Origin of the sequence: Nocardioides lentus (assembly GCF_039529515.1) — a bacterium.
GTDB classification, from domain to species: Bacteria; Actinomycetota; Actinomycetes; order Propionibacteriales; family Nocardioidaceae; genus Nocardioides; species Nocardioides lentus.
On sequence record NZ_BAAAMY010000005.1, the window covers coordinates 434079 to 481391 of the forward strand.

Consider the following 47313-nt stretch of genomic DNA (forward strand, 5'->3'; position numbering starts at 1 on the left):
TTTTTTGTGCCGCTGCCGCCGAAGAAGGGGTAGTCGGCGCGGCGTCCGGGGGGTCTCGACGGACGCTCCCTCGCTGGCGCTCGGTCGCTGCTCGACCACCGGGACGGCACCGCTCTGCGCGGTGTCCTGAGCCTGTCGAGAGGAGCCCGCGGCGTCGAGACCGCCGGGACGGCACCGCTGAGGTGGTCGAGCAGCAGGCGAGCTCTGCGAGCCCGCGGCGTCGAGACCACCGGGACGGCACCGCTCTGCGCGGTGTCCTGAGCTGTCGAAGGGAGCCCGCGGCGTCGAGACCGCCGGGACGGCTGCTGCGCGCGCGGCGTCGGGACCGCCGAGCCCTCAGCTGTCCTGGCCGATGGCGCGCATGAGCACCTCGTTGATGCCGTGGCGGCGGGGCCGGGTGAGCATGAAGACGATGGTGTCGGCGACGTCGCTGGCCTCGAGGGCCTCGAGCTCGCCGAAGTCGCGCCCGCTGGTCATGTCGGTGACCACGAAGCCGGGCTCGACCAGACCGACCCGCACGTGCTGCGGGCCGAGCTCCTGACGCAGCGCCTCGCAGAAGGCGCCGACGGCGTGCTTGGTGGCGGCGTACACGTTGCTCGTTGGCTTCGGCACCCGCCGACCGCTCGCGGAGGACACGGTGATCAGGTCCGCGACGCCGCGCGCACCCTTCGCCGCCTCGACGAGGTGGGGCAGCGCCGCGTGGCTGGAGTGCAGGACGCCGTGGAGGTTGACGTCGACCATCGTGTGCCACTCGTCGAGGTCCGCGTCGACGGCCAGCGACATCGACCCGACGCCGGCGTTGTTGACCAGGACGTCGATGGCACCGAGGTCGGCGGCGACGGAGTTGACCGTGTCACGCACGGCGGCGGCGTCGGTGACGTCGACCTGGTAGGCGCGCGCGTCGCCGCCGGTGGTCGCGATGTCGGCGGCGATCTCCTCCAGCATGTCCGTACGACGGGCCAGCAGCGCCACCGTCGCGCCCTCCGTCGCCAGCGCCCGGGCCGTCGCCTCGCCGATCCCGCTCGACGCGCCGGTCACCACGACGCGCACACCGTCCAGTCGTCCGCTCATCCGGCCACCCTAGAACGGGGCCGGCGCCCGCAGCAGGTAGGTGTCCAGCACCCACCCCGCCGTCTCCCGCGCCGCCGCGCGGGCGGCCCGCAGGTCGTCGGCGACCTCACGCACCCGTCCCGCGACCAGACGCTCGGAGGGGGTCCCGAGGTTGGCGCCCCAGCGGATCGTCCACTCCTGCAGGCCGAGACCGGGGTCGAGGCAGGCCAGGTCGCCGTCGAGCATCACCACGACGTTGGGCGTGCCGGCCGCCAGGTCCCGCGCGAGCCGACGGCCGGTGGTCAGCAGCACCGGCTCCCCCACCGCGTGGAGCACGACGCCGTGGCGCGCCGCGAGCAGCTGCGGGGCGGCGACACCGGCCACGACCTCGACCCGTGCGCCGAGCCGGGCGGCGACGGCGTCGACCACCCGGATCGTCGAGTCGTACAACGACGGGTCACCCCACACCAGGAGCGCCGGGTCGCCGTCGCGGGCGCTGATCGCCGCGCCCCACGCCTCCGCGCGGGCGGCGTGCCAGTCGGCGACCTCGCCGCGGTAGTCCGCCGGGGTCCGGCCGCGCGGCGGGTCGGGCACCTCGACCACGGCGAGCCCCGCGCCGGCCGCGACCGCTGCGCGCACCGCCAGCAGGGGGTCCCGCTCGTCGCTGCCGCGGTGCTTGCGCGCCGCCACGACGTACGACGAGGCTGCGAGCGCGCGGGTCGCCTCCGGCGTCAGGTGGTCGGGGCCCATGCCCATCCCGACCACCCGGATCGTGCGGCTCACCGGTCCTCGAGGTCGCCCTCGAGGTCGAGGTAGACCTGCTGCATCGCGGCCAGCAGCCCCGGGTCGGGCTCGGTCCACAGGCCGCGGTCGACCGCCTCGTGCAGCTTCTCGACGATGCCGCGCAGCGCCCACGGGTTGGAGGTCCGCATGAAGGCCTGGTTGGTCTCGTCGAGCACGTAGGACTGCGCGAGCTGGGCGTACATCCAGTCGTGCACCACCCCGGTCGTGGCGTCGAAGCCGAAGAGGTAGTCGACGGTCGCGGCCAGCTCGAAGGCGCCCTTGTAGCCGTGGCGCTGCATCGCGGTGATCCAGCGCGGGTTGACCACGCGGGAGCGGAAGACCCGGTTGGTCTCCTCCTGCAGGGTGCGGGTGCGGACCTGGTCCGGCAGGGTCGAGTCCCCGACGTACGCCGCGGGCTCGGCGCCGGTCAGCGCGCGCACGGTCGCGACCATGCCGCCGTGGTACTGGTAGTAGTCGTCGGAGTCGGCGATGTCGTGCTCGCGGGTGTCGATGTTCTTGGCGGCCACCTTCATGCGGCGGTAGTTGGCCCGCATGTCGTCGGCGGCGGGCCGGCCGTCGAGGTCGCGGCCGTAGGCGAAGCCGCCCCAGGCCGTGTAGACCTCCGCCAGGTCGGCGTCGTCACGCCAGGTGCCGGACTCCATCAGCTGGAGCATCCCCGCGCCGTACGCACCGGGGCGGGAGCCGAAGATCCGCGTCGTCGCGCGGCGCTCGTCGCCGTGCTCGGCGAGGTCCGTCTGGGCGTTGGCCCGCACGTGGTTGACGGCCGCGGGCTCGTCGAGGCCGGCGACGAGCCGCACCGCGTCGTCGAGCATGGCCACGACGTGGGGGAAGGCGTCGCGGAAGAAGCCCGAGATCCGCACCGTGACGTCGATCCGGGGGCGGCCGAGCTCCTCGAGCCCCATCACCTCCAGGCGGCCCACGCGGCGCGAGGCCTCGTCCCAGACCGGGCGGACGCCGAGCAGTGCGAGGACCTCGGCGACGTCGTCGCCCGACGTGCGCATGGCCGAGGTGCCCCACACCGAGAGGCCGACCGAGCTCGGCGGCTCGCCGTGGTCGGCGACGTAGCGCTCGACGAGCGAGGCGGCCATGGCCTGACCGGTCTCCCAGGCCAGGCGGCTCGGGACGGCGCGGGGGTCGACGGTGTAGAAGTTGCGGCCGGTCGGCAGCACGTTGACCAGCCCGCGCAGCGGTGAGCCGGACGGCCCGGCGGGCACGAACCCGCCCTCGAGCGCGTGGAGCACCGCGTCGAGCTCGTCGGTGGTGCGGGCGAGCCGCGGGACGACGTGCTGGGCGGCGAAGCGCAGCACCCGCTGCACCTCGGGGTCGTCGTGCAGACCCGCGGCCTCGGCCGGGTCCCAGTCGCGGGCCTCCATCGCGGAGACCAGCGCGCGGGCGCGGGTCTCGATCTCGTCGACGGCGCCGGTGGCCTCGGAGTCCTTGAGGCCCAGGGCGGTCCGCAGGCCCGGCACGGCGGCCTCGCCGCCGCCCCAGACCTGCTGGGCGCGCAGGATCGCGAGCACCAGGTCGACGCGGACGTCGCCGACGGGTGCCCCGCCGAGCACGTGGAGGCCGTCGCGGATCTGCGCGTCCTTGATCTCGCAGAGCCAGCCGTCGACGTGGAGCAGGAAGTCGTCGAACTCCTCGTCGTCGGGCCGCTCGTCGAGCCCGAGGTCGCGGTGCATCTCGGCGGCGTGCATCAGCTGCCAGATCTCGCCGCGGATCGCGGGCAGCTTGGCCGGGTCCATCGCCGCGATGTTGGCGTGCTCGTCGAGCAGCTGCTCGAGGCGCGCGATGTCGCCGTACGTCTCGGCGCGGGCCATCGGCGGGATCAGGTGGTCGACGACCACGGCGTGGGCGCGCCGCTTGGCCTGCGCCCCCTCGCCGGGGTCGTTGACGAGGAACGGGTAGACCAGCGGCAGGTCGGCGATCGCGGCGTCGGTGGCGCAGCTCGCCGACAGCGCGGCGTTCTTGCCGGGCAGCCACTCCATCGAGCCGTGCTTGCCGAGGTGGACGACCGCGTGGGCGCCGAAGCCACCGTCGTCGGGCTGGGCGCGCAGCCAGCGGTACGCGGCGAGGAAGTGGTGGGACGGCGCGAGCTCGGGGTCGTGGTAGATCGCGACCGGGTTCTCGCCGAAGCCGCGGGGCGGCTGGATCAGCAGGACGACGTTGCCGGCCTGGATGGTGGCCAGCACGATCTCGCCGGCGTCGTTGGTGAACAGCGTGCCCGGCGCCTCGCCCCAGGCGGCGACGACCTCGCCGCTCAGGTCGGCGGGGAGGTCGGCGGTCCAGCGGCGGTAGTCGTCGGGGGCGATCCGCACGTGGGCGTCGGTGAGCTGGGCGTTCGTCAGCCACTCCTCGTCCTGCCCGCCGGCGTCGATCAGGGCGTGGATCAGCGCGTCGCCCGCGCGGGTGTCGTCCTCGGGGGTCCCACCGGGCAGGTCCAGGCCCGGGATCTCGCCGGGCGCACCCAGGTCGTAGCCGGCCTCGCGCATCCGGCGCAGGAGCCGGATCGTGGAGACCGGGGTGTCCAGGCCGACGGCGTTGCCGACCCGGGCGTGCTTGGTGGGGTACGCCGAGAGCATCAGCGCGACGCGGCGCTCGGCGGGCGGCGTCCGGCGCAGGCGGGCGTGGTTGACCGCGATCCGCGCGGCGCGGTCGCAGCGCTCGGGGTCGGCGACGTAGCGCGGCAGGCCGTCGGCGTCGACCTCCTTGAACGAGAACGGGACGGTGATGATGCGGCCGTCGAACTCGGGGATCGCGATCTGGGTGGCGGAGTCGAGCGGGGAGACGCCGTCGTCGCTGGCCTCCCACTCGGCGCGGCTGGAGGTCAGCGACAGCGCCTGGAGGACGGGGATGTCGAGGGCCGCGATGCGGGCGACGTCCCAGGCCTCGTCGTCCTGGCCGCCGGCCTGCGCGTCGGCGGGCACCGAGCCGCCCGCGGCCAGCACCGTGACCACGAGGGCGTCGAGCCGGCCGAGCTCCGCGAACAGCTCGTCGGGCGCCGAGCGCAGCGACCCGGCGTACACCGGGAAGCCGAGGGCCTGGCCGGTGGCGTCGACGGCGTCGGCGAGGACGTGAGCGAAGGCCTGGTTGCCGCTCGCCTCGTGGGCCCGGTAGTACAGGACGCCGATCTTCGGCAGGTCGGTCGCCGTCGGGTCCTCGGGCGGGGCCTCGCGACCCCAGCCCCAGGCCGGGATCGAGACCGGCGCCTCGAAGCCCTCGCCGGTGAGCAGGACGGTGTCGGAGAGGAAGGCGTGGAGCTCGCGCAGGTTGGCCGGGCCACCCTCGGCGAGGTAGCGGTGGGCCTCGGCCGCGATCCCGACGGGCACGGTCGAGAGCTCCATCAGCTCGGCGCTCGGGGTCTGCTCGCCGCCGAGCACGACCATCGGCATGCCCGTGGCGCGGATCCGCGCGAACCCGCTGCACAGGTCGCTCGGGTCGCCCAGGATCCGGCCGACGACGAGGTCGCACCCCTCGAGGGTCTCGGCCATCGACTGGTGGCCGGGCCGGGCCGGGTTGGCGTGGACCCAGTCGGCGCCACTGGCGCGCGCCGAGAGCAGGTCGGTGTCGGACGTCGAGAGCAGGGCGATGCGCATCGCGGGTCCTCCCCGGGGTTCGCGCCCCGTGTGCGGTGGAGTGCCCTCGCGGCCGGTGTCTGACTACGGCCGGTCCTCGCGGACCGGCCTCACAGTGGCGGAACCGTCCCGGAGTCGCACCGGGTTCCCGCGTCCGCGAGGACGTGTGCGGCTCACCCTAGCCCCCGCCCGCCCCCGCCCCGCCGAGTCGGCAGCTGTGTGCGGCGTGCACCCGGGCGGCGCCGAGTCGGCAATTGTGTGCACCCGGGCGACGCCGAGTCGGCGCGAACTCCCGCCGGGCGACGACGAGTCGGCGCGAGCTCCCGCCGTACGACGGGGCGCGCGCTCGGCGGAGCGGCCCACCCGAGTGACTTCGCGACGACTCGACGCGTGCGCACCCCGCCGACGAGGCGCCGAGCCGGCACGACCTCCCGCCGTACGACGAGGCGCCGAGTCGGCACGACCTCCCGCCGACGAGGCGCCGAGTCGGCACGAACTCCCGCCGCACGACGGGCGCGCGCTCGGCGGAGCGGCCCACCCGAGTGACTTCGCGACGACTCGACGCGTGCGCACCCCGCCGACGAGGCGCCGAGTCGGCACGACCTCCCGCCGTACGACGTGGCGCGCGCCCGACAGCCGTGAGAGAAGGGGACTTCGCGCCGACTCGACAGCCCCACGCCGCACACAGCTGCCGACTCGGCGGTGTGGCGCCGACCCCGGTCGGGGTTGCTAGTGTGCCGAGCGCCAGTCGCCTCACGGCAAGGGAACCCGGTGCGACTCCGGGACTGACGCGCAGCGGTGAGGGTGACGGGCGGGGCACGTGGTCCCCTCACGGGGACGACAGCCACTGGGACACCGGTCCTGGGAAGGCGCTCCGTCCGGTCGAACCCGAGTCCGAAGACCTGCTGGCCCGCCCCGCGACCCGGGGCGCGTCCACGTGGGTCCCGCGTGCCGGACCCGGCGATGCGAGGAGCGCCCGTGCGCCCTGTGGTCCCCGTCCTGCTGCTGACCGGCAGCCTCGTCCTCGGCGCCTGCGGCGCGACCGGCCCCGGCGAGCCCGGCGCCGGAGCCGCGGCCGACCGGCCCGTCACCGTCGACGACTGCGACCGCGAGGTCACCGTCGACTCCCGCCCGGAGCGGATCGTCTCGCTCAACCAGGGCACCACCGAGATCCTGCTCAGCCTCGGCGTCGCCGACCGCATGGCCGGCACCGCGCAGTGGACCGACCCCGTCCTGCCCGCGCTGGCCGACGCCAACGACACCGTGCCCCGCCTCGCCGACGACGCACCGTCGCTGGAGAGCGTGCTGGCGGCCGAGCCCGACCTGGTGACGGCCTCGTTCACCTCGACCCTCGCCGAGGGCGGGGTCGCGCCGGTCGGGACCTTCGAGTCCTACGGCGTCCCGACCTACCTGTCCCCCGCCGAGTGCGGGAAGGTCGAGGTCGGCGACACCGACGGCGAGCGCGAGGGCGTGCTGGAGATCGGCACGATCCACGACGAGGTCCGCGACCTCGCCACGCTGGTCGGCGCCGAGGCCGAGGGCGACGAGCTGGTCGCCGACCTCGAACGGCGGATGGCCGCCGTCGAGCCGATCGAGCCCACCGCCGCGACCGGCGGGGAGCCGGTCTCGGTCATGTACTGGTTCGCCAACGCCGAGTCGCCCTACCTCGCCGGCTGCTGCGGGGGGCCCGGCATCGTCGACCGGGCGCTCGGCCTCGACAACGTCTTCGCCGACCAGACCAACGAGTGGCCGCAGGTCGGCTGGGAGGCCGTCGCCGAGCGGGACCCCGACGTGATCGTCCTGGGCGACCTCACCCGCCGCAGCCAGACCGCCGAGACCGCGGCCGCCAAGATCGACTACCTGGAGTCCCACCCCGTCGCCCGGGAGATGACGGCGGTGCGCAACGGCCGGTACGTCGCGCTCGCCGGCGCCGAGCTCAACCCCTCGATCCGCACCGTCGACGCCGTCGAGAAGGTCGCCGCCGGGATCCGCGAGCTCGGGCTGGGTCGCTGAGGTGAGCACCACGATCGAGCGCCCGGCCCCCGCCCGCGCCCCCGCCCGACCCCGCCTCGCCGTCGTACGGCGGCCGTGGCTGCTGGGACCGGCCTGCGCGGCGCTGCTCGTGGTGTCGGTGGCCGTCGCCACCACGGTGGGGCCCTCGACGCTCGGCCCCACCGACGCGCTCGCCGTGGCCTGGTCGCGGCTCACCGGCGCCGAGTCGGGCCTGACGCTGCTGCAGGAGGGCATCGTCTGGGACCTCCGCCTGCCCCGCGCCGTCCTCGCCGCCGTCTGCGGCGCGGGCCTGGCGCTGGTCGGGGTCGTGCTGCAGTCGCTGCTGCGCAACCCGCTGGCCGACCCCTACGTCCTCGGCGTCTCCTCCGGCGCCTCCTCCGGGGCGGTCGCGGTCGCGGTGCTCGGCCTGGGCGCGGGCACGCTGGGCCTCGCGTCGGGCGCCTTCGTCGGGGCGGTCGTGTCGTTCGGGCTCGTCCTCGCGCTCGGGCTGCTCGCCGGCGGCACCCCGGACCGGATGGTGCTCGCCGGCGTCGCCGCGACCCAGCTGTTCTCCGCGCTCACCTCGTTCATCGTCTACACCGCCGCCGACGCCGAGACCACCCGCGGCGTCATGTTCTGGCTGCTCGGCTCGCTGTCGAGCTCCACCTGGGACGACGTCGTGCTCTGCGGCGTCGTCGTCGCGCTCGGCGCCGCCGTCTGCTGGGCGGCCGCCGGCACGCTCGACGCCTTCATGTTCGGCCACGACGCCGCCGCGACGCTCGGGGTGCCGGTCACCGCCGTGCGGGTGGGACTGTTGGTCGTCACCGCGCTGATGACCGCGGTCGTGGTGTCGACCTGCGGCGCCATCGGCTTCGTCGGCCTGGTGCTGCCCCACGCGGCGCGCGCGGTCGTCGGCACCGGCCACCGCGCGCTCGTCCCGACCGCGACGGTCCTCGGGGCGATCTTCCTGGTCTGGGTCGACACCGCCGCCCGGGTCGTCATCGCCCCCCAGGAGCTGCCCGTCGGCGTCGCCACCGCGCTGGTCGGGGTGCCCGCGTTCGTCGTGATCCTGCTGCGCCGGCGGAGCCGGCCGTGAGCGCCCTGACCGCCCACGCGGTGTCGTGGGGCGTCCGCGACCGGCTCGTGCTCGACGGGGTCACGGTGCGCGTCGCCGAGGGCTCGACCGTCGGGCTGCTCGGGCCCAACGGGTCCGGCAAGTCCTCGCTGCTGCGCGTGATGGCGGGCCTGCGGCCGGCCTCCTCGGGCGTCGTCCGGCTCGGGCGCGACGACCTCGCCGACCTCGGCCGCCGCAGCGTCGCCCGCCGCGTCGCCGTCGTCGAGCAGGAGTCGACCACCGACGTGGACCCGCTGGTGCGCGAGGTCGTCGCGCTCGGACGGCTCCCCCACCGCCGCCCCTGGGCCCCGGAGTCCGAGGCGGATCGCCGCGCCGTCGCCCGCGCGGCCGCCGCGATGCGCACCGAGCACCTCCTCGAGCGCCGCTGGGCCAGCCTGTCCGGCGGCGAGCGGCAGCGCGTGCAGCTCGCTCGCGCCCTGGCCCAGGAGCCCACCGAGCTGCTCCTCGACGAGCCCACGAACCACCTCGACGTCCGCCACCAGCTCGAGCTGCTCGCGCTCGTCGTGGCCGCCGACACCACGACCGTCCTCGCCCTGCACGACCTCAACCTCGCCCTCGCCCACTGCGACGAGGTGGTCCTCCTCGCCGACGGCCGCGTCCGGGCCGCCGGCCCGCCCGCCGACGTGATCACCCCCGACCTCGTCGCCGAGGTGTACGGCGTGGAGGCGGTCGTCGAGCGCGCCGCCGGCGGGGCCACGTGGGTGCGGTTCGTCCGGCCCCTGCCCTCCGCGGCGGCCGGCGCGTGAGCGCGCCCGTGCGCTCGCGCGCCGACCGCTGCCCCGGTCTCGCCCGCCCGTGGCTGGCCGACGACGGCGCCCTGGTCCGGCTGCGCCTGCGCGGCGGGCTGCTGCCCGTGCCGACGCTCGCGCGGCTCCTCGACGTCGCCGCCACGCACGGCGACGGCGCGGTGCACCTGACCCGCCGTGCCAACGTGCAGCTGCGCGCCCTGCCCCACCACGACGGCGCCGTCCTCGACGAGGTCGCCGACGCCGTGCGGGCCACCGGGCTCGTCCCGTCCGCGTCCCACGAGCTGGTGCGCAACTACCTCCTCTCGCCGCCCGCGCCCGACCCCGCCGCCGCCCCCGCCGCCGCCCCCGCCGCGCGCGCCGACCTGCGGGGCCTCCTCGACGACCTCGACACCGCGGTCTGCGCCTCCCCGGTGCTGGCCGGGCTCTCGGCGCGGTTCCTCCTCGTCCTCGACGACGGCCGCGGCGACGTCGTCGCCCGCTCCGGCGACCTCGGCCTGGTCGCGCTCTCGCCCGACGAGGGCCAGCTGCGGGTCGGCGACTCCTGGGCGCCCGTCGTCCGTCTCGCCGACGCGGTCGGAGCGCTCGTCGCCCTCGCCGAGGCCTTCGTCGTGGCCCGCGGCGCCGGCCCCGAGGCGCCGTGGCACGTGGTCGAGCTGCCCGCCGCCGCCCGCGCGGACGGGGGCGCTCCGCTCGACCACCCCCTGGCCGCGCCCACCCCGCCGGACCCGCGCCTGCCCGCCCCCACCGCGCCCCCGCCGTACGACGCGCGCCACGTGGCCGTGCCCGCGGGCCGGCTCACGGCGGCGACCCCGCTGCCCGTCGGCGACGGCGACCTCGTCGTCACCCCCTGGCGCTCGCTCGTCCGCCTGCCCGCCGCCGACCCCGCCCGACCCGAGGGAGACCCCGCATGACGCCCCCCGCCGCACCGAGGCGCCGCTACGCCTACGAGGCCGACGGCGCGGCGATCTACGCCGACTCCTTCGCGACCATCCGTCGCGAGACCGACACCTCGCACCTGCCGGCCGACGCCGAGAAGGTCGCGGTCCGCATGGTCCACGGCACCGGCCAGACCGACCTGGCCCGCGACCTCGTCGTGCACCCGGGATTCGCGTCCGCGGCCCGCGCCGCGCTCCGCGCCGGCGCCCCGATCCTCGTCGACGCCCACATGGTCGCCTCCGGCGTCACCCGCGCCCGGCTGCCCGCCGACAACGAGGTCGTGTGCACGCTGCGCGAGCCCGGTGTCGCGGACCTCGCCCGGGCCTGGGGCACCACCCGCTCGGCGGCCGCGCTCGGCCTGTGGGGCGACCGGCTCGACGGTGCCGTCGTGGCCATCGGCAACGCCCCGACCGCGCTGTTCCACCTCCTCGAGATGCTCCTGGACGGCGCGCCCCGGCCGGCGGCGATCGTCGGCTGCCCCGTCGGATTCATCGGTGCCGCGGAGTCCAAGCAGGCCCTCGCCGACCTCGCCGCCGACCACGGCGTCGACGTCCCCCACCTGACCGTGCGCGGTCGTCGCGGCGGGTCCGCGATGACCGCCTCCGCCCTCAACGCACTGGCCCAGGAGCAGGAATGACCGGTCACCTGTACGGCGTCGGGCTCGGCCCCGGCGACCCCGAGCTGATCACCCTCAAGGCCGCCCGCCTCATCGGCGCCGCCGACGTGGTGGCCTACCACGCGGGCGTCGGCAAGCAGTCGCACGCGCGCGCCATCGCCGCCGACCTGCTCGTCGACGGGGTCCTCGAGGAGGAGCTGCGCTACCCGGTCACGACCGGCACCACCGACCACCCCGGCGGCTACGCCGGGGCCCTCGCGGACTTCTACGCCGAGTGCGCCGACCGGCTCGCCGCCCACCTCGACGCGGGCCGCGACGTCGTCGTGCTCGCCGAGGGCGACCCCATGTTCTACGGCTCGTTCATGTACCTCCACGACCGCCTCGCCGACCGCTACCCCTGCGAGGTCGTGCCCGGGGTGCCCGCGTTCGCGGCGGCCGCAGCGGGTGTCGCGAGCCCGCTGGTCCGCCAGACCGACGTGCTCACCGTGCTCCCCGCGACGCTCCCCGAGCCCGAGCTCGCGCGCCGTCTCGCCGACACCGACGGCGCGGTGATCATGAAGCTCGGCCGCACCTTCCCCGCCGTACGACGGGCGCTCGCGGCCGCCGGCCGGCTCGAGGACGCCGTCTACGTCGAGCGCGCCTCGACCGGCGAGGAGCGCGTGCTGCCGGCCGCGGACGTCGACCCCGCGCAGGTGCCCTACCTGTCGCTTCTGCTCGTCGACGGCGACTCCCGCAACGGCCGACGCTCCCGCGACGCCGTCGCCCCGGAGCCCGCGGCCCCGGTCCCCGGGGCGGCCGGCCCCGCGCCCGCCCGGCTCGTCGTCGCGGGCCTCGGTCCCGGCCCCGACGGCTGGCTCACCCCCGAGGTGACCGACGCGCTCGCGGAGGTCGACCACGTCGTCGGCTACGCGCCCTACGTCGACCGGGTGCCGCAGCGCGCCGGCCTGACCCGTCACGCCTCCGGCAACACCGTCGAGCTCGACCGCGCCCGCCTCGCGCTCGACCTCGCGCTGCGCGGCGAGCGGGTCGCGGTCGTCTCCGGCGGTGACGCGGGCGTCTTCGGGATGGCGACCGCGGTCTTCGAGGCCGCGAGCGCGGACCCGGCGTACGACGCGGTGGACGTGCGGGTGCTGCCCGGCGTCAGCGCGGTCCAGGCCGTCGCCGCGCGGGCCGGGGCGCCGGTCGGCGCGGACTTCGCCGTCCTGTCCCTCTCGGACCGCCTCAAGGGGTGGGACGTCATCGAGCGCCGCCTGCGGGCGGTCGCCGAGGCCGACCTCGTGCTCGCCGTCTACAACCCGGCGTCGCGCTCGCGGACCGACCAGGTCGCCAAGGCCGCCGCGGTGCTCATGAGCGTCCGCGAGTCCGACACCGTCGTCGTCGTGGGCCGCGACGTCGGCCGCGCGGAGGAGTCCCTGACCGTCACCACGCTGGGCGACCTCGACCCGGCGAGCATCGACATGAAGTGCCTGCTCATCGTCGGCTGCTCCACCACCCGCGTCACCGCCACCGGCCGCGTCTGGTCGCCCCGCTCCGTGACCTCGTGACCCGACCCCGGCGCCGGAGCGGTCGGGCGTCTCAGGTCCGGGGTCGCGCGGCGTCGTAGAGGTGGGACTCGCCGCCGCGGGCCGGGTCGAGCACGCGCCCGACGAGGATCACGGCGGCCTGGCGCAGGCCGGCGTCGGCGACCTGCCCCCCGATGTCGGCGAGCGTGCCCCGCAGCACGAGCTCCCCCGGTTGGCTCGCGCGGTGCACGACCACCGCCGGGCAGTCCGCGCCGTAGGACGGCACCAACCGCTCGGCGAGCTCCGCGGTCCGGGTCACGGCCAGGTGCAGCACGAGCGTCGCCCCCGTCGCCGCGAACGTCTCCAGCCCCTCGCCCTCCCCCATCGCCGTCGAGCGCGCCTGCGCGCGGGTCAGCACGACCGACTGCGCCATCAGGGGCACGGTCAGCTCGCGACCCACGAGCGCGGCCGCGGCGGCGTACGACGGGACACCGGGGGTGACGTCCCAGCCCACGCCCGCGGCGTCGAGGCGGCGCGTCTGCTCGGCGAGCGCGGAGTAGACCGACGGGTCCCCCGAGGTCAGCCGGACGACGTCCCGCCCGGCGGCGTCGGCCTCGACGAGGGCAGCGGTGATCCGGTCCAGGTCGAGGGCCTGGGAGTCGACGAGCCGCGCGTCGGCGCGGCAGTGGGAGAGCACCTCGGCGTCGAGGTAGGTGCCGGGGTAGACGACGACGTCGGCGCGCCCGAGCATCGTGGCGGCGCGCAGGGTGAGCAGGTCGGCGGCGCCCGGGCCGGCGCCGACGAAGTGGACGGTCACGGGGTCTCCTGGGCGGGATCGGTCGGAGCGGGATCGGGCCGGGCGGGATCGGGCCGGGCGTGGGCCCACTGGGTGACGGTGCGGGCCGGGGTCCAGCCGGTCATGCCGCCGAGCGGGGCGGCGGTCTCGACGGCGTGGCGGGTGAGCTCGCCGCCGTGGGCGGCGTGGGCGCGGGCGAGCACCAGCTCGGACTCGACGGTGACGGCGTGCGCGACGAGCCGGCCGCCGGGACGCAGGGCCGCGAGGCACGCCTCCAGCACGCCGGGCACCGTGACGCCGCCGCCGACGAACACCGCGTCGGGGGCGCCGTGCGTCGCGGCGAGGCCGTCGAGCGCCCCGGGGGCGTCGCCGCGGACCACGACCAGGCCGGGCACCCCGAGGGCGGCGGCGTTGCGCGCGACGCGGGCGGCGCGGTCGGGGTGGCGCTCGACCGCGACGGTGCGGCAGGTCGGGTGCGCGCGGGCCCACTCGACGCCGACCGACCCGGCGCCGGCCCCGACGTCCCACAGCAGCTGGCCGGGCTGCGGCGCGAGCCGGGCGAGCGCCGAGGCGCGCAGGTCGCGCTTGGTGAGCTGGCCGTCGTGCTCGTAGGCGTCGTCGGGCAGGCCCGCGGCCCAGCCGCCGAGCACGGGGCCGACGCAGTCCAGCGCGAGGACGTGCAGGCGCGGGCCCTCACCGGTCCACGCGGCGGCGGTGGCCTCCACGCGGGTCTCGGCCGACGACCCGAGGTCGCCGAGCACCGTCATCCGGGACCCGCCGTACCCGCGGGCGACGAGCAGCCGCGCCACCGCGGCGGGGGTCCGCTCGTCGGAGGACAGCACCACCAGCCGGGCGCCCGGCGACAGCGCCCGGCCGAGCAGGTCGACGTCGCGGCCGACGAGGGTCACGGTCGTCGTCGACTCCGCGGGCCAGCCCATCCGGGCGCGGGCCAGCGCGACCGACGACACGGCGGGGTGCGCCACGACGGCGTCGGCGCCGAGGAGGTCGACGAGCGTCGTCCCGACCCCGGAGACGAACGGGTCGCCCGACGCGAGGGCGACCACCGCGAGGCCGGGGTCCAGCGCGTCGAGCAGCGCGGGCAGCCTCTCGCGCAGCGGCGAGGGCCACGCCTCGCGCCGCTGCCCGACCACCTCCGGCACCAGCGCCAGGTGCCGGGCCCCGCCGAGCAGCACGTCGGCGGCGAGCACCCGGGCGCGCAGCGGCTCCGGCACGCCGGGCCACCCGTCGGCGCCGACACCGACGACGTGGATCCGCGGGCCAGGCACGACGGCGACCCTAGGACACCGCCGCGACCCCGGCCGCACGCCCCGGACCGGCGCCGGGCGTCGCGACGAACGAGGAGAAGGCCCCGATCCGCTCCCCGGTCCGGCCCCGGAGGTCGCTTCTGCTCGTTCTTCCCGACACGCCCACCCGGTCACCGGGCCGCGGCCACCGGTAGCGTCACCCGCGACAGGCACGAGGTGCCCACGGGTCCGGGGAGACAACCGGCGCCACGGGGAGAATCTGGGAAGCCGGTGAAAGTCCGGCACAGGGCCCGCTGCGGTGACCCACGGCGTCCCGTCCGCTCGATCCGAGCGCGGCGCGGCACACGTGGGAAGTCCGAAGACCGGCCTCGCGCCCCTATCCGATGGCGATGCGAGCGGGAGCCCCACGTGCCAGCGCACTACCCCTTTTCTGCCGTCGTCACCTCCGGTGACGACGACCCGATGGCCACCGCCCTGGTGCTGACCACGATCTCCCCCGCCATCGGCGGGGTCCTGGTCCGCGGCGAGAAGGGCACGGCGAAATCGACGATCGTCCGCGCCCTCGCGGCGGTCCTGCCCCCGATCGACGTGGTCGCGGGCGACCGGTTCTCCTCCGACCCGGCCGACCCGGCCCCGCGCTCGCCCGACGGCCCGTTCGGCCCCGAGGTCGGTGTCGAGACCCGGCCGGTGCGCCTCGTCGAGCTGCCCGTGGGCGCCACCGAGGACCGCGTCCTCGGCTCCCTGCACCTCGAGCGCGCGCTGAGCGAGGGCTCCGCCGAGTACGAGCCGGGCCTGCTGGCCCGCGCGCACCGCGGGATCCTCTACGTCGACGAGGTCAACCTCCTGCACGACCACCTCGTCGACCTGCTCCTCGACGCCGCGGCCATGGGCTCCTCGACCGTCGAGCGCGACGGGGTCTCCGTGGTCCACGACGCCCGCTTCGTGCTCGTCGGCACCATGAACCCCGAGGAGGGCGAGCTCCGCCCCCAGCTGCTCGACCGGTTCGGGCTGACGGTCGAGGTCGCCGCCCCGCGCGACCCGGCACGGCGCGTCGAGGTCGTCCGACGGCGCCTGGCCCACGACGCCGACCCCGACGGCTTCGCCGCGTCGTACGCCGAGGCGGAGGCCGCGCTGACCGCCCGGATCCTCGCGGCCCGCGGGGCCGTCGACCACGTCGTGCTCTCCGACACCGCCCTGCTGCGGATCGCCGAGATCTGCGCGGCCTTCGAGGTCGACGGGATGCGCGCCGACATCGTGCTCGCCCGCGCCGCCGTCGCCCACGCCGCCTGGCACGGCCGCGACCGGGTGGCGCGCCCGGACATCCGGGCCGCCGCGATCCTCGCGCTGCCCCACCGCCGCCGCCGCAACCCCTTCGACGCCCCCGGCCTCGACACCGAGCTGCTCGACCGCCTGCTCGACGGGTTCGAGCCCGACCCGCCCGAGCCCGACCCCGAGCCCCCCACGGGCGGCGACGACGGCGACGGCGGCGGTGACACCCCGACCGGGGGCTCCGACGGTCCCGAGGGCCCCGACGGGTCCGGCGACCCGGCGGCCGACGTCCCGTCCCCCGGCGGCAGCGCCGCGGACCGGCCGGGCGGGGCCGACGGCTCCGACGGCTCCGACGGCGGTGGGACCGGCCACGAGGGCGAGCCCGCCCCGGCCCCCGGGGCTCCCCGGGACGCCGAGGCGCCCGCCGGTCCGGGGGCGGCCTCCGCCACGACCGTCGGTGCCGGCACGCCGTACACGCCACGGCTCTTCACCGTCGCCGGCACCGGCACCGGCGAGGCCGGGCGGCGCAGCCGGGCCGTCACCGCGGCGGGACGCCGCACCGGCGCGCGCCGCCACGAGCCCGGCGCGGGCGGCGGTGTCGACCTGGGCGAGACGATCCGGGCGGCGGTGCCGCACCAGTGGGCGCGGGGCCGGCGCCCCGGTGGCCGGCTGCGCCTGGGCACCGACGACCTGCGGGTCGCGACGCGGGTGGGCCAGGAGGCCAACCTCGTCCTGTTCTGCGTGGACGCGTCGGGCTCCATGGCCGCGCGCCGGCGGATGGAGCAGGTCAAGACCGCGATCCTCTCGCTGCTGCTCGACGCCTACCAGCGCCGCGACAAGGTCGGCCTGGTCACCTTCGGCGGGGACTCCGCCGACCTGGTGCTGCCGCCGACCGGCTCGGTCGACGTCGCCGCGACCCGCCTGGCCGAGCTGCCCGCGGGCGGCCGTACGCCGCTCGCCGAGGGCCTGCTGCTGGCCGACCGGGTCCTGGCGCGCGAGCGGGTCCGCGACCCGCGGCGCCGGCCGCTGCTGGTCGTCGTCACCGACGGCCGCGCGACCGCCGGCGCCGACCCGGTCGCGCGCTCGCGCCGGGTCGCCGCCCACCTCGCGGAGCAGGGCACGGCCGGCGTGGTGGTCGACTGCGAGGCCGGCCCGTTCCGCCTCGGCCTGGCCGGGGTGCTCGCCCAGCACCTGCGCGCCGAGCACGTGCCGATCGCCGAGGTCAGCGCGACCGCGCTGACCAGCGCGGTCAAGGAGCGGGTCGCGTGAGCGGACCGTCGGGCACCGCGACCGTCCCCCCGCGCCCGCCGATGGACGTCTACGAGGCGATCGCGCGGCGCCGCGACGTCCGCACCGAGTTCTCCGGTGCGGTGGTCGACGACGCGACGCTGCACCGCGTGCTCGCCGCCGCGCACCGTGCCCCCAGCGTCGGCCTGAGCCAGCCCTGGGACTTCGTCGTCGTGCGGGACCCGGCGACCCTCGACGCCGTCGCCGCCCACGTCGCCGAGGAGCGCGCGGCGTACGCCGCCGAGCTGCCGCCCGAGCGCGCCGAGCGCTTCGCGCCCGTCGCCGTCGAGGGCGTGCGGGCGGCGCGCACCGGCGTGGTCGTGACCCACGACCAGTCCCGCGGCGGGCCGCAGGTCCTCGGTCGCCGGACCGTCCCCGACACCGGCCTGTACTCCACGTGCCTGGCGATCCAGAACCTCTGGCTCGCCGCCACCGCCGAGGGCCTCGGCGTCGGCTGGGTGTCGTTCTTCCGCGAGGACGTCCTGCGCGGGCTGCTCGCCGTGCCCGACCACGTCCGTCCGGTCGCCTGGCTCTGCGTCGGGCCGGTCACGGGCCTGGCCGAGGTGCCCGACCTCGAGCGGCACGGGTGGCGGCGCCGCCGACCGCTCGCCGCCGCCGTCCACCACGAACGCTTCACCCCCACCCACGAGGAGGCCTGAGATGCCGCAGGGCAAGGTCGAGCAGGTCCCGGACGACGGGCTGACCACCGCGCAGCGCCGCCGGCTGCCGCTGCTGATGGTCCACACCGGCGACGGGAAGGGGAAGTCGACGGCGGCGTTCGGGCTCGCGATGCGCGCCTGGAACCAGGGCTGGGACGTCGGGGTCTTCCAGTTCGTGAAGTCGGCGAAGTGGCGCATCGGCGAGCAGACCGTCCTCGAGCGGCTCGGCGAGCTGCACGAGACCACCGGCGAGGGCGGGCCGGTGACGTGGCACAAGATGGGCTCGGGATGGTCGTGGTCGCGCAAGCAGGGCGGGACCGAGGACCACGCCGCCGACGCGGCCGAGGGCTGGGCCGAGGTCAAGCGGGCCCTCGCGGAGGAGCGCCACGACCTCTACGTGCTCGACGAGTTCACCTACCCGATCCAGTGGGGCTGGGTCGACGTCGACGACGTCGTATCCACGCTGCGCGACCGCCCGGGCCGCCAGTACGTCGTGGTGACGGGCCGCCGCGCGCACCCCGCCCTGGTCGAGGTCGCCGACCTCGTCACCGAGATGACCAAGGTCAAGCACCAGATGGACCGTGGCCAGAAGGGCCAGAAGGGCATCGAGTGGTGACGGCATGGTGACGGCGTGGTGACGCTCCCCCGCGTCGTCGTCTCGGCGCCCGCCACCGGGCAGGGCAAGACGACGGTCGCGACGGGCCTCATGGCCGCGCTCGTACGACGGGGGCTCGCAGTCTCCGGCCACAAGGTCGGGCCGGACTACATCGACCCCGGCTACCACGCACTGGCCTGCGGCCGGCCGGGCCGCAACCTCGACCCCCACCTGGTGGGCGAGGACCGCGTCCTCCCGCTGCTGCGCCACGGCGCCGCGACCCCGACACCCGCGGACGTGGCCGTCGTGGAGGGCGTGATGGGCCTCTTCGACGGCAAGGTCGGCGCCGGCGGCTTCTCCTCCACCGCCCACGTCGCGGCCCTCACGCGGTCGCCGGTCGTCCTCGTCGTCGACGTCTCCCGGTCCTCGCGCACCCTCGGAGCCGTCGTCCACGGCCTCGCGACGTACGACCCCGCCGTCGAGGTCGCGGGCGTGATCCTCAACCAGGTCGGCTCCCCGCGGCTGGTCGAGGAGGTGTCGGCGGCCATCCGGCTCCCCGTGCTGGGCGCGGTGCCGCGCGACGAGGCGATGAGCGTGCCGTCGCGCCACCTCGGCCTCGTGCCCGCCGCCGAGCGCGCCGAGGCCGCCGCCACCCTCGACGCCCTCGCCGTGCGGATCGAGGACGCCGTCGACCTCGACGCCCTGCTCGCCGTGGCCCGCTCGGCGCCGCCGCTCGACGGCCCCGCCTGGGCCCCGTCCGCCGAGGTCGCCCCGCCGCCCGGGGCGGACCCGGCGCGCCGGCCCGTCGTCGCCGTCGCCGGCGGCCGGGCGTTCACGTTCCGCTACGCCGAGACCACCGAGCTGCTCGCCGCCGCGGGCTGCGAGCCGGTGGTCTTCGACCCGACGACCGACCCGCTGCCCGCCGGCACGGCCGGGGTCTACCTGGGCGGCGGCTTCCCCGAGGTCCACGCCGCCGAGCTCGCCGACAACACCACGCTGCGCAGCGAGCTCGGCGCCGCCGTGGCCGCGGGGGTGCCGACGGTCGCCGAGTGCGCGGGACTGCTCTACCTCTGCGAGAGCCTCGACGACACCGCGATGGTCGGCGCGGTGGCGGCCACCGCAGCGATGGCCCCCCGCCTGACCCTCCGCTACCCCGTCGCCGTCGCCGCCGGCGACAGCCTGCTGACCCGGGCCGGCGAGCAGGTCACCGGCCACGAGTTCCACCGGACCCGGACCACCCCCGAGCACGGCGACGGCAGCGTCGCCGGGGCCCCCCGGGCGGCGTGGCGGATCGGCGACGACGTCGTCGAGGGCTTCGCGACCGACACCCTGCACGCGTCGTACCTGCACACCCACTGGGCGGGCCACCCCCACCTCGCCCAGCGCTTCGCCGACGCCGTGCACGCGCGGGCCCGGCGGCGCGACGGGGTCGTCGAGGTCGCCGGGTCCCGAGGCCCGGCCGCGGGCGGCCCCGCGCCTCGACCGTCGGACCCGGGGGCCGACGACCTCCTCGCACCTCGACCGCCGACGCCTCGGGAGGTGGCCGACCCCCTGCGTCACCACGGCGACGCCGAGACCGGCGCGGGGCTGGTCGACTTCGCCGTCAACGTGTACGACGGGCCGCGGCCGCCCTGGCTGACCGCGGCGCTGCGCGACTCGCTCGAGGCCGTCGGCGCCTATCCCGACCCCCGCGACGCGGAGGCGGGGGTCGCCACGCACCACGGGCGCGACCCCGGCGAGGTGCTGGCGACGGCCGGGGCCGCCGAGGCGTTCACGCTCGTGGCGCGGCTGCGGACGTGGCGGCGACCGGTCGTGGTGCACCCGCAGTTCACCGAGCCCCACGCCGCCCTCGAGCAGGCGGGCCACGCGGTCACAGTCGTGACGACCCGGCCCGAGGACGGCTTCGCCCTGGACCCCGCGTCCGTGCCCGCGGACGCCGACCTCGTCGTGGTCGGCAACCCCACCAACCCGACCGGGACCGTCCACCCCGCCGCGACCCTGCGCGCGCTGGTCCGCCCCGGGCGGCTGGTGCTGGTCGACGAGGCCTTCATGGACACCGTCCCCGGGGAGACCGAGACCCTCGCCGCCGGGCCGCTCGGCGGGCTGGTCGTCACCCGCAGCCTCACCAAGCACTGGTCGATCCCGGGCGTGCGTGCCGGCTACCTGCTGGCCGACCCCGGGGTCGTCGCGGACCTGCGCCGTGCCCAGACGCCGTGGTCGGTCTCGACCCCGGCCCTCGCCGCGATCGCCGTCTGCTGCACGCCGGCGGCCCGCGCCGAGGCCGGGGCCCGCGCCCGCACGATCGCCGGCTGGCGCGAGCACCTCGTCGCCGGGCTCACCGCCCGCGGGCTCACGGTGGCGCCGAGCGGCACGTCGTACGTGCTCGTGCGGGTCGGCGCCGGGGTGCACGCGGCGCTGCGCGGGCGGGGGGTCGCCGTACGACGGGCCGACACCTTCCCCGGTCTGGACGACACGTGGGTGCGGGTCGCCGTCCGCGAGCCCGGCACGACGGCGCGCCTGCTCGCGGCGTACGACGACCTCGGCTGAGCCCCCGACACCAGGACGCCCCGCCCCGGCGCGGGCCGTCCCGGCTCCGGCTCAGCGCGTGGTGGCCGCCTCCCGGGCGCGACGGCGCGCGTGACGGCGGGCGTCGAGCCGCAGGACGACCGCGGCGAGCACGGCGGCGACGACGGAGGCGGTGAGGACGGCCACCTTCGCGGTGTCGGTCAGCGCGGGGTCGTCGAAGGACAGCTCGGCGATCAGCAGGGAGACGGTGAACCCGATGGCCGCCAGCAGCGCCACCGGGACCAGGTCACGCAGGACCAGGCCGCCGTCGAGGCGCAGCCCGGGCAGCCGCACGGCGAGGGCGGCGCCGCCGATGATCCCGACCAGCTTGCCGCCCAGCAGTCCGGCGGCGATCGCCAGCGACAGCGGCTCGGTGACCACCGAGCCGAGGCCGCTCACCTCGACCCCGGCGGCGAAGAACGCGAAGACCGGCAGCGCGACCGCGGCGGAGAGGGGCCGGTTGATGCCCTCGAGCCAGTGGACCCGCGAGTCCGGCTCCTCGCCACGGGCCACGGCCGGCACGGCGAGACCGAGCAGCACGCCCGCGATGGTGGCGTGGACACCGGACTCGTGCATCAGCACCCAGGCCACGACCGAGACGGGCAGCAGCACCGCCACCCGCGCCGCGCGGGCGCGCGCCGCGGCGGCGAAGACACCCACGGCGAGCAGTGCCAGGCCGAGCCAGAGCAGGGAGAGGTCGTCGGTGTAGAAGACGGCGATGATCGTGACGGCGAGCAGGTCGTCGACGACGGCGAGGGTCAGCAGGAACAACCGCAGGGCCGACGGCAGGCCGCGCCCGAGGACGGCCAGCACGGCGAGCGCGAAGGCGATGTCGGTGGCGGTGGGGATGGCCCACCCCGACAGCAGGCCGTCCTCGCCGGAGGCGAGCACCACGGCGACGTAGACCAGGGCGGGGACCACCATGCCCCCGACCGCGGCGATCACCGGGACCGCGGCCGCGCGGAGGTCGCGCAGCGCGCCGACCCGCAGCTCGTGCTTGAGCTCGAGGCCCACGACGAAGAAGAAGATCGCCAGGGCGCCGTCGGCGGCCCAGGTCGCGAGGCTGAGGTCGAGGTTCAGGGCCGCGGGACCGACGACGGTGTCGCCGAGCGCCGCGTAGGCGCCGGACCAGGGCGAGTTCGCCCAGACCAGGGCGGCGGTGGCGGCGACGATGAGCAGGATCCCGCCGACCGCCTCGTCGGACAGGACGGACAGCGGGGAACGGCGGGCGGGAGCGGCCGGCCCGCCCGGCGGCGCGGGCTGGGCGGACGGGGCAGGAGCGTGCTCGGACACGGAGGACCTCGAGAGGATCGGCGACGGGGACGCGGCGCGTTCGACCGCATCGCCGACCAGACTTCCCGGCACACCAGGTGCCCACTCTACCGTCGACGGGGCCCGGGAGCCCACTCCTCGCGCCCCCTCGCGGGGGCTCGGGCGGTCCGTCAGCGCGGCAGCTGCAGCAGGGCGGTGGTCCCGGCGTCGGTGCTGGTGAGGCTGACGCTGCCGTGGTGGGCGTCGACGATGGCCTTGACGATCGACAGGCCCAGCCCGGCGCCGGGCTTGTGACTCGCCACCGACGACTGGCCGCGGTAGAGCCGGTCGAAGACCCGCTCCTGCTCGGCGACCGGGATGCCGGGGCCGGTGTCGGTCACGGTGACGACGACGCTCTCGGACAGCAGCTGGCAGCCGACGGACACGGTGCCGCCCTCGGGGGTGAATTTCACGGCGTTGCCGATCAGGTTGTCGAGCACCTGGAGCAGCCGGTCGTGGTCGCCGTGGATCGCGGTGGTCGCGGTGAGGACGTCGTTGTCGGGGACGTGGGCGAGCGTGATGCGCTTGGCGCGGGCGCCCGCGGCGTGCTCGGCGACGGCCTCGTCGAGCAGCGCGGAGAGCTCGACCGGCCCCGTGGTCAGCGTGATCTGGCTGAGGTTGCCGACGGCGACGGTGAGCAGGTCGGAGACGAGGCGGTACTCGCGGCGGGCGTTGCGGCCGATCGCCTCGAGCATCCGGCGCGCCTCCGGGCTCAGGTCCTCGGGGGCGAGGTCCTCCATCATCTCGTGGTAGCCGAGGATCGAGGTCAGCGGCGTGCGCAGCTCGTGGGTCACGGTCGCGAGCAGCTCCTCCCGCATCCGGTCCGACTCCTGCTCCAGCTCGATGCGCTCGGTGATGTCGCGGACGGTGGCGACCGTGCGCGGGGTGGGGCTGGTCGAGTCCGGGATCGGCGCCAGCGAGATCTCCGCGGCGAACTCCTGGCCGCCCTTGCGCACCGCGGCGAGCTGCAGCAGTCCCATCGGGCGCCGGGTGTAGGAGGAGCGGATCCGGGGGTGCCGCGCCCGGGAGCGCTGCGGCACCAGCACCTCCATCGGGCGGCCCTCCAGCTCGGCGGGCTCGTAGCCGAACACCGACAGCACCTGGCGGTTGGCCAGGTCGATGCGCCCGTCGGCGCCGACCACGATGACGGCGTCCGGCACGGCGTCCAGAGTGGCCCGCAGCAGGGCCCGGGAGGCGATGCCGGCCGCGTCGTCGGGCGCCGACAGCGGCACCGTCACCGGGTCGTCCAGGCTCGACGCGGTCGTCTCCGCGGCGACGGTCGATGAGGAGCGCACGTCGGGGACGCTAGCCCCGCCTCGAGGTTTTGTGTGCAACTTCGCCACAAGATTGAACAGCGTGTGCAGGTGTGTGGATCGACCACCGGTCCGGTCCGGGCGCGCCACGTCCTAGGTTCGGGGCCGTGGACCGGACCGAGAAGACCGACGAGGCCCTGCTGATCGACCGCAGCCCGCTGCCCGAGGACCTCGACGAGCGGCTGCGTCGCCAGCTGACCTTCGTGACCGAGGTCGACCGGCTCAAGACCGTGCTCCGGGCCTCGCCGCTGGCCGCGGCCGACCGGCGCGAAAACGACGCCGAGCACTCCTGGCACCTCGCGCTGATGGTGTCCCTGCTCGCCGAGTACGCCGTGGAGCCCATCGATGTGGGTCACACCGTCACCCTCGTCGTGATCCACGACCTGGTGGAGATCCACGCCGGCGACAGCCCGGTCTTCGACCCGGCCGCCGTGGTGGGCCAGCAGGAGCGGGAGGAGGCGGCGGCCGACCGTCTGTTCGCGCTGCTGCCCGACGACCAGGCCCGCGGGCTGCGGGCGCTCTGGGACGAGTTCGAGGCCGGCGCCACCCCCGAGGCCCGGTTCGCCAAGGCGATGGACCGCCTCCAGCCGCTGCTGCTGAACTGGGTCGGCCGGGGCGGCACGTGGGGCATGCCGGGCGCCACCGAGTCCGCCGTACGGCGGCGCGAGGCCGGGGTCGTCGCCGGGTCCACGACGCTCGGCGACGCCGCGGGCCGCCTGGTGGACGAGGCCGTGCGGCGGGGCTGGATCCGTCCCGACGGCCCCCGGGACTAGGAGGCACGACGGCCCGGACCCCGCTCGGGGTCCGGGCCGTTGCGGCCTCCGGCGAGGTCCGCCTCAGGCGGCGTGCTTGCAGGTCGAGCAGGAGCAGTCGGCGCAGACGCAGTTGGCGCACTGGTCGCCGCCGCAGTTGCCGCACTGGCAGGTCGCGTGGTTGCACGTGGGGCACGAGCAGTCGCTGCACGAGCAGGTGGCGCACGAGTCGTCGCAGTCGGAGCACTGGCACTTCGTGCACTCGTCGTAGTGGCCGTCGTGCTCGTGGTGCAGGTGGCCGTCGTGCTCGTAGTCGACGTGGTCCTCGTGGACGACGGCGAGGTGGCCGCAGCCCGGGCCGTGGGTGTGGGCGTGCTTCTCGGCCTCGGAGTGGGGGGCGGTCTCAGTCATGCGGGTGCTCCTGGGTGTGGGTGAAGGCGTCGAGGAAGACGTGCGCCACGTGCTCGTCGAGGAGGGCGTACGTCGTGGTGCGTCCGGTGCGGGTCGCGGTGACGATCCGGGCCCCCCGCAGCACCCGCAGGTGCTGCGACATCAGGGGTTGGGAGACCTCGAGCTCGTCGGTGAGCTCGGAGACCGTCCGCGGCCGCTCCGAGAGCCGGTGCACCACCGCGGCACGCACGGGGTTGGCGAGCGCCGAGAACAGCTCGCTGACCCCGCCGTACGTGACGGCGACCGGTTCCATGCAGAGATCCTTATATGCGCACGATCGCATGTCAAGCGGAGTCGTGACGCGCCGCAGTCCTGTAACGCGGTGTTACGGTCACTGCAGCAGGCCCCTCCGGGCCCCTTTCGAGCAGCGATCCCGCGGCAGTCGGTCGTACGCCGCGGCCCCGACAGGAGACCTGATGACGGACCACTTCGAGGACCGCGCCCGCCGCGCCGAGGACGCACGCCGGCGCGTCACCCACGCCTCGGCCGACGAGGCGCTCGCCGCCGGGGCACGGACGGTCGTCGACGTGCGCGACCCCGCCGAGTACGACGCGGACCACCTCGACGGCGCCGTGAACCTCCCGGTCGACGAGATCGAGGCCCGCGCGGCCGAGCTGCTGCCCGACCGCGACGCCCCGGTCGTCACCTACTGCAACGGCGGGGGCCGGGGTTCGCTCGGCGCGGACACCCTCACCCGCCTGGGCTACACCGACGTGGTCAACCTCGACGGTGGCCTCCGCGGCGTCCGTGGTCAGGACGGGTAGCCCCGACGGCGACCGAGGATCGCCCCCGAGACGGAGCGGCCCGGCACCTGAGGTGGACGACGCCGCGCGCCCGACGGACGAGCCTGGTCCCATGACGCCGCTCACCCGTGACCCGTCGGCGACGACGACCCTCCCCCCGCGCACCGCCGCCGGCCGCGAGGACGGCCGCGGGCGTGCGCTGCGGGTGGCCCGGGCATGGGCGCCCGACGCCGCGGTCGGCCTGGTCGTGCTCGTGCTGGGGCTGCTCGAGCTGCTCGACAACCCGGAGATCGTCGAGGTGACCCTCGGTGACGCCTACTACGTGGTCGTCGGGTTCGCGATCGCCGCCGGACTCGCCCGCCGCGCGCCGGCGGTCGCGCTCGCGGTGGTGTGGATGACCGCCGGCATGCAGGTGCTGGTCGACGTGCCGCTGCTCCTGGTGCAGCTGAGCGTCGGGATCGTGGCGTTCGGGTGCGCCCGGTGGGGTCAGCCCGCGACGGTGACCACCAGCGGCCTGGCGATCCCGGTCGGGATCAGCCTGGCCGTGGTCGCGATCGCGTCGCGGCTCTACGAGCCGTTCGGAGTCCGGTCCTCGCAGCCGTTCTTCGACCTCTTCACCGTCCTGCCCGACCTCGGGGTGCTCGGGATCCTGCTGACCGTGGCGCTGCTCCCGCTCGGGGCACCCTGGCTCGCGGGGCTCGCCCTGCGGTTCTCCGAGCGGGCCCGCACCTCGCAGGAGTCGCAGGCCGTCGCGGAGGCCACGACGGTGCAGGCGGAGGCGGCCCGCGCCCAGGCCGAGGAGCTCGCCGCCCTCCGGGCCTCGCAGGCGCGGCTCGCCGCCGACGTGCACGACGTCGTGGGGCACTCCCTGGCGGTGATCCTGGCGCAGGCGGAGTCGGCGCAGTACCTGCCCGACGACCCGGCCCGCCTCAAGACCACCCTCGCGACCATCGCCGAGGCGTCCCGCGACTCGCTGCGCGACGTGCGGGCCGTGCTCGACACCACCCGCGACGGCACCGCCACTCCCCCGGGCGCGCTCGACGAGCTGGTCACCGGCGTCCGCCGCAGCGGCCACCGCGTCGAGTCGCACGAGGTCGGACAGCCGCGGCCACTGCCCCCGGAGCTGGCCGAGGTCGCCTACCGGGTGCTGCAGGAGATGCTGACCAACGCCGTGCGCCACGGCTCCCGCGACGCCGTCGTCCACGTCGAGCGCCACTGGGACGACGACCTGCGTCTCGAGGTGGTCAACGAGGTGGCCCACGAGGTGGTCGCCGGGCCGGGCGACACCCACGACACGGCCGCCTGGGACGCCGCCGCACCCCACGCGGGGCCCCCGACCGCCTCGCCCGCCGACGGGTCGTCGGCGCGCCGTGGCATCACGGGGATGCGACGGCGGCTGGAGTCCGTCGGCGACCGCCTCGACGTGCGCCGGCGCGCAGGGACGTTCACCGCCACGGCGTGGGTCCCGGTGCGCCGATGACCGCGTCCGGGCCGGTCGAGCCGACCGCCGACATCCGGGTCCTGCTCGTCGACGACCAGGACCTCTTCCGCGAGGGCGTGCGGGTGATCGTCGACGCCCAGGAGGGGATGGGCGTCGTCGGCACCGCCGGGGACGGCGAGGAGGCCGTGCGGATGGTCGCCGAGCTCGAGCCCGACGTGGTGCTGATGGACATCCGGATGCCCGTCATGGACGGCGTCGAGGCCACCCGCCGGATCTTCGCCGGCGACGCCCCGGCCCGCCGGACGCCGGTGCGGGTGGTCGTGCTGACGACCTTCAACCTCGACGACCGGGCGGCGACGGCGATCCGGCACGGCGCGTCCGGCTTCCTGCTGAAGGACACCACGCCGGCGCAGCTGCGCGACGCGATCCGCACCGTGCACGCCGGCAACGCGGTGCTCGCACCCACCGACCTCGTCACCCTGCTCGACTCGGCAGTGGTCACCCCCGACCCGCCGCCGGCCGCGTTCACCGGCCTCACCGACCGCGAGCGCGAGGTCTTCGACGCGGTGGCCCGAGGGCTGTCGAACGCGGAGATCGCGGCCCGCGTCTTCACCTCGGAGTCGACCGTGAAGACCCACGTCGGCGCGATCCTGCGCAAGCTCGCGCTGCGCGACCGGGTGCAGATCGTCGTGTTCGCGCACGAGCACGGTCTCGTCTGACGACCGGCCCCGGGGCCCGGTCGTCCGGACGGGGTCAGCCGGCGAACGGCTCCGCGACCCAGGCGCTGAACACCGGCACGCCCCGCCAGGCGCGCGGCCCGTCGCGCACGGAGCATCGCGCGAGCACCGCGAAGGGGCGGTCGACGAGGACCTCGACGCGCCGCACCAGGACCTCCTGGGCGGGCGCGAGCCCGGCGGCACGCATCGCGATGCCGGTCACGGCGGCGGCACGGAAGCCGGTCCGCGTGTACGACGCCACCGCCGCCTGCCGCGCCCGCAGCTCGACGGGCCGGTCCTCGGGACGCGCGAAGCCGGCCAGCGTCGCGAACGCCTCCGCCATCCCCGGGGCGCCCCCGAGGTCGTGCTCGCCGGAGGCCGACCACGCGGGCAGGGAGGTCCGCCACTCCTCCTGCTCGGGCGGCCCGGAGCCGAGCTCCCGCCGCTCGCGGACGGTCCAGGCGTGCCCGTCGACCAGGTCGGCGACCGGCACGCGACGCGCCGGGGAGTCGTCGCCGACCAGCAGGGCGGCCACCTCGTGGGCGGACGCGAGCACGCGCTCAGGCTCCACGTCGGCCGCGGCGACCACGCTGAGCACTTCGAGGGCGGAGGAGGACGACGGCGCCGCCACGGCCACCGGACCGGCGGCCTCGGTCTCGGCCACCAGCTGGACGCCGTTGCGGACGCGGAGCAACCCGTCGGTCTCGTCGAGCGCGACGCTCCAGCTGATGTCGGTCGCGAGCGCGGAGGCGAGGACCAGGGCGGTCAGGTCGTCGACCTCGGCCGGGAAGGTCTCGACCATCCCCCGGGTCCGCTCCCGCGCCCAGGCGTCGGCCCCGGCCTGCGTCGGCACCGGCCCCCGCTCGACCGCGCCCGGCAGCGTCCGCGCCCACCCGTCGTACGACGGACCGAGGTGGCGGTCCCAGACGGCCACCGCGGCCGCGACCGCGGGGTGCGGGTCGGCGAGCAGCTCGGCGGCGCGCCGCGCCGCGTCGTCCGTGCCGAGGGCGGCCTCGAGACGCTGTCGCTCCTCGCCGTCGGCCACCGGGGCGACCAGGGCCAGGAGCAGCCAGACCCCCAGGGGTGAGACCACCGCGTGGTCGGTCAGCAGCGGGCCCTCCAGGCGGGCGGCGTACCGGCTGATCAGCTCACGTGTCGTGGGTGCGGGCACGGCGCCGACGCTAGCGGTCGATCAGGCGCGGTCGTGGAGCGTGACGTGGTAGCCGTCGGGGTCGGCGAAGGTGAACGTCCGGCCGAACGGGCCGTCGATCGGCGCGGCCACGATGCGGTGGCCGTCGGCGTCGAGAGCGTCGTGGATGGCCTGGACGTCGGTGGCGTGGAGCCAGATCGCGGCGCCGAGGCCGGGCCGGTCCCCCGAGGCGAGATCCGTGCCGGGCACGACGTCGCGCAGCGCGAACGCGATCGGGGTCGTGGTGAAGACGACCGCGTGCGGCGGGCCGGCCGGCGAGCGGACGAGGCCGAGGTAGCGCTCGTAGAACGCCTGCGAGGCGTCCAGGTCGCTGACCTGGAGCGAGATGAAGTCGGGGCCGGTCACGGGCATGCGGAGCTCCTTCGTCATGGATGTCAGATATCTGACATCCATGACCGTATGTCAGACTCCTGACATGAGTCAAGACGGTGGTGGCATCGAGCTCGAGACCTCCCTGGGGTACCTGCTCAAGGAGGCCTCCAGCGCGCTGCGCGCGGCGATGGAGGAGGTGCTGCGTCCCCTCGGGATGACCGTGACCCGCTACTCCTGCCTCGAGCTCCTGGCCCAGCGACCGGGCCTGTCGAGCTCGGAGCTCGCGCGCGGCGCGTTCGTGACGCGGCAGTCGATGAGCACCCTGCTGCAGACCCTCGAGCAGGAGGGACTCGTCACCCGGCCGGACGCGGCCCCCATCGGGCGGGTGCTGCCGACCCGGCTCACACCTCGGGGGCGGCGTCGCCTCGAGTCGGCGTCCGCCGCCGTCCGCTCGGTCGAGCTCCGGATGCTGGCCGGCATGGACGAGACCGAGCAGGAGGCAGCGCTGCGGGCGTTGCGGGGCATGGTCCGTGCGCTGCGCGAGGGCGCGGGGGGACCTGCCGAGGAGGGGTGATGCGGGACGCCGCTCAGCGGCGCGTGGCGCGCACCAGGACCCAGCCGAGGAAGACGGCGATCGCCGCGAGGATCAGGTAGAGGATGACGATCTCGATCGTCCCGAGTCCGAACATGACCCGGAGCATGCCCCGCCGCGCCCGCGGACGGAAGCCCTTGCGGTGACGTGGGGCGCGGGCGCGCGGCGCCCGCGGACCGCCTCAGACGTCGAGGACACCGGCCACGGCGTACGACGCGGGCGGGACGTCACCGGTGTCGAGGTCCTCCATGAGATCGATGTCGGGGCTGTCGGGGACCGCGACACGGCCGAGGACGTCGTAGAGCGGGATGCGCCGTCGCAGCCGCACTCCTGGACGGAAGGACCAGTCGAAGGTGACCTCGACACAGGTGTCCGGCCAGGAGCCGACCAGCTCGGCGCGGCTGTCGGACATGCCGGTCGCGAGCGGCGTGACACGTCCGTCGGTCCCGGTCCAGAACCGATCGAGCTCAGCGAGACCCGCCCTCGTCGCGGACTCGTAGTCGCCGGCGTCGACGGGCGTCGCTCCGCGGGGCCAGCCGCGGCCGGCGACGTCGAGGGCGTCGGGTCCGATCGCCTGCTCGACCTCACCCGTCGCCGGGTCGATCCGCAGGAGCTCCCCCGGGGCGTCGTGCCCCCGACCTCGACGACGGTCAGGTCGGTGCACGGCGATCCAGAGGGCCGAGCCCGCCAGGGTCACGTCCTGCAGCGACGCCGGGCCGAGGTCGATCCGGTGGACGGTCGCTCCCTGGTCGTCGACCGCGAGCGCGATCAGCGGGTGCGGCCACCGGCCTCCGCGCTCGTGGCCCAGGTGCCAGTCGTGGCCCGAGGCGCGGACGTGGGGCACGGGGGCGCCGCCGCGCTCCGGCTCGACCGTGGGCGGCAACCAGGTCGGGAGCACCTCGCGGGACGCGCGCGCCGGCACCACCCCTGGGTCGGCGCAGCCGTGGTCGGCGAGCGTCAACCGGGTCGGCGCCACGTCGCCCGCGGCGAGTCGCATCCACGACGTGGCGCCCTCGTGGGGGGCCGGCAGGCGGACCTCGACGACGACGTCGCCGCTCGAGGAGCGGACCGACCGTACGTCGCCCTCGACCTCGACCGCACGGCTGTGATCCACGGGCGACAGCAGACGCAGCTCGGAGACGTCGGCGGGACCTTCCTCGTCCTCGTCGTCGTCGTGGTCCTCGTCGTCCTGATCGACCTGGCGGGTGACGCACCAGGCACCGTGGGCGGAGACGACCGACAACGTCCCGTCGCCTGCGTGATGGCCGTCGCGCGACCCGTCGGCGCGCACGTGGACGACGGGCCCGCCGTCGTGCTGCACCCAGAGTCCGTCGACGGCAGGGAGGACGCGGCGATCGTGGAGCTCACGACCCGGCGGGAGCTCCGGCCATGCGATGACGGACCTGACCGCTGCGGTCCGCGGGTCGACCAGCGCCGCGACCGGCTGGACCTCGTCGACGACCCAGAGCCGGTCACCGATCTCGTGGAGCTCGCCGGGGCGGAAGGGCCGGCGTCCCGCCGTGCGCGTCGTCATCGGGAACGGGGCACCGCCCGACCGTGAGGCTCCATGAGCGACACCGTAGCGGCGTCGTTCAGGCGCAGGTGCCGTCATGCGGATCGGCCTCCTGCCCGTCGGCGCAGGTCCGGGAGCCGTTGCCGTAGCGGCGCAGGTCGGCGCGCACCCGCTCCGGCACGCGGTCGACGGTCTCGAGCAGGGTGATCCGCGCGCGGGACCTGCCGCCGGGGTCGGAGCTCTCGCTGCCGAGGAGCTGACCGGTCTCGCGGTCGACGACGATCGTCTTGCGTCCCAGCGCCCCGACGACGAAGCGGTCGTGGCTGATGGCGACGGCGTCGCGTCCGTCGACCTCGACGTCGCGGGTCTCCACGCCGCCCACGTCGGCGAGCACCTCGAGGGCGACCGCGAACGTCGCGGGGTCGAGGAGGCGGGAGTTCACCAGGTCGCTGACCGCGACGAAGAGCGCCTCGTCGTGGGAGTTCGACCCCGACACGGTGTCGTCGAGGTAGGCCCGCAGGCCGGCGGCGTCGTCAGGCAGGTCGGCCACGAACCTGGGCGTCGGCGTGCCGAAGTCGGCCCTCCGGGGTGGCGGGTAGAAGGCGCGCTCCGTCCACCCCGCGGACGGGCGGTGGAGGACGACCCAGGTCGCACCGTCCCAGCGCACCCAGTTCTCGTACTCGTCGTCCAGCGTCAGGCCATCGCCGAACAGGCTGCTGTTCTCCTGCAGGCTCCAGCCCTCGACGTGGAGGAGCTCGCCCGGCCCGACGACCGGTCCGTCGCCCTCAGCGGCCACGCCGGCGAGACGCAGCAGCTCGGCGCGGGCCTCGGCGTCACCGCCGCTCACGACCACCGGGACGACGAGCGCTGCCGCCACCGTCGCGGCCGCGGCCAGCAGCGCGACCCGTCCACGCGTACTCCGGGGGGCGGTCGACGCCTCGTCACGCCCGGCCCCGCCGCGGATCCGGCGCAGCAGATCGTCACGCTCCTGCGCGGGCCAGCCCTCCCGGAGGTCGGTGTCCGTCGGCCGGGCGCGGAGCAGCGCGTCGTGCAGGTCGCGGTCCTGGTGGTAGCTCATGTCGTCACTCCTGCGCCGCGGCGGGCCGCAGCAGGGTCGGGGGCTGGTCCGTCGGACCGTCGGTCAGAGCGGCGAGGCGTCGGCGGGCGCGGTGGAGGCGGACGGCGAGGGTGCCCCGTCGTACGTCGAGGACGCGGGCGGCCTGGTCGGCTGTCAGGCCCTCCCAGGCCACGAGCAGCAGCAGCTCGCGGTCGGCCGCGGGCAGCGCGGCGAGCGCCGCGAGGCAGGCGTCGCGCTCGGCGACGGCGACCTCGGGCGAACCGGCCCCGTTGCGCCAGTGCTCACGCACCACCTCCTGCCAGTGGCGGTCGCGGGTCGCGAGCCGCCGCCGGTGGTTGGCCGCGAGGCGTCGCGCGGTGCCGACGAGCCAGGGCCAGACCTCGGCGTCCCCGTCGGGCAGCGCCTCGGGCCGGCGCAGCGCGACCACGAAGGCCTCCGCGACCAGATCGTCGGCCTCGGCCGCGCCGACCTGGCGCCGGGCGTAGAGGCGCAGCCGGACGGCGTACTGCTCGAACAGTCGCGTCAGGCGGTCCTCGTCGGGACTGGTGTCACTCACACTCGGTACGTGTCCGGCGCACGCGGCGTATTACACCGTCAACCGTCGCGCGACGGCCATCGCAGCGGAGCGGCCCCGTGCCCACTCGAGCGCTGCCGTTCCCCTGGGGCGACCTCCGGGTCTACGCTGCGCGGGCGAGCACGAGGAAGCCGGTGGGAGTCCGGCGCAGTCGCGCTACTGTGACCGGCCCTCCTGGGCACCACCCAGGGGAGTCGGAAGTCAGACCCGAGTGCTCGCTCACCTCCACCACTACCCAGGGGCGCCTCACCCCTGAAGGAGCACTCATGTCCCAGGTCTCCCCTGTCCCCGCCTCCGCCGCGGGGGTCGCGGTCCCCTCGATCCCGGTCCTGCGGCTGCTGCCGTGGCTGCTGTTCGCCGGGCTCCTGTCGCTGCTGGTCATCTTCTTCGTCAGCGCCGACCAGGGTGCGGTGTCCATCCCCGCCGGCACGGCGATCCACGAGTGGGTCCACGACGGGCGCCACCTGCTGGCGTTCCCCTGCCACTGAGGTAGCGCGCCAATCGGCCGACCGGGGTCTCGTGGCTCGGCCGTGGACGGCCTCGCACCTCGACCTCCGGCCACCGCCGACGGCCCCGCACCTCGACCACCGGCCACCGCCGACGGCCCCGCACCTCGACCTGCGCACCTCGACCTCCCACGACCCGGTCGGGCCCGCGCGTCGTCCCCGCAGACAGGATCCCCATGACCGCTCGCACGTACCTGATCTCCGGCCTCGTGGCCGGGCTGCTCGCCGGCATCGCGGCGTTCGTCGTCGCCTTCACGATCGGCGAGCCTCCGATCGACGACGCCATCGCGCTCGAGGGGGCGGCCGCGGCCGCGGAGCCGCACGCCCACGACGGCACCGAGGAGGCGGGCCACTCCCACGGCGAGGAGGCCGCGGTCAGCCGCGGGCAGCAGGCCGGACCCGGTCTCGCCACCGCCACCGTCGCGATCGGCGTCGCCCTGGGCGGGCTGGTCGCCCTGGCCGCCGCCGCGGCCATGGGACGGGTGGGCCGCCTCAGCCCACCCGCGACGACGGCGCTGGTCGCCGGGGTCGGGTTCGTGGCCGTCGCGCTGGTGCCCTTCCTGAAGTACCCGGCCGTCCCGCCCGCCGTCGGCTCCGGCGACACCATCGGCGCGAGGACCGCGCTGTACTTCGGCTTCCTGCTGGTCTCGGTCGTCGCCGCCGGGGTCGCGGTCGCGATGGCGTCGCGCTTCGCCCGCAGCTCGACCCCGTACGCCGCGACCGCCCTCGGCGTCGTGCTGTACGTCGCCGTGGTGGCCGTCGCCGCCGCGCTGATGCCGGGCGTCGACGAGCTCGGGACCTTCCCCGCAGGGCTGCTGTGGCAGTTCCGCCTGTCGTCGCTGCTGACGCTGACCACCCTGTGGGGCGTGCTGGGCTTCGCGCTCACCGGGTTCGTGGGCCGCGCCTGGGCGACCCACCGCGCCGACGTCGCGCGGCGCGAGCTGGCGGCGTCGCTGTGAGCCGCCGCGGACCCGACGTCACCGTCACGCTGTGCCGTGACTGCTGCTGCGGCAGCCCCTCGAAGCACCCACGCACCGACCACGACGAGCAGCGCGACAAGCTGCTCGCGTGCGCCAGCGACAGCGTGCGGGTGCGCGTCGCGGACTGCCTCGACGAGTGCGACCGCAGCAACGTCGTGCTGGTGCGCGACCACCGCCGGCCGCGCGGGCACGGCGACACCTGGCTCGCGCGCGTGCTCGGGGAGAGGGAGACCGACGTGCTGGTGGACTGGGTCGAGGACGGGGCGTGGCTGCCGCTGCCGCCCGCGCTCGCCGCGCGGCAGTTCGGGATGCGCGGGCGACGCTGAGCCGCACCGGCCGGCGGGGCGGCCCCCTCAGCGGGGTAGGTGGACCGACACCGTCGTGCCGGCCGAGGAGCCCTCGAGGCTGACGCTGCCGTGGTGGGCCTCGACGATCGCCCTGACGATCGAGAGCCCCAGCCCCGCGCCGGGCGTCTCCGCGGCGATCGAGCCCTGACCGCGGTAGAGCCGCTCGAAGACGAGCTCCTGCTCGGCCACCGGCACCCCCGGGCCCTCGTCGTGGACGGTGACGACGACGGCCTCGTCGAGCGGTCGGCACCGCACGACCACCTCGCTGCCGGGGCGGGAGAACTTCACGGCGTTGCCGATCAGGTTGTCCAGCACCTGCAGCAGGCGGTCGCGGTCGGCGGTCACCGTGGTGGAGCCCGGCGCCTCGGGCGTGAGGTGGACGAGCCGCAGGGACTTGGTCAGCGCCAGCGGCGACAGCTCGGAGACCGCCTCCCCGAGCAGGTCGTCCACGTCGACCGGCCCCGTGACCAGCGCGACCCGGTCGAGCTCGGACACGGCGACGGTGAGCAGGTTGGAGACCAAACGGAACTCCCGGCGGGCGTTGCGCTGGACCGCCCCGAGCATGCGCCGCGCGTCGGGGCCGAGCTGGTCCTCGCCCAGCTCGGTCATCAGCTCGACGTAGCCGAGGATCGCGGTCAGCGGCGTCTTCAGCTCGTGGGTCACCGTCGCCAGCACCTGGTCCCGGACCCGGTCCGCCTCACGCTCGAGCCCGATCCTCTCGGTGATGTCACGCACCGTCGCCACCGTGCGGACCGTCCCGCTGACCGCGTCCCGGATCGGGGCGAGCGAGAGCTCGGCCGCGAACTCCTCGCCGCCCTTGCGGACCGCCGCCACCTGCATGAGGCCCAGCGGGCGCCGACCGTACGACGCGCGGATCCGCGGGTGCGCGGCCCGCACGCCCTCCGGCACCAGGACCTCCACCGCGCGCCCCTCGAGCTCGGCGGGCCCGTAGCCGAAGACGGTGCGGACCCGGCGGTTCGCCAGGTCGATGCGGCCGTCCGCGGCGACGACGAGGACGGCGTCCGGGACGGCGTCGAGCGTGGCGCGCAGCAGTGCCATGGAGCTCTGGTCGATCCGCCTCTCGGCGGACCCGTCGTCCGGCGGCACGCTCGGAGGCTAGGGGTGATGGCGGCCCCGCGTGGGGCAATGGCTGAACTGCTTGGATCGCCCAGATTCCGGGGCGCTCCGCGAGGCCGGCGCCAGGGTCTACGCTGCTCGCGCGGGCACGAGGAAGCCGGTGGGACTCCGGCGCAGTCGCGCTACTGTGACCGGCCCTCCCCGCCGCAGCGGGAGGACCGGGAGCCAGACCCGAGGGCCCGTCGACCTCCCCCTCGACCCAGGGACGCAGAATCCCTGAAGGAGCCCCGGTGACCCCACCCTCCGCCGCCCCCCGCCCGTACGACGAGGCCGCCGCGCAGGCGGCCCGGGAGCGGGTGGCCGGGCTCGCGACGCCGGCCGGGGCGCTGGGCCGCCTCGGGGACCTGGCCGCGTGGGTCGCGGGATGTCAGGGCTGCTGCCCGCCGCGGCCGCTGGACGACGTCGCGTGCGTGGTGTTCGCCGGCGACCACGGGGTCGCGGCCCACGGCACCTCGGCGTACCCCTCGGAGATCACCGCCCTCATGGTCGCCACGCTGCGGTCCGGTCGCGCGGGGGTCTCGGCCCTGGCCGGCGCGCACGGCGTCGACGTGCGCGTCGAGGACGTCAGCGTCGGGCGCCCCAGCGAGCCGCTCCACCTCACCGACGCCACCACCCGCGAGCGCGCCGGCGCCGCCCTCGCCCGCGGGCGCGCGGTCGCAGCGGAGGAGGGGCACCGCGACCTCCTCGTGCCCGGCGAGGTCGGCATCGGCAACACCACGCCGGCCGCCGCCCTCGTCGGCGCCCTGCTCGGGCTCCCCGCCCACGAGGTCACCGGCGCCGGCACCGGTCTCGACACCGAGGGCGTCGTCCGCAAGACCGCCGTCGTGCAGACCGGGCTCGACCGGTGCCGCGAGGTCACCGACCCCGTCGACCTCCTGGCCGCCCTCGGCGGGGAGGACCTGGCGGCGATGACGGGGTTCCTCCTGGGCGCCGCCGAGGTCCGCGTCCCGGTGCTGCTCGACGGCGTCGTGTCCCTCGCCTGCGCGCTCGTCGCCGACGCGATCGCCCCCGGCACGGGCCGCTGGTGGGCCGCCGGCCACCGCTCCACCGAGCCCGCCCAGCAGGTCGCGCTCGACGAGCTCGGGCTCGTGCCCGTGCTGGACGCCGGCATGCGGCTCGGCGAGGGGTCCGGGGCCGTCGCCGCCGTCCCGCTCCTGCGCGGGGCGGTCGCGCTGCTCCGCGACACCGCCACCCTCGCGGAGGTCCTGGGCGGCACGGGTGGGTGACGGCTGGCGGCTGGCCCTCGGCACGCTCACCGCGCTGCCGACGCCGCCGCCCACCCGCGTCGACGCGGCCGTGGCGCGGCGCTCGCTGCTGCTGGCGCCCCTCGCCGCCGCACCCCTCGGGCTCCTCGCCGGTGGCCTCGCCTGGGCCGGCCGCGGGCTCGGCCTCGCGCCGCTCGCGGTCGCCGTGGTCGTCGTCGCGGCGCTGGTCGGCGGCAGCCGCGCCTTCCACGTCGACGGCCTCGCCGACACCGCGGACGCGCTGACCGCGTCGTACGACGCCGAGCGCTCGCTGGCGGTGATGCGATCCGGCGACACCGGCCCCGCCGGGGTGGCCGCGGTCGTGCTCGCGCTCGGCGTGCAGGCCGCGGCCGTCGCCGCGCTGCTCGCCCTCGCCTGGGGCCCCCTGGTGGTCGGCGTGGCCGTCGCGCTGGCGCGGGTGGCCCACTCGGCCGCGTGCCTCCGCGGCGTGCCGGCGGCGTCGGGCTCGCGCCTCGCCGCGCCGTACGCCGGGTCGCTGGGCCGTCCGTCGGCCGCCGCGGCCTGGCTCCTCGCCGCCGCCGCGCTCGGGGCGGTCGGCGCGGTGGCCGGCCTGGACTGGTGGCGCGGGCCGGTCGCGGTCGGGGTCGCGGTGCTGCTCGTGACGCTGCTCGTGCGGCGCGCCGTACGACGGCTCGGCGGGGTGACCGGCGACGTGTTCGGCGCCTCGATCGAGCTGACGCTCGTGGTGCTGCTGGTGGGGATGACGTGAGGCCCCTAGAGCCGCAGCGTGCGCCCCGCGACCACGAGGACGACGTCGTCGCAGGCGGTGGCGACGCGCTGGTTGACGGTGCCGAGCAGGTCGCGGAACACCCGACCGGACCGGTGCTCCGGCACCACCCCGGCGCCCACCTCGTTGGTGACCAGCACGACGTCGACGCGCGCGCGGGCGACGGCGTCGACGAGCGCCGCCAGCGGTGCGGCGACGGCCTGCTCGAGCTCGCCGCGCGGCGCGTCCCAGCCGGCCCCGTCGAGCACGGCGGTCAGCCACGTGCCGAGGCAGTCGACGATCACCGGGCGGCCCTCGCCGTCGGCGCCGTCGACCGCGGCCGCGAGGTCGCGGGTCTCGGCGGTCGTCCACGCTCCGGGCCGACGCTCGCGGTGCCGCGCGAGCCGGTCGGCCCAGTCGGGGTCGGGGTCCTCGTCGGTGGTCGGGCCGGGCGCGACGTACACCGCGGGCTCCTGCGCCAGCAGCCCCTCGGCGTACGCGGACTTGCCGGAGCGCACGCCGCCGGTGACCAGGACCTTCACGGTCCGGGACGCTACCGGTGAGCGGCGTCGCGCGGGCGGTGGGCCTGCTGGCCGGGTACGCCGCCGACCGCGCGCTCGGCGACCCGCGCCGCGGCCACCCGGTGGCGGCCTTCGGCACGGTCGCCGGCGGGCTGGAGCAGCGGATCTGGGCGGACTCCCGCGCGAGCGGCGCCCTGCACTGCGTGGCGCTCGTCGGGGCCGCGACGGCGCTCGGCGCAGCCGGTGGACGGGCGGTCCGCGGCCGACCCGCGGGCGAGGCCGCCGTGGTCGCGCTCGCCACCTGGACCGTCCTCGGCGGCACCTCCCTGGAGCGCGAGGCCCGCACGATCGGTGCCTGGCTCGTCGCCGGCGACCTCGACGCCGCCCGCGCCCGGCTCCCCCACCTGGTCGGTCGCGACCCGAGCGCCCTGGACGCGGACGGGGTCGCCCGCGCGGTGGTCGAGTCCGTCGCGGAGAACACCTCCGACGCCGTCGTCGCCCCCCTGGTCTGGGGCGCGCTCGCGGGTGCGCCGGGGCTCCTGGCCTACCGCGCCGCGAACACCCTCGACGCGATGGTCGGCCACCGGACCCCGCGCCACGAGCGGTTCGGCTGGGCCTCCGCGCGTCTCGACGACCTGCTCAACCTGCCCGGCGCCCGCCTCGCGGGACTGCTGGCGGTCGCGGCCGGTCCCGACCACGCCGGCGCCCGACGCGCGTGGCGGCGTGACGCCGCCTCCCACCCGAGCCCCAACGCCGGCGTCGTGGAGGCGGCGTACGCCGGTGCGCTGGGCCTGCGCCTGGGCGGGGAGACGGCGTACCCCCACCGCGTCGAGCAGCGCCCCGTGCTCGGCGACGGCCGTGCCCCCGTCCCCGCCGACGTCGAGCGCGCCGTCCGCCTCGCCCGGCGCGTGCAGCTCGGGTCGGTGCTGGTGGCGGCCGCCGTCGCGCTCGTCCTGCCGCGCCGCGCGGGCACCGCAGCCGGCACCTGAGCCGCGGTCGATCGCTGTCGCCCAGCGACAGCAACCGACCACGTTCCGCCCCGAGCCGGCGGCCGGTGCAGGATGGCGCCGTGCTCCCGCGGACCCCTGCCGCCCTCGCGATCGCGGTCCTCGCGCTGCTCGCGGGCTGCAGCGGCACCGCCGGACCCTCCTTCACCGTCCCGTACGTCGGGCCCGCCGACGTGGACGTCGACACCCCCGCGCTGCGGGAGGCGAAGGCCGCGGCAGGGATCGAGGACTGCCCGCGTCCGGCGGGCGGGACCGGCTCCGGCGACCTGCCCGCGGTGACGCTGCCGTGCCTCGGCGGCGGCCGGTCGGTCGACCTGTCGACGCTGCGGGGGCCGATGGTGGTCAGTGTCTGGGCGCAGTCCTGCGTCCCCTGTGCGACGGAGATGCCGGTCCTGCAGGCGTTCCACGAGGAGCACGGGGACGAGGTCCCGCTGCTGGGGATCGACTTCCAGGACGTGCAGGTGGACGCGGCCCTCGAGTTCGTCGCCGACCGCGGGGCCACCTACCCGCAGCTGGCCGACGTCGGCGGGGAGACCCGCGACGCGCGCCTCGCCCCCGGCCGGTTCGGCCTGCCGCTGCTCGTGCTCGTCGACGAGGACGGCCGCTACGCGTACCGCGGCCTGGAGATCATCGACTCCACCGGCGAGCTCGAGGAGCTCGTCGCCGAGCACCTCGGCCTCCTCCTGTGAGGCCGGCGACACCGCGCAGGGGCCGACCCTGACCCATCACGGCGCTCCGGGGTCTGCTCGTGGTCGTCCTCGTCCTCGCTGCCACCGTGTCCCGGGGTGCTCCTGATGCTGCTCGGCGTGCTGGCCCTGCTGGTGCTCCGCGACATCAGCCTCCGAGGGACGAGCGGCCCGCCACCCACGCCCGCGCGGAGGCGACGTCGGTGACGACCTCGACGCCGGCGGCGGGCCGGGGTCGGGCGACGACGACGACCGGCACCCCGAGCGCGGCGGCGGCGTCGAGCTTGGGACGGGTGAGGTCGCCACCGGAGTCCTTGGTGACGAGCACGTCCGCGCCGTGCTCACCCATCACCGCCCGCTCCCCCGCGAGCGTGTAGGGCCCGCGGTCCTGGAGCAACGACCACGTCCCGGGCAGCGTCGTCTCGGGCGGGTCGACGACGCGGGCCAGCACGGCGGCCTCGCGCAGCGGCCCGACGAACGCGTCCAGCGACTGACGGCCGATCGTCACGAACGGCCGCCGGCCCAGCTCCGCCGTACGACGGGCCGCGTCGTCGTGGGTGTCGACCCAGTGCCACTCCGACGCCCCCGGGAGGCCGGACCAGCCCGGGCGTTCGAGCCGCAGCAGCGGGGTGCCGGTCACCGGGCACGCCCGGGCGGCGTGGTCGGAGATGCCCGCGGCGAAGGGGTGCGTCGCGTCGACGACCACGTCGTAGGCCTCCTCGCGCAGGTGGGAGACCAGCCCGTCGACGCCGCCGAAGCCACCCGTGCGGACCTCGCCCGCGGGCAGTCGGGGCCGCGCGACCCTCCCGGCCAGCGACGACACCACGTCGACGCCGTCGTCGAGCAGCGCCGCGGCGAGCGCGCGGGCCTCACCGGTGCCACCGAGCAGCAGCAGGCGCACGGGGCCCGTCACCGGCGGCTCACCGTCCCGCCCCCGGCTCGAGCACCCGCAGGCCCGCGGGGGCGCCCGCGCGGGCCAGCGCGAGCAGCGCGTCGACGTCGAGGTGCTCCTCCGCCAGATCTGCGAGCAGCTCGAAGCGCCGCTCCCGGGCCGCCGCGAACGAGGCTCCCGAGGGTTCCCACGTCGCCCCCACGGCCTGCGCGACGTCCGCGAGGTAGGCCGACCGGAACCCGTCGGACTCCAGCGAGCCGTGCCACAGCGTCCCCGCGACGTGGCCCGACCGGGCACCCCCCAGCCACTCCTGCCCGGAGCCGCGGGTCACCCGGCCGTGGTGGATCTCGTAGCCGGTGACGTCCGCGCCCAGCGCCGAGCCGGACGGCAGCCGCAGCACCTTGTCGGCCGTGAACGTCGTGGTCACGTCGAGCAGCCCCAGCCCCTCGACCGCCGGTACCGCGCCCTCGACGCCGTCGGGGTCGGCCACCCGGCGCCCGAGCATCTGGAACCCGCCGCAGATCCCCAGCACCGGGCGCCCTGCCGCGGCGTGCGCGCGCACCGCGACGTCGAGCCCGCGCTCGCGCAGCCACGCCAGGTCCGCCACGGTCGCGCGGGTGCCGGGCAGGACGACGAGGTCGGCGTCGGCGAGGTCGCGGGGCCGTGACACCCAGGTGACCTCCACCCCCGGTTCGAGGGCGAGGGCGTCGACGTCGGTGAAGTTGCTGACCCGCGGCAGCCGCACGACGGCCACCTTCACCCCGGCTCCCGCCGCCACCGGCGCGGCGCCGAGGTCGAGCGCGTCCTCCGAGTCGAGCCACACCTCGCCGCTCCACGGCAGCACGCCGTACGTCGGGCGGCCGGTGAGGCGGGCCAGCTCGTCGAGCCCGGGTCCGAGCAGCACGGGGTCGCCGCGGAACTTGTTGACCACGAACCCCGCGACCAGCGCCTGGTCGGCGGGCTCGAGCAGGCCCACGGTGCCGTAGAGCGCCGCGAAGACCCCGCCCCGGTCGATGTCGCCGACGACCACCACCGGCACCGACCCGTGCCGCGCGAGACCCAGGTTGGTGTAGTCGCCCGCCCGCAGGTTGATCTCCGTCGGGCTGCCGGCGCCCTCGGCCAGCACGACGTCGTGGCGCGAGGTCAGCTCGTCCCACGCCTCGTACGCCGCGGTGGCGAGGTGGCGCCGCCCCTCCAGCCAGTCCCGCGAGTCGACGGCACCGGCCGGCCGCCCCCTCACCACGACGTGGCTGCGGCGGTCGCCGCCGGGCTTGAGCAGCACCGGGTTCATGGCCGGGGTCGGTCCGACCCGCGCGGCGCGGGCCTGGGTCCACTGCGCCCGCCCGATCTCGGCGGTCGCCCCGGTGACCGGGTCGCGGCAGACCATCGAGTTGTTGGACATGTTCTGCGCCTTGAACGGGGCCACGTCCACGCCGCGCCGGGCGAACGCCCGCGCCAGCGCGGTGGTCACGACGGACTTGCCGGCGTCGGAGGTGGTGCCGGCGATCATCAGCGCGCCCGTCACCCCGCAGACGCTAGTGCGTCGGGCCGGACGAGCAGCAGGCGGACGGGAACGTGCCGGTCGGCCGCCGCGGCGGCTCCTCCTCGTCCGGCCCGACACGGAGCGGGCCGCGCTCACCGGGTCACGGGGCCTGCCCGGCTCGTCCCCCGCCGACCGGCACCGCCGCACGCCGGACCGCGTCAGGCGCCGAACGAGCGCGGCTCGTCGCGGCCGCGGAGCTCGGCGTCGACCTCACGGAGGATGCCGGCCTCGGCCCGCAGCTCGCGGAGCAGGTCGCCGACGCGCTCGCGGCGGGCGTCGGCGGCGACCTCGGCGGCCACCCCCGTGGCCGGGTCGGGGCCGACGGCGCGCAGCTCGGGCGGTGCGGCCCGGCCGACGGTGGTCTCGAGCGCCTCGCGCGCGGCCCGGGCGTCGCGGCAGGCGTCGCGCAGGTCCCGCAGCTGGGCGAGGGCCTCGCGGCGGTGGGCCTCGTCGGGGCCGGCGCAGGCGGCGACCAGCTCCGGCGCCAGCGCCGCGGCCCGCGCGACCACCGTCGACGGGCCGAGCCCGTCGGTGCTGGCGGCGCCGGTCATGGACCGGTCGTACATCGCCACCCCGGTCGCCAGCTGGTCGGCGCGGTCGACGTCGCCCAGCCACCGGTTCAGCCGACCCGACGAGCGGGAGTCCGGCGCCCGGCAGGTCCAGAGGGCGGTGCGGACGGCGCGTCGCACGTGGCCCGCGTGCGGCATGCCGTGCGCCAGGGCCCGCTGGCAGAGCGCGTCGGCGAGCTGCACCCGCCCGGACAGCGGCACGGACGCCGCCACGTGCCCCGTACGACGGGCGCGCCGCGCACCGCGGTCGCCCGCGAGGAGGTCGCCGACGACGACGCCGAGCACGGCGAGCACCGCCGCCACCCCGGTCACGACGGCACCGAGCGGCAGCAGCACGACCAGCAGCACGACGAGGGCCGCGACCACCGCGTGGCGGGGGGTCCGGGGGCTGAGCTCGCCGGGCAGGGCCCGCACGAGGCGCCGGTCCCACCCGGGCGCGGGCAGCCGCTCACGCGCCACCTCGGCGGCCAGCTCGACGGGGGCGTCGGGGTCCGTCACGACGACGTCGACCACGTGGAACGGGATCCAGGGCGCACCCCGCACGGGGCCCTCCCACACCGTGACGCCCCACGGGTGCCGCTGCACGGTGAAGCGGTGCCGCCCGTCGGTCGCGGGCGCGGCGAGGTGGTGGTGGTGCCACCACAGCAGCGGCTCGGCCACGCGCTCCCCCTCCCGACGACCGTCGACTCGCACGACAGCCTTCCCCCGGTCGAACGAGGCTAACCCTGCGCGCGCACGGGCGGGAGGGGCGAGGGAGGCGACGGTGGGGGCGCCGACCTCAGCGGCCGCGTCGCCAGACGACGAGCGAGCCGGGGGCGTCGGTCTGCAGCAGGGCCGGCAGCCGGGAGGCCGGCATGGTCGCCGGCCGGTGGGCCAGCGCGTCGCGCAGGGCCTCGCGGGTGGCGTCCAGCTCGGCCTGCAGCTCGGCGTTGCGCTGCTGGAGGGCCAGGCTGCGGTGCTCGAGGTCCATGATCCGCCGGACCCCCTCGATGCCGATCCCGGCGGCGGTGAGCTCCGCGATCTCGCGCAGCTGGTCGATGTCGCGCGCGGAGTAGCGGCGGCCGCCGCCGGCCGTGCGGCCGGGGGTGATCAGGCCGACGCGCTCGTAGGTCCGCAGCGTCTGGGGGTGCAGCCCGGTCAGCTCGGCCGCGACGCTGATGACGTAGACGGCCGCGTCGGGCGAGGGACCGCGGGTGTCGAACGGACCGGCCATGTCACGCCTCCTCGAACAGGTTGGCCCTCAGCGTGCTCTCCCCGCGTGCCTCGCGGTAGGCCTGGAGCGCCTCGCGGGCCTTCTCGTCGAGCCGGCCGGGCACATGCACCTCGACCGTGGCGAGCAGGTCGCCGTTGGTCCCGTCGGCGCGCTTCGCCCCGCGGCCGCGGACCCGGAAGGTCCGCCCGTTGGGCGTGCCGGCCGGCAGCTTGAGCGTGACCGGGGCGCCACCGATCGTGGGGATCTTGACCTCGGCGCCGAGGGCGGCCTCGTCGAAGGCGACGGGCACGTCGAGGGTCAGGTTGTCGCCCTTGCGGCCGAAGAGGCGGTGCGGCGAGACCTTCACCGTGACGAACAGGTCGCCCGCCGGGCCGCCGTTCTCGCCCGCGCCGCCCTTGCCCCGCAGGCGGATGCGCTGACCGTCCTTGACCCCCGCGGGGATGCGGGCCTGGATGGTGCGGTTGGACCGCCCGCGCCCCGAGCCGTCACACGTCGGGCACGGCTCGTCGTAGACGAGCTGGCGTCCGCCGCAGGCCGGGCAGGTCTCGGTCATCGAGAACGCACCGCCCTGGCGCCCGCTGACGTAGCCGGCGCCCTCGCACTCCGCGCAGATGTGGGGCCGGGTGCCGGGCTTGCCGCCCGTGCCCTGACAGGAGGGGCAGGCCTGGTCGCTGGCCAGGCGCAGGGAGATGGTGACGCCGTCGAGGGCGTCGACGAAGGCGATGGTCGCCGTGGTCTCGACGTCGGCGCCCTTCGCGGCGCGCGGGCGCGACGTCGTACGACGACCGCCCCCGGCGCCGCCGGCGCCCCCGAAGAGATCGCCGAACATGTCGCCGATCCCGCCCTGGCCGGCGCGCTCGCGCAGCAGGTCGGACAGGTCGAACCCGCCCTGGCCGCCGCCGAAGCCGCCGCCACCGCCGCCGAACCCGCCACCGAACGCCGGGCCGGCGGCCTTCATCTGGTCGTACTCGGTGCGCTTCTCGGCGTCGCCGACGACGTCGTAGGCCTCGGCGATCTTCTTGAAGCGGTCGTGCTTCGCGGTGTCACCGGGGTTGGAGTCGGGGTGGTTCTCGCGCGCGAGCCGGCGGTAGGCCTTCTTGATGTCGGCCGCCGACGCGTCCTTCGCGACGCCGAGGTCCTTGTAGTAGTCCTTGTTCAGCCACTCGGCGTTAGCCACGCTGCACCTCCCTCATCGCTCTCCTCCCCCGGTGACCCGGGGTGTGTACGGCGGCCCCGTGGGGCCCGGCGCTCAGGCCGGGTCCACCACGAGGACCTGGGCGGCGCGCACGACACGCTCGCCGATGCGGTAGCCCGCCTTCACCACGGTCTTGACCGAGGTGACCTCCACCTCGGGGTCCCCGCCCAGGTGGGAGAGAGCCTCGTGGAGGTTGGGGTCGAACGGGTCGCCGGGCGCGCCGAAGCGCACCAGGCCCTGCTGGGTCACGGCCCGCTCCAGCTGGTCGGCGACGCTCTTCAGCCCGCCGTCCAGCTCCCCGTGCTCCCGCGCCCGGTCGATGGTGTCGAGCACCTCGACGACCGGCGAGAGCACCTTGTACGTCGCGTTCTGCGCCAGCATCTCGCGGTCCCGCTCGACGCGCCGCTTGTAGTTGACGAACTCCGCCTGGAGCCGCTGCAGGTCGGCGGTGCGCTCGGCCAGGTCCATCCGCGTCACGGCCAGCTCGTCGGACGCGGGGTCGGACGCGGGGTCCGCACCCTCGTCCGCGGGCTCGCCCACGGCCTCGGCCACGTCGACCGGGTCGGTGACCTCGGCCGGGTCGTCGAGGCTGCCGACGTCCGACGGGTCCGCCGTCAACTCGACGGCCTCCTCGGCCGGGTCGCCGGGGACCCCCTGCGGGGTCCCCGGCTCACGGTCGTCGCCGGGTCCAGCGGTCACTTGGACTCACCCTCGGGCTTGTCGCCCTCGGTGGTGCCGGTGCTCGGCTCCTCGTCCACGATCTCGGCGTCGACGACGTCCTCGTCGGCCTCGCCGGTCGCCCCGGTGGTGCCCCCGGCCGCGGCCTGGTCGGCCTCGGCGGCGGCGTACATCGCGGCGCCCATCTTCTGGCTGGACTCGTTGAGCTTGGTGACGCCGGCCTGGAGCTCCTCGGAGGAGGCCTCCTCGTTCTCCAGCGTCGACTTCAGCGCGTCGAGGTCGGTCTGCACCTCGGACTTCACCTCGTCGGGCAGCTTGTCGGCGTTGTCGGTGAGGAACTTCTCGGTCGTGTAGACCAGCCCGTCCGCCTGGTTGCGGGCCTCGACGGCCTCGCGACGCTTCGCGTCCTCCTCGGCGTACTGCTCGGCCTCCTTGACCATGCGGTCGATGTCGTCCTTGCTGAGCGCCGACCCGCCGGAGATGGTCATCGACTGCTCGCGACCCGAGGCGGTGTCCTTCGCGGACACGTGCACGATGCCGTTGGCGTCGATGTCGAAGGCGACCTCGATCTTGGGCACACCGCGCGGCGCGGGGGGCAGGCCGGTCAGCTCGAAGTTGCCGAGCGGCTGGTTCTGCGACCACATCTGGCGCTCGCCCTGCGCGACCTTGATCTCGACCGAGGGCTGGTTGTCGTCGGCGGTGGTGAAGACCTCGGAGCGCTTCGTCGGGATGGTCGTGTTGCGCTCGATCAGGGTGGTCATGACGCCGCCCTTGGTCTCGATGCCGAGGCTCAGCGGGGTGACGTCGAGGAGGAGCACGTCCTTGACCTCGCCCTTGAGGACGCCGGCCTGCAGCGCCGCGCCGACCGCGACGACCTCGTCGGGGTTGACGCCCTTGTTGGGCTCCTTGCCGCCGAGCAGCTCCTTGACCAGGTCGGTGACGGCGGGCATGCGGGTGGAGCCGCCGACCATGACCACGTGGTCGATGTTGGCAACGGCGACGCCGCCGTCCTTCAGCACCTGCTGGAAGGGCTTCTTGGTGCGCTCGAGCAGGTCGGCGGTCAGCTTCTGGAACTCCGAGCGCGTCAGGCGCTCCTCGAAGTGCAGCGGGCCGGACTCGCCGTGCGTGATGTAGGGCAGGTGGATCGTGGTCTCGGAGGACGACGACAGCTCGATCTTCGCCTTCTCCGCGGCCTCCTGGAGGCGCTGCTTGGCGATCTTGTCGGCCGCGAGGTCGACGCCGTTGTTGTCCTTGAACTTCTTGACCAT

The 47313-nt window shown here is 76.2% G+C and carries 45 protein-coding genes and 3 riboswitches; of the genes, 22 read left to right on the top strand and 23 right to left on the bottom strand.

Annotated elements, in window-relative coordinates:
• Window positions 1-336 precede the first annotated feature (336 nt).
• Genes ABD158_RS13020 through cobN form a run of 3 tightly spaced genes read right to left on the bottom strand, consistent with a single transcriptional unit; the run spans window position 337 to window position 5450 of the window.
• Entirely contained in the window at window positions 337-1071 is a 735-nt protein-coding gene (locus ABD158_RS13020) for an SDR family oxidoreductase (protein ID WP_344007831.1), read from the bottom strand.
• 9 nt (window positions 1072-1080) lie between these two features.
• Window positions 1081-1833, bottom strand: a complete 753-nt coding sequence (cobF, locus tag ABD158_RS13025; RefSeq protein ID WP_344007833.1) for a precorrin-6A synthase (deacetylating) — start codon at window positions 1831-1833, stop codon at window positions 1081-1083.
• Window positions 1830-5450, bottom strand: coding sequence for a cobaltochelatase subunit CobN (cobN, locus tag ABD158_RS13030; protein WP_344007835.1), 3621 nt, complete (start codon window positions 5448-5450; stop codon window positions 1830-1832). The genes cobF and cobN overlap by 4 nt, the downstream gene beginning before the upstream one ends.
• Window positions 5451-5503: 53 nt before the next feature.
• Window positions 5504-5580, bottom strand: a riboswitch (cobalamin riboswitch).
• A 577-nt stretch (window positions 5581-6157) separates the two neighbouring features.
• Window positions 6158-6353: riboswitch (cobalamin riboswitch) on the top strand.
• Window positions 6354-6407: 54 nt separating this feature from the next.
• On the opposite strand from cobN, the gene ABD158_RS13035 reads away from it, so the two are divergent.
• Genes ABD158_RS13035 through ABD158_RS13060 form a run of 6 tightly spaced genes read left to right on the top strand, consistent with a single transcriptional unit; the run spans window position 6408 to window position 12401 of the window.
• Complete coding sequence (locus ABD158_RS13035) at window positions 6408-7442, top strand: ABC transporter substrate-binding protein (protein WP_344007837.1); 1035 nt, start codon at window positions 6408-6410, stop codon at window positions 7440-7442.
• Between the two features lies 1 nt (window position 7443).
• Window positions 7444-8517: a FecCD family ABC transporter permease gene (locus ABD158_RS13040; protein WP_344007839.1), complete on the top strand. Its 1074-nt coding sequence runs from the start codon at window positions 7444-7446 to the stop codon at window positions 8515-8517.
• Window positions 8514-9302 (top strand): ABC transporter ATP-binding protein, encoded by a 789-nt coding sequence (locus ABD158_RS13045; RefSeq protein ID WP_344007840.1) that lies wholly within the window; start codon window positions 8514-8516, stop codon window positions 9300-9302. The genes ABD158_RS13040 and ABD158_RS13045 overlap by 4 nt, the downstream gene beginning before the upstream one ends.
• On the top strand, window positions 9299-10216 hold the full coding sequence (locus ABD158_RS13050) for a nitrite reductase (protein ID WP_344007842.1): 918 nt from the start codon (window positions 9299-9301) through the stop codon (window positions 10214-10216). Before ABD158_RS13045 ends, ABD158_RS13050 begins: the two co-directional genes overlap by 4 nt.
• Window positions 10213-10878 carry a precorrin-8X methylmutase gene (locus tag ABD158_RS13055; RefSeq protein WP_344007844.1) on the top strand — a complete coding sequence of 222 codons (666 nt, stop codon included), beginning with the start codon at window positions 10213-10215 and terminating at the stop codon, window positions 10876-10878. Before ABD158_RS13050 ends, ABD158_RS13055 begins: the two co-directional genes overlap by 4 nt.
• A complete protein-coding gene (locus ABD158_RS13060) occupies window positions 10875-12401 on the top strand; it encodes a precorrin-2 C(20)-methyltransferase (protein WP_344007846.1) in 1527 nt (508 codons plus the stop codon). Before ABD158_RS13055 ends, ABD158_RS13060 begins: the two co-directional genes overlap by 4 nt.
• Before the next feature lie 31 nt (window positions 12402-12432).
• Here ABD158_RS13060 and ABD158_RS13065 read toward each other — a convergent pair whose 3' ends face one another.
• Entirely contained in the window at window positions 12433-13176 is a 744-nt protein-coding gene (locus ABD158_RS13065) for a cobalt-precorrin-4/precorrin-4 C(11)-methyltransferase (protein ID WP_344007848.1), read from the bottom strand.
• The gene (gene cbiE / locus ABD158_RS13070) at window positions 13173-14441 is read right to left on the bottom strand and encodes a precorrin-6y C5,15-methyltransferase (decarboxylating) subunit CbiE (protein ID WP_344007850.1); all 1269 of its coding nucleotides are present in this window, start codon (window positions 14439-14441) and stop codon (window positions 13173-13175) included. Before cbiE ends, ABD158_RS13065 begins: the two co-directional genes overlap by 4 nt.
• A gap of 176 nt (window positions 14442-14617) precedes the next feature.
• Window positions 14618-14805: riboswitch (cobalamin riboswitch) on the top strand.
• Between the two features lie 77 nt (window positions 14806-14882).
• On the opposite strand from cbiE, the gene ABD158_RS13075 reads away from it, so the two are divergent.
• The 4 genes from ABD158_RS13075 to cobBC are packed head-to-tail and all read left to right on the top strand — an operon-like array spanning window position 14883 to window position 20777.
• Window positions 14883-16958 (top strand): VWA domain-containing protein, encoded by a 2076-nt coding sequence (locus ABD158_RS13075; protein ID WP_425573204.1) that lies wholly within the window; start codon window positions 14883-14885, stop codon window positions 16956-16958.
• Window positions 16955-17635, top strand: a complete 681-nt coding sequence (bluB, locus tag ABD158_RS13080; protein ID WP_344007854.1) for a 5,6-dimethylbenzimidazole synthase — start codon at window positions 16955-16957, stop codon at window positions 17633-17635. The genes ABD158_RS13075 and bluB overlap by 4 nt, the downstream gene beginning before the upstream one ends.
• 1 nt (window position 17636) lies before the next feature.
• Entirely contained in the window at window positions 17637-18251 is a 615-nt protein-coding gene (gene cobO, locus ABD158_RS13085) for a cob(I)yrinic acid a,c-diamide adenosyltransferase (protein ID WP_344007856.1), read from the top strand.
• Window positions 18252-18269: 18 nt separating this feature from the next.
• Window positions 18270-20777 (top strand): bifunctional hydrogenobyrinic acid a,c-diamide synthase/histidinol phosphate aminotransferase CobBC, encoded by a 2508-nt coding sequence (gene cobBC / locus ABD158_RS13090; RefSeq protein WP_486348021.1) that lies wholly within the window; start codon window positions 18270-18272, stop codon window positions 20775-20777.
• Window positions 20778-20828: 51 nt separating this feature from the next.
• On the opposite strand, the gene nhaA is transcribed toward cobBC, so the two are convergent.
• On the bottom strand, window positions 20829-22088 hold the full coding sequence (gene nhaA / locus ABD158_RS13095; protein WP_344007860.1) for a Na+/H+ antiporter NhaA: 1260 nt from the start codon (window positions 22086-22088) through the stop codon (window positions 20829-20831).
• A 149-nt stretch (window positions 22089-22237) separates the two neighbouring features.
• Window positions 22238-23401: a sensor histidine kinase gene (locus ABD158_RS13100; protein ID WP_344007862.1), complete on the bottom strand. Its 1164-nt coding sequence runs from the start codon at window positions 23399-23401 to the stop codon at window positions 22238-22240.
• Window positions 23402-23526: 125 nt separating this feature from the next.
• Between ABD158_RS13100 and ABD158_RS13105 the strand changes: the two genes are divergently transcribed.
• Entirely contained in the window at window positions 23527-24192 is a 666-nt protein-coding gene (locus tag ABD158_RS13105; RefSeq protein ID WP_344007865.1) for an HD domain-containing protein, read from the top strand.
• A gap of 63 nt (window positions 24193-24255) precedes the next feature.
• Here ABD158_RS13105 and ABD158_RS13110 read toward each other — a convergent pair whose 3' ends face one another.
• The gene (locus ABD158_RS13110) at window positions 24256-24582 is read right to left on the bottom strand and encodes a hypothetical protein (protein WP_344007867.1); all 327 of its coding nucleotides are present in this window, start codon (window positions 24580-24582) and stop codon (window positions 24256-24258) included.
• Window positions 24575-24874 (bottom strand): ArsR/SmtB family transcription factor, encoded by a 300-nt coding sequence (locus ABD158_RS13115; RefSeq protein WP_344007869.1) that lies wholly within the window; start codon window positions 24872-24874, stop codon window positions 24575-24577. Before ABD158_RS13115 ends, ABD158_RS13110 begins: the two co-directional genes overlap by 8 nt.
• 163 nt (window positions 24875-25037) lie before the next feature.
• Here ABD158_RS13115 and ABD158_RS13120 point away from each other — a divergent pair, with 163 nt between their 5' ends.
• The 3 genes from ABD158_RS13120 (at window position 25038) to ABD158_RS13130 (ending at window position 27524) form a co-directional block, all read left to right on the top strand.
• On the top strand, window positions 25038-25385 hold the full coding sequence (locus tag ABD158_RS13120; RefSeq protein WP_344007872.1) for a rhodanese-like domain-containing protein: 348 nt from the start codon (window positions 25038-25040) through the stop codon (window positions 25383-25385).
• A 91-nt stretch (window positions 25386-25476) separates the two neighbouring features.
• Window positions 25477-26844, top strand: a complete 1368-nt coding sequence (locus tag ABD158_RS13125) for a sensor histidine kinase (protein WP_344007874.1) — start codon at window positions 25477-25479, stop codon at window positions 26842-26844.
• Window positions 26841-27524, top strand: coding sequence for a response regulator (locus ABD158_RS13130; RefSeq protein ID WP_344007876.1), 684 nt, complete (start codon window positions 26841-26843; stop codon window positions 27522-27524). Before ABD158_RS13125 ends, ABD158_RS13130 begins: the two co-directional genes overlap by 4 nt.
• Window positions 27525-27558: 34 nt before the next feature.
• Here the strand turns inward: ABD158_RS13130 and ABD158_RS13135 are convergent, their stop codons facing one another.
• Entirely contained in the window at window positions 27559-28692 is a 1134-nt protein-coding gene (locus ABD158_RS13135; RefSeq protein WP_344007878.1) for a hypothetical protein, read from the bottom strand.
• 21 nt (window positions 28693-28713) lie between these two features.
• The gene (locus ABD158_RS13140) at window positions 28714-29100 is read right to left on the bottom strand and encodes a VOC family protein (protein ID WP_425573197.1); all 387 of its coding nucleotides are present in this window, start codon (window positions 29098-29100) and stop codon (window positions 28714-28716) included.
• Window positions 29101-29146: 46 nt separating this feature from the next.
• Here ABD158_RS13140 and ABD158_RS13145 point away from each other — a divergent pair, with 46 nt between their 5' ends.
• Window positions 29147-29617 (top strand): MarR family winged helix-turn-helix transcriptional regulator, encoded by a 471-nt coding sequence (locus ABD158_RS13145; RefSeq protein ID WP_344007880.1) that lies wholly within the window; start codon window positions 29147-29149, stop codon window positions 29615-29617.
• Between the two features lie 199 nt (window positions 29618-29816).
• Here the strand turns inward: ABD158_RS13145 and ABD158_RS13150 are convergent, their stop codons facing one another.
• Genes ABD158_RS13150 through ABD158_RS13160 form a run of 3 tightly spaced genes read right to left on the bottom strand, consistent with a single transcriptional unit; the run spans window position 29817 to window position 32782 of the window.
• Window positions 29817-31169, bottom strand: coding sequence for a hypothetical protein (locus tag ABD158_RS13150; RefSeq protein ID WP_344007882.1), 1353 nt, complete (start codon window positions 31167-31169; stop codon window positions 29817-29819).
• Window positions 31170-31227: 58 nt separating this feature from the next.
• On the bottom strand, window positions 31228-32226 hold the full coding sequence (locus tag ABD158_RS13155) for a CU044_5270 family protein (RefSeq protein WP_344007884.1): 999 nt from the start codon (window positions 32224-32226) through the stop codon (window positions 31228-31230).
• 4 nt (window positions 32227-32230) lie between these two features.
• Window positions 32231-32782, bottom strand: a complete 552-nt coding sequence (locus tag ABD158_RS13160) for an RNA polymerase sigma factor (RefSeq protein WP_344007887.1) — start codon at window positions 32780-32782, stop codon at window positions 32231-32233.
• A 284-nt stretch (window positions 32783-33066) separates the two neighbouring features.
• Here ABD158_RS13160 and ABD158_RS13165 point away from each other — a divergent pair, with 284 nt between their 5' ends.
• The 3 genes from ABD158_RS13165 to ABD158_RS13175 all read left to right on the top strand — a co-directional run bounded on the left by ABD158_RS13165 (window position 33067) and on the right by ABD158_RS13175 (window position 34612).
• Window positions 33067-33288: a CbtB domain-containing protein gene (locus tag ABD158_RS13165; protein WP_344007889.1), complete on the top strand. Its 222-nt coding sequence runs from the start codon at window positions 33067-33069 to the stop codon at window positions 33286-33288.
• A gap of 194 nt (window positions 33289-33482) precedes the next feature.
• The gene (locus ABD158_RS13170) at window positions 33483-34265 is read left to right on the top strand and encodes a CbtA family protein (protein ID WP_344007891.1); all 783 of its coding nucleotides are present in this window, start codon (window positions 33483-33485) and stop codon (window positions 34263-34265) included.
• The gene (locus ABD158_RS13175) at window positions 34262-34612 is read left to right on the top strand and encodes a hypothetical protein (protein ID WP_344007893.1); all 351 of its coding nucleotides are present in this window, start codon (window positions 34262-34264) and stop codon (window positions 34610-34612) included. The genes ABD158_RS13170 and ABD158_RS13175 overlap by 4 nt, the downstream gene beginning before the upstream one ends.
• 27 nt (window positions 34613-34639) lie before the next feature.
• Here ABD158_RS13175 and ABD158_RS13180 read toward each other — a convergent pair whose 3' ends face one another.
• Window positions 34640-35740 carry a sensor histidine kinase gene (locus ABD158_RS13180; RefSeq protein WP_344007895.1) on the bottom strand — a complete coding sequence of 367 codons (1101 nt, stop codon included), beginning with the start codon at window positions 35738-35740 and terminating at the stop codon, window positions 34640-34642.
• 260 nt (window positions 35741-36000) lie between these two features.
• Here ABD158_RS13180 and ABD158_RS13185 point away from each other — a divergent pair, with 260 nt between their 5' ends.
• Entirely contained in the window at window positions 36001-36996 is a 996-nt protein-coding gene (locus tag ABD158_RS13185) for a nicotinate-nucleotide--dimethylbenzimidazole phosphoribosyltransferase (protein ID WP_344007896.1), read from the top strand.
• Window positions 36989-37744 carry an adenosylcobinamide-GDP ribazoletransferase gene (locus tag ABD158_RS13190; RefSeq protein WP_344007898.1) on the top strand — a complete coding sequence of 252 codons (756 nt, stop codon included), beginning with the start codon at window positions 36989-36991 and terminating at the stop codon, window positions 37742-37744. The genes ABD158_RS13185 and ABD158_RS13190 overlap by 8 nt, the downstream gene beginning before the upstream one ends.
• A gap of 5 nt (window positions 37745-37749) precedes the next feature.
• Here ABD158_RS13190 and cobU read toward each other — a convergent pair whose 3' ends face one another.
• A complete protein-coding gene (cobU, locus tag ABD158_RS13195; RefSeq protein WP_344007900.1) occupies window positions 37750-38283 on the bottom strand; it encodes a bifunctional adenosylcobinamide kinase/adenosylcobinamide-phosphate guanylyltransferase in 534 nt (177 codons plus the stop codon).
• Window positions 38284-38300: 17 nt separating this feature from the next.
• On the opposite strand from cobU, the gene ABD158_RS13200 reads away from it, so the two are divergent.
• Window positions 38301-39251, top strand: a complete 951-nt coding sequence (locus ABD158_RS13200; protein WP_344007902.1) for a cobalamin biosynthesis protein — start codon at window positions 38301-38303, stop codon at window positions 39249-39251.
• An 80-nt stretch (window positions 39252-39331) separates the two neighbouring features.
• On the top strand, window positions 39332-39958 hold the full coding sequence (locus ABD158_RS13205; protein WP_344007904.1) for a TlpA family protein disulfide reductase: 627 nt from the start codon (window positions 39332-39334) through the stop codon (window positions 39956-39958).
• Window positions 39959-40103: 145 nt separating this feature from the next.
• Here ABD158_RS13205 and ABD158_RS13210 read toward each other — a convergent pair whose 3' ends face one another.
• The 7 genes from ABD158_RS13210 to ABD158_RS13240 form a co-directional block, all read right to left on the bottom strand.
• Complete coding sequence (locus ABD158_RS13210) at window positions 40104-40868, bottom strand: cobalt-precorrin-6A reductase (protein WP_344007906.1); 765 nt, start codon at window positions 40866-40868, stop codon at window positions 40104-40106.
• Between the two features lie 7 nt (window positions 40869-40875).
• A complete protein-coding gene (locus tag ABD158_RS13215) occupies window positions 40876-42357 on the bottom strand; it encodes a cobyric acid synthase (protein ID WP_344008017.1) in 1482 nt (493 codons plus the stop codon).
• A 191-nt stretch (window positions 42358-42548) separates the two neighbouring features.
• Window positions 42549-43619 (bottom strand): hypothetical protein, encoded by a 1071-nt coding sequence (locus ABD158_RS13220; RefSeq protein ID WP_344007908.1) that lies wholly within the window; start codon window positions 43617-43619, stop codon window positions 42549-42551.
• A gap of 118 nt (window positions 43620-43737) precedes the next feature.
• Window positions 43738-44172 (bottom strand): heat shock protein transcriptional repressor HspR, encoded by a 435-nt coding sequence (locus ABD158_RS13225; protein ID WP_344007910.1) that lies wholly within the window; start codon window positions 44170-44172, stop codon window positions 43738-43740.
• Between the two features lies 1 nt (window position 44173).
• Window positions 44174-45349, bottom strand: coding sequence for a molecular chaperone DnaJ (dnaJ, locus tag ABD158_RS13230; protein ID WP_344007912.1), 1176 nt, complete (start codon window positions 45347-45349; stop codon window positions 44174-44176).
• A gap of 72 nt (window positions 45350-45421) precedes the next feature.
• Window positions 45422-46066 carry a nucleotide exchange factor GrpE gene (grpE, locus tag ABD158_RS13235; protein ID WP_344007914.1) on the bottom strand — a complete coding sequence of 215 codons (645 nt, stop codon included), beginning with the start codon at window positions 46064-46066 and terminating at the stop codon, window positions 45422-45424.
• Window positions 46063-47313 (bottom strand): Hsp70 family protein (locus tag ABD158_RS13240; protein ID WP_344007918.1); only part of this gene is annotated, 1251 nt, incomplete at its 5' end. The genes ABD158_RS13240 and grpE, both read right to left, overlap by 4 nt.

Bases quoted from the DNA above. Each gene is read 5' to 3' on its own strand.
- ABD158_RS13155 (WP_344007884.1), bottom strand. From the start codon at position 32,226: ATGAGCTACCACCAGGACCGCGACCTGCACGACGCGCTGCTCCGCGCC.
- ABD158_RS13215 (WP_344008017.1), bottom strand. From the start codon at position 42,357: ATGATCGCCGGCACCACCTCCGACGCCGGCAAGTCCGTCGTGACCACC.
- cobO (WP_344007856.1), top strand. From the start codon at position 17,637: ATGCCGCAGGGCAAGGTCGAGCAGGTCCCGGACGACGGGCTGACCACC.
- ABD158_RS13170 (WP_344007891.1), top strand. From the start codon at position 33,483: ATGACCGCTCGCACGTACCTGATCTCCGGCCTCGTGGCCGGGCTGCTC.
- ABD158_RS13055 (WP_344007844.1), top strand. From the start codon at position 10,213: ATGACGCCCCCCGCCGCACCGAGGCGCCGCTACGCCTACGAGGCCGAC.
- ABD158_RS13145 (WP_344007880.1), top strand. From the start codon at position 29,147: ATGAGTCAAGACGGTGGTGGCATCGAGCTCGAGACCTCCCTGGGGTAC.
- ABD158_RS13225 (WP_344007910.1), bottom strand. From the start codon at position 44,172: ATGGCCGGTCCGTTCGACACCCGCGGTCCCTCGCCCGACGCGGCCGTC.
- ABD158_RS13140 (WP_425573197.1), bottom strand. From the start codon at position 29,100: ATGACGAAGGAGCTCCGCATGCCCGTGACCGGCCCCGACTTCATCTCG.
- ABD158_RS13060 (WP_344007846.1), top strand. From the start codon at position 10,875: ATGACCGGTCACCTGTACGGCGTCGGGCTCGGCCCCGGCGACCCCGAG.
- ABD158_RS13110 (WP_344007867.1), bottom strand. From the start codon at position 24,582: ATGACTGAGACCGCCCCCCACTCCGAGGCCGAGAAGCACGCCCACACC.
- ABD158_RS13020 (WP_344007831.1), bottom strand. From the start codon at position 1,071: ATGAGCGGACGACTGGACGGTGTGCGCGTCGTGGTGACCGGCGCGTCG.
- cobN (WP_344007835.1), bottom strand. From the start codon at position 5,450: ATGCGCATCGCCCTGCTCTCGACGTCCGACACCGACCTGCTCTCGGCG.
- ABD158_RS13150 (WP_344007882.1), bottom strand. From the start codon at position 31,169: ATGACGACGCGCACGGCGGGACGCCGGCCCTTCCGCCCCGGCGAGCTC.
- ABD158_RS13130 (WP_344007876.1), top strand. From the start codon at position 26,841: ATGACCGCGTCCGGGCCGGTCGAGCCGACCGCCGACATCCGGGTCCTG.
- ABD158_RS13115 (WP_344007869.1), bottom strand. From the start codon at position 24,874: ATGGAACCGGTCGCCGTCACGTACGGCGGGGTCAGCGAGCTGTTCTCG.
- ABD158_RS13125 (WP_344007874.1), top strand. From the start codon at position 25,477: ATGACGCCGCTCACCCGTGACCCGTCGGCGACGACGACCCTCCCCCCG.
- ABD158_RS13075 (WP_425573204.1), top strand. From the start codon at position 14,883: ATGGCCACCGCCCTGGTGCTGACCACGATCTCCCCCGCCATCGGCGGG.
- ABD158_RS13165 (WP_344007889.1), top strand. From the start codon at position 33,067: ATGTCCCAGGTCTCCCCTGTCCCCGCCTCCGCCGCGGGGGTCGCGGTC.
- ABD158_RS13120 (WP_344007872.1), top strand. From the start codon at position 25,038: ATGACGGACCACTTCGAGGACCGCGCCCGCCGCGCCGAGGACGCACGC.